The following is a 55,287-nucleotide window of genomic DNA, read 5'->3' as shown; positions in this document are numbered from 1 at the left end:
GGGTATCCAGAAACTTCTCCTGCACGAACTGGCCGAGATTGTCGCCAATTCGGTCCCTATTGCGCGGGATGATCGCCGTATGGCGCGAAATAAACGGAATGGGCACCCGGCGGAACAGCGCAACCACGGCAAACCAGTCTGCCAGCGCGCCGACCATCGCCGCCTCGGCAATGGCCTTCACGCCGCGCACCCAGAAGGTCTGCGGCAGGAACAGGGTGGTGATAAACGCCGCGGCGGCAACCAGCAGCAGCGACAGCGCCAGCAGCTTGGCGCGTTTGAGTTCAGCTATTTTTTCCATGGGTTAAGGATAGAGGGAGACGGGGGGAATGTGCAAAGCCCTTAGCTAAACAAAGATTAGTCATTATCATTTAACATATTTTCTTTAATTTTATATGATACAGGCAGCATAACGGCATACTTTATGATGTCGTCAATCTCCTCGATTTCTTGGTTGCTATTTTTGTGAATGTAATCTTCAAAATATTCATAAGCTTTTTTATCAGTAGGTGAAAGTTTCTTTTTTTTGTCTGGAAGTAATGAGCTTGAATAAGAAATAATATCAAACTTTGTTTTTCCTTTTGTTGATATTTGATAAATGGCGGTGCTAAGGAGTTTTTCCCGCAGCATATCTAGTTTTCCGAGGATGGTTTGCTTTTGTGCTACAACAAGATCTCTGTTTAATTTATCAAGAAAATTTTGCTTCTCTAACAGAACGGTGTTTGTTTTGTTAAGTTTTTCATTGAGTTCATTCAAACGATTGCTCGATGCTATGAATTTATTTTTCAATAAGAGATTGTCAGTACTTAATCTACTCTTCTCTGATTCAAGACTAAGCTTTTCTGCTCTTAAGCCTTGCAACTCTTTTTCTTTTTCAAATACGGGGTGTATCGTATTAAAGTAGGCATAAATGCCGAAGGCTAACGTTCCTGTAGTAGCAAATATTGTGCTAATTTTTGATACTCTATCGAAGAAAGCATCGTCATTTTTGAATAGTTTCACTATGTTACCTTGATGGTCTAAATAACTATTGTCAGTAATTAGTAGGTTTCGGATTAATCGATTGATAGTAATTAATGCCATTATCTATCTCAAGAAGAAAATGGCGAGGCGGGAACTTCGAGTCAGCATACATACCAAACTTTACTGTTATTTTCAGTCATGTTGACTACCCTTAATACCCTAAGCGGTAAAACAAGGAGATTCGACATGGCTTATCAGACAGTAAATCCTGCCACTAACCAGCTCATCAAAGAATACCCCTCACATACCGACTCGGATATCGAAGCGGCGCTGAAGGCGGCCGATGCGCTCTACCATTCAGAATGGGCGAAAGGCGACATCAGCCAGCGCCTGCCGGTGCTGCATAAGCTCGCCGACCTGATCGACGAGCGCACCGAGGAGCTGGCGAAAATCGCCAGCCAGGAGATGGGTAAGCTCATCGAACAGAGCCGCGGCGAGGTGAAGCTGTGCGCGCAGATCGCCCGCTACTATGCGGACAACGCGAAGCAGTTCCTCGCCCCGGTGAAGTACCCATCTGAACTTGGGGAAGCGTGGGTGGAGCATCACCCCATCGGCGTGCTGATGGCCGTTGAGCCGTGGAACTTCCCGTATTACCAGCTGATGCGCGTTCTGGCGCCGAACCTGGCGGCAGGTAACCCCGTGCTGGCTAAGCATGCCAGCATCGTGCCGCACTGCGCCGAGGCCTTTGCCCATCTGGTGCGCGAAGCGGGGGCGCCGGAAGGGGCGTGGACTAACCTGTTTATCTCGTCCGATCAGGTGGCGAACATCATCGCCGACGATCGCGTACAGGGTGCCGCGCTGACCGGTTCCGAAAAAGCCGGCAGCGTCGTGGCCGCGCAGGCGGCGAAGCACATCAAGAAATCGACCCTTGAGCTGGGCGGTAACGATGTGTTCGTGGTGCTGGACGATGCCGACCTTGAGAAGGCCGTGAAAATTGGCGTTAACGCGCGGCTCAACAACGCCGGGCAGGTCTGTACCGCGGCGAAGCGCTTTATCCTGCATGAAAAGATTGCAGATGCCTTCCTCAGCAAATTCACCGAGGCGTTTAAGCAGGTGAAGATTGGCGACCCGCTGGATGAAAGCACCACGCTGGGGCCGCTGTCCTCTAAAGATGCGCTGGAAACGCTGACCAAACAGGTTAACGAGGCGGTGAAAAACGGCGCGACGCTGCACTATGGCGGCAAGCCGGTGCAGCGCGACGGGAGCTTCTTCGAGCCGACGATCCTGACGAATATCTCGCGCGATAATCCGGCTTACTTCGAGGAGTTCTTCGGCCCGGTGGCGCAGATGTACGTGGTGAAAAACGACGACGAGGCGGTAGCCCTGGCGAACGATTCCCACTACGGCCTGGGCGGCGCGGTGTTTAGCCAGGATATCGAACGCGCGAAGAAAATGGCGTCGCGGATCGAGACCGGGATGGTGTACATCAACTGGCTCACCGATACCGCGCCAGAGCTGCCGTTCGGCGGCGTGAAGCGCTCCGGTTACGGACGCGAGCTGTCGGATCTGGGGATCAAAGAGTTTGTGAACCAGAAGCTGGTGGTGGTGCGTAAGTAAGAGGTAAAAAAAAAACCTGCCAGCCGGCAGGTTTTTTAAAGGTTTATTGCACTTCGATCTTGTCCCAGCCGCTTTTGAACATGCAGCTGTCGACTAACGTACCACGGCGATATTCATTCGCGTCTTCAACCGTGTAGCTCGTGGAAGTGTCCTTTTTCTTTTTCGATTTGTCCGTTTTTTCCGAGCTAGAACCGGTCACGACGTTATCCGGGGGCAGATCGATCAGCGCCTGCGCTTCGCATTCCGTGAGCTTTTTATTCATTTCCGCGTCGCTGACGCCCGGCTTCACCCATTTGTACTGGACGCAGCCGGTGAGCATCAGCGTGAGGCTCAGAACGCAAAGCGCGGTGATGCGGTGTTTCATCAGAAGGTGACCCCACCGCCTACATATGCGCCGTCAATCAGCGTGTGGCCAGGACGGCCGTCTTTACCATCAACGCTCACGTGGCGGTAACCCACTTTCAGGGTTACTGGCGTAATTGGCGTCCAGCTTACGCCGCCGTTGGCTTCAACGTAGTTTTTCACGCTGTTGTTCAGGCCTTCTGGCGCAGCATAGCCTTCACCATACACGTGGATGCTGTCGGTCAGCGCAACGTTTACGCCGCCACCAATCGGGAACGCCACGCCGTTATCGCCTTTTTTCGGGCCAAGGTAGATTGCCTTCGCGCCCGCATTCAGCATCACCGGACCCACTTCCAGGTTGTAGCCTGCGCCAATGCCGCCGGTCTGGGTACCGTCATCGGTGTTTTTGAGCCAGTTACTTTCGAGATAAACACCGGATGAGGATTTACCCATTTCCAGATTGAGGTTAGTAAAGTTTTTACCCTGCTCAACGGTGCCGCCCATTGCCAGTGCGGAACCTGATACGGCAGCCAGGGCAGAAAGAAGAAGGATATTCAGTTTTTTCATGTTTTATGCCTCGTCATTAAATTCATCTGGGCGCACCTTAACAAGTGATGTTTATGACTGCAAATGTGATAGGTATCGCGCTTTTATGCTGGGGTTGTTAATTGTTTTATTTTTAAATGTTGCGGTGGTGTTTTGTTACAAAGGCGTCAACCGGTAATTTTTTCGTCGTTTAGAAGCGGTTTAGTTTTTTGACTAAACATAAACTGAACGAGGCGGGAATAGTGATTTGACTTGAATTAATTGGCTTTCTAATAATTTCCAAAAATGTTTCTGGTGACATACAAAACAACAAAGACTTACAGTTTGGGCGATAAATATACGTTCAGTCGCCCATGCGGTTGCCTATTTCATGTCATTTTTCTGACACGTTTATTCTTTACGTTGTTGGCTTCACTAACTGGATGCTAACAATATGAATAGAAAAATTATTCCTGTGCTTATCGGTTGTGCGCTCTCTTTCTCTGGCCTGGCGGCACAGCCTACGGCTGAACGCTATGTCGTCAGCTTCCCCGAAGGCTCGCACGTGAGCTACAGCGGCGCATTTGCCGATGCGTTCCCGCATGGACTCCCTGTCGGCATTGGCTCTGGGCTGCTGTTTACGGGCAAGCAGGGCGATGCCCTGACCTTTGCAACCGTGACCGATCGCGGTCCGAACGCGGATGCGCCAAAAAGCGGGAAAAACGAAGCCAAAATTTTTGTCACGCCGGATTTCGCGCCCCTGCTGATGACCATTCGCGTCCAGAACGGCAAAGCAGAAGCAACGGACGCCCGACCGCTGCATGACGATAAAGGCGAGATTAACGGTCTGCCGCTGCAAAGCGGCGTGATTGGCTCCACCAATGAAGTGGCATTCAGCGACACGTTAAAGACGCTGAAGGGGGACAACCGCGGGCTGGACACGGAAGGCATCACGCCGGACGGCAAGGGCGGATACTGGCTGTGCGACGAGTATGGCCCGTTCCTGATTAACGTCGACAGCAAAGGGAAGATCCTGGCGATCCACGGGCCGCAGGCGGCAGAAGGGGAGAAATCCATCGCGGGTGGTCTGCCAAACATCATCAAATGGCGCCAGGCGAACCGGGGCTTTGAAGGCCTGACCCGTATGCCGGACGGGCGCATTATCGCCGCCGTACAAAGTACGCTGGATATCGACGGCAAGAGCAAAAAACAGGCGCTGTTTACGCGTCTGGTGAGCTTCGACCCGGCGACCGGGAAAACCGCGATGTACGGTTACCCCATCGACAGCGCGGCCTACGACAAAAACAGCGACGCCAAAATCGGCGACATTGTAGCGCTCGATGACCAGCACATTCTGCTGATTGAGCAGGGAAGCGATAAAAACGACGGGATGCGTAACCTGATTTATAAGGTGGATCTCAGCAAGGCGAGCGACCTGAGCGCCTTCGACAAGCCGGGCGAATACGCGGAGTTTGATGATGAGAAAACCCTGGCGCAGCGCGGCATTACCCTTGCATCTAAAACGCAGGTTGTCGATTTGCGCGCCCTTGGCTGGCAGCAGGAAAAGGCCGAAGGGCTGGCGCTGATCGACAGCAAAACGCTTGCGGTGGCGAACGATAACGACTTTGGCGTGAAGGTGGCGATGCAAAATCCGGTCGAGGGCAAAAAGCTCAAGGATTATCGGGTGAACGCGGAAGGCAAGCTGACGCTTGATGATAAACCGGTTGAAACCACGCTTAGCGTGAAGCCCCTGAAGAAGCCGGAGTCAGACAGCGAGCTGTGGATTTTGACGCTGCCGGAGGCGGTGAAATAAGTATCCCCACAAAATAATGCCTGCACAGACGGCCCCCTCTCCCTTGAGGGAGAGGGCTGGGGTGAGGGGGAACATACGACTCTGGTGGTCATTCCGTTCACTTCATGTTCCTTGCTACTCTGTAACGGCATGACCGGTGAACGTGCCAGGGGGGCTCAATCGCCACCACCCTGGCGACCCGGGCTCCCGGCGGTAAATCGCCGCTTCGCGGTGCCCTCAGCTTATTCCTTCGGGCTATCGGGTCGGGCATGAGCCTGCATCCCTGCAGGCCACGCCCTCTCGGCGCATCCCTGCGCCTCGCCCCGGCCCTACGGAAACGCTTCGGCGATTTACAGCCGGACCAGGACATCGCTGTAATTTATTCATTTTCCTGATACAAAACTCATCGCTTCAGGTTAATAAATTACTGGGGAGAGGGGATGCATAGCGGTTATTTCTTCAGCCCTGCAAACGCCGCCCGAATCTCCTCTTCCGGCAGCTGGATGCCAATAAACACCATCACGCTGTGCGGCGGTTCGTCGCCCCACGGCCTGTCCCAGTCGGCGCTGTACAGACGCTGTACGCCCTGGAACAGCAGGCGGTTCGGTTCGCCGTCAATCCACAGCATCCCTTTGTAGCGCAGCAGCCTGTCGGCAAACGACAGCAGCAGGTTCTCCATGACGCGGGACACCTCGCTGATGTCCACCGGGTAGTCCAGCTCCACCACAATCGACGCCACGTCGTTTTGCTTATCGCCCATAAAGTGGAAGCGCGGTTTTGCGGTGACGTTCTCTTCCAGCATAAAGCCGTTAGTGTTGAACAGCTGAGACAGGTCGATATCGCCGTGCGTCACCGTGTAAACCGGCGCGCGGGAGTTAATGCGCGCCAGGCGCTCGCGCAACTTAACGCTTTCGCCCGCCACGTCGGTTTTGGTCAGCAGGATGCGGTCAGCGTAGCCCACCTGAGACTGGGCGATGGTGAACTGGTTCATCTGGTCGTCGGCGTGGACCGCATCGACCAGGGCAATAACGCCGTCCAGCAGGTAACGCTGGCAAAGAATCTCGTGCGAGAAAAAGGTCTGAATAATCGGCCCCGGGTCGGCCATGCCGGTGCACTCGATTACCAGACGGTCGAAGTCAATATCACCGCGATCGCGGCTGTCGAGCAGGTCCAGCAGGGCGTCTTCCAGCTCGTTAGAGCGGGTACAGCAGATGCAGCCGTTGGTGAGGGTTTTGATCTGGGTGGCGCGATCGCCAATCAGCTGGTCGTCAACGGAGACTTCGCCGAACTCGTTTTCGATGACGGCGATTTTGAAGCCGTGCTGCTCGTTCAGGATGTGGCGCAGCAGGGTGGTTTTACCGGCGCCGAGGAAGCCGGTCAGCAGGGTAACGGCAATCGGGGTCATGGTCTCTCCTTTAGCAGCAGCGGACGCCGCCTTCTCCACTTCCGCCGTAGCGCGCTTCCTGCCGCTCGCGGAAGAATTCGGTGTAGGTCATGTACGGCTTATCCGGATGGTTGGTCTTCATATGCTCAACGTAGTTGTCATAGTCCGGAATGCCAATCAGCATTTTTGCCGCCTGACCGAGGTATTTTTTTGCTTCGCCTAAATTACCAAACATTGTGGGTTCCAGACAGAAAAAGCCCGGTGGCGCTACGCTTACCGGGCCTACAGTTTCTGTGTAGGGCGGGTCAGCGTAGCGCCACCCGCCATTTTTTTAATGGTGTGAAGAGGTCTTCACGCCGCCTTCCGGCACCGGCACGTACGGGGTTTCTTTATCCGTACGTCCTTCGGCGTTACGCACCTTCAGCCAGGTTTTGATGCCGTAGAAGATGATGCTGTACACCACCACCAGGAACAGAATGCTCAGACCCGCGTTGGTGTAGTTGTTCACCACGATATGGTTCATGTTGGCAATCTGCTGCGCGGTCAGATCCGCGCCGCCTGCGGCAATCTTCTCTTTGTACTGGTTAGCCATGAAGAAGAAGCCTTCCAGCTGCGGGTTGGCGCTGAACAGCTTCAGGCCAAGCGCCCAGGTGGTGCAGAGCAGCAGCCACAGCGCAGGTACCACGGTGACCCAGATGTATTTGGTGCGCTTCATCTTCACGAGGACCACGGTACCGAGCACCAGAGCAACGGCTGCGAGCATCTGGTTAGAGATACCGAACAGCGGCCACAGGCTCTTCACGCCGCCGAGCGGGTCGACAACGCCCTGATACAGCAGGTAGCCCCACAGGCCGACGCAGCCCGCGGTACCGAGAATACCGGCGACCAGAGAGTCGGTTTTCTTCAGGAACGGCACGAAGTTACCGAGCAGGTCCTGCAGCATAAAGCGGCCCGCACGGGTACCCGCGTCCAGCGCGGTGAGGATGAACAGCGCTTCGAACAGAATACCGAAGTGGTACCAGAAGCCCATGTCCGCCCACGGCAGCACTTTGTGGAACACGTGTGCGATACCGACGGCCAGCGTCGGTGCGCCACCGGCGCGGTTCAGCACGGACGGTTCGCCGATGTCTTTCGCGGTTTGCATAATCTGCTCAGGCGAAATCACGAAGCCCCAGGAGCTGACGGTCGCCGCTGCGTGTGCGCTTGCGTCTTTCAGCTGCGCCATAATCAGCGCCGCGTTGTCGCCGCCCATCTCGTGCAGGTTTGGCATGGTAATGCCCAGGCCTGCTGGAGGCGTGTTCATCGCGAAGTAGAGACCCGGTTCGATGATGGACGCGGCAACCAGCGCCATGATCGCCACGAAGGACTCCATCAGCATGGCACCGTAGCCGATCAGACGCGCGTCTTTCTCGTTCGCCAGCAGCTTAGGCGTGGTACCGGAGGCAATCAGGGCGTGGAAGCCGGAGACCGCACCGCAGGCGATGGTGATGAACAGGAACGGGAACAGGGCGCCTTTCCACAGCGGGCCGGTACCGTCGATGTACTGGGTCACTGCCGGCATTTTCAGGTCCGGGTTGATCACCAGGATGCCGATTGCCAGACCGACGATCACGCCGATTTTGAGGAAGGTCGCCAGGTAGTCACGCGGCGCCAGAATCAGCCAGACCGGCAGCAGCGCGGAGATAAACGCGTAACCGATCAGCGCGAAGGTGATGGTGGTGTCCTTGAAGGTCAGCGCCGGTCCCCAGTACGGGTCGTGCGCAATCACTCCGCCGAAGTAGATGGAGGCGACCAGCAGCACGATACCAATCACCGACACTTCACCCACGCGTCCCGGACGTAGGAATCGCATGTAGATCCCCATGAACAGCGCAATCGGCACGGTAGAGCAAACGGTGAAGACGCCCCACGGGCTTTCGGCCAGCGCTTTCACCACGATCAGCGCCAGCACCGCGAGGATGATGATCATGATCAGGAAGCAGCCGAACAGGGCGATGGTCCCCGGCACGCGGCCCATCTCTTCTTTGACCATCTCACCCAGAGACGCGCCGTTACGGCGAGAAGAGATAAACAGCACCATAAAATCCTGCACCGCACCCGCCAGCACCACGCCGGCGAGCAGCCACAGGGTACCCGGCAGGTAGCCCATCTGCGCGGCCAGCACCGGGCCGACCAGCGGGCCTGCACCGGCGATAGCGGCAAAGTGGTGACCAAACAGCACGTAGCGGTTGGTTGGCACGTAGTTCAGGCCGTCATTGTTAATGACCGCCGGCGTGGCGCGCGTCGGGTCGAGCTTCATGACCTTCTGCGCGATGTACAAGCTGTAGTAGCGATAAGCCACAAGATAGACGGAAACGGACGCGACCACGATCCACAGGGCGCTTACGTGTTCGCCCCGGCGCAATGCGACAACCGCCAGACAAAAAGCGCCGAGGATCCCGAGTAAGGCCCAGGGCACGTGCTTCAGTAGTTTTTTAGTATCCATAGTAAGACCTGGTTTTTTATGTAAAGAAAAAAGGGTCAGGGTTCGTTGTGAGGAGGTATTGATTAATGCTGGAGCGATCGTGCCAGATCCACGCGCGTGTAAAGGAAGGTAAATGAATGAGTGGTTGAAAGTACCGGGTGAGCGGTCAAAGGAGGCGACGAGCGGTTACGGCTCGCCGCCGGTGGGCGAAATTATGTGATTGAGATCACTTGATTATTCGGATTGCGTTCCACGGCCAGATAGCCCTCCAGCGTCCTGATGAGTTTCTCCTTCAGCCAGCTCGGCTCCAGAATCTGGATATTGGGCAGCCAGTAGAACAGCAGCGGCAGGATCTGGTTCTCGTGCGCCGCCTGGCAGCGCAGCGTGACGCCGTCCTGCTGCTCCTCCAGTAGCTCCTGTTCCGGTAGAAGATCGCGGCGCAGGAAGTAATGTGAAATATTATCTTTGATGAATATTTTCACCGCGAAAGTATCTTCAGACACCCAGGGATCGAGGCTTTTTTCTAACAGCTCGAGGACATTTTCTTCCGGGGTAAATGTCGTTTTCTGAATATCAAACCAGCTAATCTGGCTCAGCGAGAAGGATTTCAGGCGGCTATTTTCGGTGGCTTGTAAATACCATATATTTTTTTTGTTAATGAGTTTATAGGGATTAATCAGGCGGGTTTTACCCTTATAAACTATCTGGCAAACATTATGGTTTTTAATCGATTTCTCGATTTTCGTTAAATGACGGCGAATATCGCGCTGTACCGTGTGTTCGGCTTCATTAGCAAGAATAAGAATATGGTTTTCGTCAACGCGCGCTTCCAGTTTCTGCCAGAATTCCGTATTTCTGTCCGGGAAAAAGCTGTCGGCATTCAGGAAGTTAGCAAGGGTGTGATGTAAGCCTTGCCCACCGGGCGATTGAGCAGAATGGATCAGCCGATATAGCCCGTTACCGGTATGTTCAACAATGGGAGAGAGGGCATTTAAATCCCGATAAACGGTGCGCTCGGTAATTTTAAATTTTTCCATTAGCGCACTGCGGTTGACCACACCGTTTAAATGTAGCTCAAGGAGAATATCGACCAGACGTTCAGCCGAGCGGCTCCGCGTCGTTTTAGCCATAAGGTCATCCTGTATATTTAGGTATGCGCTGAATGATGCGGGTGCACTGACATGCGGCGTCAGTATTCAGGCACAGAAAATTTCTCTTATGGGTATATAACGGCGTGATTTAGCGGAAACCTTAGGAGTTTTTGCAGAAAGCGGCGCTGGCCGGGAAAAAGGCCAGCGCGAGGGGGGGAATTACACGGCGACTTCCGTCTCCAGCATGACCGGGTGGAAACGGCGTTTGAAGTAGATCAGGCCGTGTCCCGCGTCACTCAGGATGATATTTTTAACTTCAACGAGATAAACAAGATGCGTGCCGATGGTTTGCACCTGGCTAATCTCGCCCTCAAGGCTGGCCAGCGCCCCCTTGAGCACCGGCTGCGCCAGCGGGCCTTTCTGCCAGCAGGAGAGGGCAAAGCGCTCCTCCATCGCCATGCCGGTCATCCCGGCGAAGTGGCGAGCCATGATCTCCTGCTCGTGGTTCAGCACGTTAACGCACAGCCTGCCGTTGCCCTGGAATACCGGGTTCATGGCGCTGTTGGCGTTGATGCACACCATCACCGACGGCGGGGTGTCCGTGACCGAACAGACGGCGGTGGCGGTAATGCCGCAGCGGCCCGCCTCGCCCTCGGTGGTGACCACATTGACCGCGGCCGACAGGCTGGCCATGGCGTCGCGAAAACGCAGGCGTTGTTCTGATTGCATGAAAACCTCCCGCTGCATTATTTCAGCAGCTTATCCAGCATGTTGATATCGCTGTTGTTGTGCAGGTGCGGCACCGTCCAGCCGTGTTGGTCGTATTCGGACATGCAGCGGTCGACCATCGCCATCATCTTGTCCATGTTGCCGGAGCTCTGCGCCTGGCGCAGACACTGCAGGCGAATTTCATCCTGGCTGCCGGAGTAGTTGATCTCATACAGCTCGTGACGGCCGCCAAACTCGCTGCCGATGGCATCCCACATCAGTTTCAAAATCTTGATGCGTTCGACGTGATCCATGCCGTTGGAGCCGCGCACGTATTTCGCCAGATACTGGTCGATCTGCGGGTTGTTCAGATCCCGGGCGCTGGACGGGAGATAGATCAGGCCGGACGTCACGTTACGCTCGATGATGTTCTTGATCTTGGCGTAGGCCATTGGCGCCATCACGCGGTAGGTTTGCAGCGCGGCGTGATCCGGCAGATACGCGCCGTTGACCCACGGGGTGGCTTCGGAACACATGGAGTCGCTCAGCGCCCAGAACATGTTGCGCCACGCCACCACTTCGCCGAGATCCGCCTGCACGCCGCGGAACTCCAGGGTACCGGTGCACTCGAGCGATTTTTTCAGCAGGGCGGTGATGAAGTCGAGCTTCACCGCCAGGCGCACGCAGGCCTGCAGCGGGTACATGCGGGCGAAGCCGCCCTCCATCGTCCAGCGACGGCAGCGGTCGAAATCGCGGTAGATCAGCACGTTTTCCCACGGGATCAGCACGTTATCCATCACCAGAATGGCGTCGTTCTCGTCAAAGCGGCTGGAGAGCGGGTAGTCATACGGGGAGCCGGTTGCGCCTGCCACCATCTCGTAAGAGGCGCGGGAGATCAGCTTCACACCCTCGGCGTCCATCGGCGCGACGAACATCAGCGCGAAGTCCGGGTTTTCGCCCATCACCTGCGCGGAGCCGAAGCCGATCATGTTGTAGTGGGTCAGCGCCGAGTTGGTGGCCACCACTTTCGCGCCGCTGACGATGATCCCGGCGTCGGTCTCTTTCTCCAGCTTGATGTAGACGTCTTTTACTTCGTCCGCCGGCTTGTGACGGTCGATTGGCGGGTTAACGATAGCGTGGTTAAAGTACAGGCCGGTTTCCTGAATGCGGGTGTACCAGTTACGGGCGTTCTGCTCGAACTGGCCGTAGAAGGCCGGGTTGGCACCGAGCGCGCAGCCGAACGCGGCTTTGTAGTCCGGCGTGCGGCCCATCCAGCCGTAGCTCAGGCGTGACCACTCGGCGATGGCGTCGCGCTGCTGGCGCAGGTCGTCGGCGCTTTTCGCCACGCGGAAGAACTTGTGGGTGTAGCCGCCGCTGCCGGTGTCGGTGCCCCAGCACAGCGTGTCCTGCATGTCCGGCTTGTGCAGCGCGTCGTACATCTGCGCGATGGAGGCCGCCGCGTTGCGAAACGCCGGATGGGTGGTGACGTCTTTGACGCGCTCGCCGTAGATGTAAATCTCACGACCGTCCTGCAGGCTTTTTAAATACTCTTCACCGGTTAACGGGCGTTTGGCATCTGTGCGGAAATCTTCAGGCTTCATAGGGACCTCGTATCGGAATTGTGTTGTTAAATTTATGTTTTGTTTTTGTTGTTTAATTGAAGCCTGAGAGGGGCTGAACGTGAAGGGACGTTTGGGACAACGGCGGGTACTTTTCGGGTGGGATGTGGTTTTGTGATCTGTGCGGCTTTTCGGCGGGTGGCGCTGCGCTTACCCGCCCTACGGACCGTAGCCCCGGTAAGCGTAGCGCCACCGGGGAATTACGACACCGGTACTTTCTGCGCCCGGTACGCGCTGGGCGAGCACCCCACTAAGCGGTTAAAAAACCGCGCAAAATAGGCCGGATCCTTAAACCCCAGCTGCCAGGCAATCTCGCTGACCGTGTTGTCGGAGAAGAGCAGCAGCCGCCTGGCTTCGCGCAGCTGCCGGTCGAAGATCAGCCGCTTCGGCGGGCGGTTGGCGAAGCGGCGGCAGATATCGGTCAGGCGAGATTCGGTCAGGTGCAGCTCGCTGGCGTATTCCGGCACCGTCCAGTGCTGGTGGTAGTGGGCATCTATCAGCTGGGTAAAGCGCTGGAACAGCTTCAGCTCGCCGCGCATGCCGCCCGAAGCGTGGTCGTCGAGCTTCGCGTTGCGCAGCAGCAGGGTAAAGACCGCCTGGGCCAGCAGAACCAGGGTATGCTCGCGCCCCGGCAGCTGCTCCGTGGATTCCCGGGCAATCAGCTTCCAGTAGTGTTTCAGGGCCGCCAGCTCGTCCGGCCTGTCGGCCAGCGAGAGGCAGATCCCCGGCAGGCCAAACGCTTCCCGCGTGCCGGGGTAGAGCACCTCCAGCAGCGGCCAGATCAGATCCTCGCGCACCGTCAGCACGTGCCCGTCGCTGTCGGATTCGGTGATAAACGCGTGCGGCACCGACGGCGGCGTGAGGACGAACAGCGGGGCCTGCACCGAGTAGCGGTGATCGTCGAGCTGAAGCTCAATCTGCCCGGTATCGAGAAAGTGCATCTGAAAGTACTGGTCGTGACGATGCGCCTGCATGTCGCGGCCAAAAAAGGCCGCCATGCGGGCGAACGACTGGTAGTGCACATCGTCGGTGCCCAGACTTTCGTCGTACTCCTTGCTGATATCAATGTTGGCGATAGGGCTCTGGCACACGATCGTTCCTCTGTTGATCCCGCTGCGTCATCGGAATGCGCGTCAGCACCAGCGCGCCGACCACCAGCAGCCCGGCCACGAACCACAGCCCGGAGCTGAAGCTGCCGGTCGCGTCGCGCAGGATCCCAATCAGCAATGGGCTGACGGCAGAACCCACGTTGCCAATGGCGTTGATCACCGCCAGCGCCACCGCGCGGGACTGCAGACTAATCACCCGATCCGGCGTGGTCCAGAATATGGCCATGGCGGTGAAGGAGCCGGTTGAGGCCATAATGATGCCAAGCAGCTGGATCAGGCTGTGATCGGTGGCCGAGGCCAGCATCCATCCCGCCGCGGCGAACAGGTACGGCAGGATGGTGTGCTTTTTTCGCTCTTTCAGCCTGTCGGAGCGGCGGCTCCACCAGATCATCCCGAGGATGGTACAAAACTGCGGGATCGCCGCCAGCAGGCCGATGACGATGTTGCTGCTCCCCGTATTGAAGCTTTGCAGGATCTGCGGCGTCCAGATGTTGATCGCGCTCAGCGTGTTGGTCAGGCAGAAGTAGGCCAGCGTGTAGAGCAGCACCGCCGGGGTCAGCACCTCGCGCAGCGTGGATTTCGGCGTGACGGGCCGGGCAATCGCGACCTCCTGCTCGCGGGCGATCATCGTTTTCAGCGCCTGCTTTTCGTCGTCGTCCAGCCAGGTGGCCTGGTCCGGCGTGTCGTTAAGGTAAAACCAGGTCACCACGCCAAGCACCACCGACGGTAGCCCCTCCAGCAGGAACAGCCACTGCCAGCCCTTCAGGTTCCACAGCCCGTCCATTGCCAGGATGTAGCCGGAGAGGATCGAGCCGAGCATCATGGTCACCGGCATGGCAATCATAAACAGCGCGTTGGCGCGGGCGCGGTGATACGCCGGGAACCACCAGGTGAGGTAGACCAGGATCCCCGGCAGGAAGCCGGCTTCGGCAATCCCCACCAGCATGCGTAATACATAGAGCGTGTGCGGGCTGGTGGCGAACATGGTGCAGGTGGAGGCAACGCCCCACACCACCATGATCCCGGCGATCCAGCGGCGCGCGCCGATCTTCGCCAGCATGATGTTGCTCGGGATCCCGCACAGCACGTAGGTGACGTAAAACAGCGTCGCGGCCAGGCCAAACATGGTGGAGGTGAGGCCCAGATCTTTGCCCATCGTCAGCCCGGCAAAGCCGATGTTGATGCGATCGAGAAACGAAAAGACAAACAGGATAAAGAGAAAGACGATTAGGCGTCGGAACAGCTTGTTAATGACGCGATGTTCAACAGCTTTATTATCATGGGTTTGCAGGGTAGAGGTCGTCATGGTGCGCTCCAGATCTTACGTTTAGTAGACGGATTTATTGTTATTAACTGACGTAACCGGTTTTTCGATAAAGCGTGCTGCCAGCGCTTCCGCGCCGCGGGCGAGCAGGGTGGTGTCGACGCCGACGGCAACAAATAGCGCGCCGAGTTCAAGGTAGCGTTTTGCCAGCTGCTCGTTCGCCATCAGGATGCCGGGCGCTTTACCGGCGGCGCGTATCTGCGCGATCGCCTGCTCGATGGCTGCCTGGACTTCCGGGTGCTGCGGATTACCGGCAAAGCCCATGTCGGCGCTCAGATCCGCCGGGCCGATAAACACGCCGTCGACGCCGTCCACGTCCAGGATCTGCGGCAGGTTTTTCAGCGCCTCGCGGGTTTCGATCTGCACCAGCACGCACATGGCGTCGTTAGCCTGCTGCAGATAATCCGGAATGCGGTTCCAGCGCGAGGCGCGGGCCAGGGCGCTGCCGACGCCGCGGATGCCCGCGGGCGGGTAGCGGGTAGAACGTACCGCCAGACGGGCTTCTTCGGCGTTTTGCACCATCGGCACCAGCAGGGTTTGCGCGCCCACGTCCAGCAGCTGTTTGATCTGCACCGGATCGTTCCATGACGGGCGGACCACCGGCTGGCTTGGATAAGGGGCGATGGCCTGCAGCTGAGTTAAGACGGTCTGCACGCTGTTCGGCGCGTGTTCGCCGTCGATCAGCAGCCAGTCGAAGCCTGCTCCGGCCAGTAGCTCCGCGCTGTAGCTGCTGGTCAGCCCCAGCCATAAGCCAATTTGCGGGCGGCCTGCCTGCAGCGCCGCTTTGAATGCGTTTTGCATCGTTCTCTCCTAAACAAAGCGGCAGCTAATGGAGCCCATATTGCCGTAGTCTACGTGGAAGGTGTCGCCTCTGCTGGCGGGCACCGGGCGCGTAAACGAGCCGCCGAGGATGATCTGGCCGGGCTCAAGCTGCACGTCGTAAGGGGCGAGCTTGTTCGCCAGCCAAGCCACGCCGTTGGCCGGGTGGTTAAGCACGCCCGCGGCGACGCCGGTCTCTTCAATGACGCCGTTGCGGTAGAGCAGGGCGGAGATCCAGCGCAGATCCAGCTCGTCGGGCTTAATCGGGCGGCCGCCGAGGATCACGCCCGCGTTGGCGGCGTTATCGGAGATGGTGTCGAAGACCTTGCGCGGGCGCTGGGTCTCCGGGTCGACGTTGTGGCAGCGGGCATCGATCAGCTCCAGCGCGGGTATCACGTAATCCGTGGCGTTGTAGACGTCGAAGATCGTGCAGTTCGGGCCGCGCAGCGGTTTTGCCAGCACGAACGCCAGCTCCACCTCGATGCGCGGGACGATAAAGCGATCCACGGGGATGTCGCTGCCGTCGTGGAAGAACATGTCGTCCAGCAGCGCGCCGTAGTCCGGCTCGCTGATCTGCGAGCTGGCCTGCATCGCCTTAGACGTGAGGCCGATCTTGTGGCCCTTCAGCACGCGGCCTTCGGCGATCTTCAGGCTGACCCATTCGCGCTGGACGGCGTAGGCGTCTTCAATCGTGATCTCCGGGTATTCCAGCGAGATCGCGCGGATCTGCTCCCGAGTTTGTTCCGCCTGATGCAGGCGATGGGCGATCAGGGTATGGGTATGTTTGTCGAGCATGGCGATATCCTGTTTGATGTTTTTTTCTCCCTCTCCCTGTGGGAGAGGGCCGGGGTGAGGGCATCAGGCCGCAGAGGTATCTCCTCACCCTAACCCTCTCCCGAAAGGGGAGAGGGGATCGATCGAGCGTGTTACTTAAACAACGCGTGCACGTTGTTTTGCTTGTAATTGAGCGTCGGGTGCAGCTCGTCGAGCTCAAACGACAGCGCCAGATAGCGGGCGGCCATCAGCTCCGCGAAGTGCGTTTTGATCAGCGCAAACAGCATTTCACCGACCTCTTCCCGGCTCTCCAGGCTGCGCCCGGCACCAATCTTCAGCGTCATATGCACAAAGGCGTAATCGTGCCTGCCGTCGGCCATCTGCCAGGTATCCAGCCAGTGGGCGCGGCTGCGGATACCGCCGAGGGGGAAGATGCCCGTGGCGGCCAGCGCCTCGTTAACTTTGGCGAACAGCCCAGGCAGGTCGGCCTCTTCGCGGATGTTGTCGGTGCATTCAGCAATGAAGTGCGGCATGGTGACTCCTTACGCGGGCAGCGGGAAAACGGCGTTAACCTGGCCGGTACCGGAGCTGGCGAACAGCTCGGTGAGAAACTCCACCTTGCCGTCGTATTTGTCCCAGCCGAGCATGCCCAGCAGCATCACCGTGTCGTGCATGTTGCCCTCGCCGTAGCAGTAGTCGGCGTACTCCGGCAGCATGCTGCAGAATTCTTTGAAATGGCCCTCGCGCCACAGCTTCACCACGCGCTCGTCCATCTGGCGGTCGAACTCGCGGGTGTAGCTGTTCATCCCTTCCTCGGCACGCTGGTCGTCGATAAAGCGGTGCGACAGCGAGCCGCTGGCGAGCACCGCCACGGTGCCGTCGTATTTTTCGATGGCGCTGACGATGGCCTCGCCCAGCCGGCGGCTGTCGGCGAAGTCGTGAACCGTGCAGAACGCCGAGATGGAGAGCACCTTGAAGTGCTTATCCGCGTTCATGTAGCGCATCGGCACCAGCGTGCCGTACTCCAGCTTCAGGCTCGGGATGTTGTGCGCTTTGGCGCGCACGCCGAGCTTCACCGCCTCGTCGGCAATCAGCTGGCCCAGCGCCGGGTTGCCGTTGTAGTCGTAGGTCATGTCGCGGATAAAGTGCGGCAGCTCGTTGCTGGTGTAGACGCCCGCAAAGTGGTCCGCACAGTTGATGTGGTACGCGCTGTTCACCAGCCAGTGGGTGTCGAACACGATGATGGTGTCCACGCCCAGCTCGCGGCAGCGCTTGCTGATTTCTTTATGCCCGTCGATGGCACCCTGTCGGCAGCCGTGGTTTTTGCCCGGCAGCTCGGAGAGATACATTGACGGCACGTGGGTGATTTTTGCCGCTAACGCCAGTTTACCCATGATCAGATCCCCCATTTTGGAATCGGATGGTCGCCCATGGAGATGCAGACGTTCTTCATCTCCGCGAACACCTCGAAGCTGTACTCGCCGCCCTCGCGCCCGGTGCCGGAGGCCTTCACGCCGCCAAACGGCTGGCGCAGGTCGCGCACGTTCTGGGTGTTGACGAACACCATGCCGGCTTCGATACTGCGCGCCAGGCGCAGCACCTTGCTGACGTCCTGGGTCCAGATGTACGACGCCAGGCCGTACTCCACGTCGTTGGCCAGGCGCAGGCCTTCCGCTTCGTCCTTAAACGGCAGCAGGCAGGCCACCGGCCCGAAGATCTCCTCCTGCGCCACGCGCATGCGGTTGTCGACGTCCGCCAGCACGGTTGGTCGCAGGAAGTTGCCGCCCTTCAGGTGCGCGGGCAGGTCGGTCGGTTTGTCCGGGCCGCCCGCCAGCAGGGTTGCCCCCTCTTCAATGCCGAGGCGGATATAGCCGGAGACTTTTTCCCAGTGCTGCTTGCTGATCAGCGCGCCAATCTGGGTGTTCGGATCGGTCGGGTCGCCCACGCGCAGGCGGTTGGCGCGCTCGGCAAAGCGCTTCACGAATTCCGGATAGATGCTCTGCTGGATAAAGATGCGCGAGCCGGCGGTGCAGCGCTCGCCGTTGATGGAGAAGATGGTGAACAGGGCGGCGTCCAGCGCGCGCTCGATGTCGGCATCTTCAAAAATGAGCACCGGAGATTTGCCGCCCAGCTCCATGGAGTACTTCTTCAGCCCGGCGTTTTTCATGATGTTGCGCCCGGTGGCGGTGCCGCCGGTGAAGGAGACGGCGCGCACGTCGTGATGGCGCACCAGCGCGTCGCCCGCCGTCGCGCCGTAGCCCTGCACCACGTTCAGCACGCCCGCCGGAATGCCCGCCTCCAGCGCCAGCTCGCCCAGGCGGTCGGCGGTGAGCGGGGAGAGTTCAGACATCTTCAGCACCGCGGTATTGCCTAAGGCCAGGCAGGGCGCGACCTTCCAGGTGGCGGTCATAAACGGCACGTTCCACGGCGACACCAGCGCGCAGACGCCCACCGGCTGCACCAGGGTGTAGTTCAGCATTTTGTCGTCGACTGGGTAGGTTTTGCCGTTCATCTGCTGGCACACCTCAGCGAAAAACTCGAAGTTGTGCGAGGCGCGCGGGATGAGGACGTTTTTGGTCTGGTGGATCGGCAGGCCGGTATCGGCGGTTTCCATGGCGGCGATCTCCGGGACGTTCTGGTCGATCAGATCCCCCAGACGGCGCATCAGGCGCGCGCGCTCCTTCATCGGCAGGTTAGCCCATTTCGGGAAGGCCTCTTTGGCGGCGGCGACGGCCTGATGGATTTCAGCTTCACCGCCGGAGGCGACTTCCGCTAATACCTCGCCGGAGGCCGGGTTGGTGGTGTGGAAGTAGTCGCTTCCCGCGACGTTCTTACCGTTGATCCAGTGGTTAATTTTTTTCATTTTGCAGTCTCCTCGCTGACAATTCGGTTCACCAGACGGCCCACGCCCTCCACTTCCACCACCACTTCATCGCCCGGCACCACGTCGGATAGCCCCTTCGGCGTGCCGGTGGCAATCATGTCGCCCGGCTGCAGGGTCATAAAATCGCTCAGGTACGCAATCAGGAACGGGATGCTGAAAATGAGGTCCGCCGTGGTCCCTTCCTGGCGCAGCTCGCCGTTCACGAAGGTGCGCAGGGCTAAGCTGTGCGGGTCGGGAATGGTCGCTTTCGGCACGATGTTCGGGGAAATGGGCGTCAGCCCGTCGCGGCTTTTTACCCGCAGGTTCGGGCGGTAGTAGTTTTCCAGGTAGTCGCGAATGGCATAGTCGTTGCAGACCGTATAGCCCGCAACATAGTCCATCGCGTCGGCTTCGCTGACCTTGCGCGCGGTTTTACCGATGACCACCACCAGCTCCGCCTCGTAGTGCATGTACTCAACGTCGTTCGGGCGCACCGAGGTCTGGCCGTCGCCGTTGAAGGTGTTCGGCGCTTTGATAAACACCAGCGGCTCGGTCGGCGGCTTGAAGTCCAGCTCGCTGGCGTGGTCGGCGTAGTTCAGGCCGAGGGCAAACAGCGTGGGGTGCGGATGCGCGCCGCGAGCGGTGGCCACGTCGCGCTCGTCCACCACCGGGTTTTCCAGCGGCGGAAAACCTTCCGCCAGAACGCGCACGCGATCGCCCGGCTGCAGCGGCACGCGGGCGTGCGGGGTGCCAAGCAGGATCGCATCGCCAGGATTCAGGGTGGCGAATTCGCTCAGGGCGCTCAGCAATTCGGCGGCGCTGCGCTGCAGTTCGGCGGTGTTCCAGTGGTCCGCTTCGCGGCCGTTAATCTCGGTGATGATGGTCAGGTTATCCACGCTATCAACGGCGACAAGTTCGCCGAGCGGGCAAAACCCGTCCCGGCACTTGGCCTTGATAGCCGGGCGGTAGAAGCTCTCTTCCGGCAGGCTCACCTCGTTGGCCAGCGCGTATCCCGCGATGTACTGGGCGGCATCCTCCGCGCGCACCCTGCTGGCGGTTTTCCCCACGACCAGCGCGACCGTCGCGCCGCTTAGCACCGTTTCCCCGTGCGGAAACGGAATCGGCTCGCCGGCACGAATCACGGTGTTGTGCGGCTTGATGAACCATACCGCCGTTTTCGGCGGGGTGTTGTAGGGGGCTTTTTCGAACGCCTCACGCCAGGCTTCACGCTGGCTTTGATGATTCAGCGCCACGGCAAAAACAGTACCTTTCATTCACATACTCCTCACCCCGGCGGTCCGGGTTGTGATTTCATTAATATGTTAATGATCTGTTTTTATGCTTTTGCTGTTTATTTCGCAATCAGAAGTGAAGAATTTGTGATATGAATAACAATAAATTTACATAATGGTTTTTATTGATAGATAAATCATGGTGTTAATAAAATTGACGGGTTTCTGTTAGACTTTTTGGCAGAAAAGCTGTTGTTTATAAAAACATCTTTTAGTGATTGTTTACCTGTTAATGACTGGCTGGGAGTGGCTATGCATGACTCATTAACCATCGCGCTGTTGCAGGCGCGGGAAGCGGCGATGTCGTACTTCCGACCGATTGTGAAGCGACATAACCTGACCGAGCAGCAGTGGCGGATTGTGCGCGTGCTGGCTGAGCATCCGTCGATGGATTTTCACGACCTGGCGTTTCGCACCTGTATTTTGCGCCCGAGCCTGACGGGCATTCTGACGCGGATGGAGCGCGATGGCCTGGTGTTGCGCCTGAAGCCCATGAACGACCAGCGCAAGCTGTACGTCTCGCTGACCAAAGAGGGCAACGCGCTGTACGAGCACGCCCAGGCGCAGGTGGAGGAGGCGTATCAGCAGATTGAGGCGGAATTTACGCCGGAGAAGATGAAGCAGCTAACCGCGCTGCTGGAAGAGTTTATTGCGCTCGGCAACCGGCATGTTGCCGGGCGCGGGGAAGAGGAGTGATTCACTCCTCCGGTTTTGCCAGTTGGACCAGCGTGTCGAGACGCGCGGGGGAGAGCGGCTCGCGCGGCTGCGGCAGCGGCCAGCCGTACAGCCAGCGCGCGCTGGTGGCGCAGATTTTGCCCTGACAGGCGCCCATTCCGCAGCGTGAGGCCAGCTTCGCCGCTTGCCAGCCTTCGGCGTGTTGCACATCGCCGCAGCGCACGTCCTCGCAGCGGCACAGCAGCGTGTCTGGCGTAACCGCCTCTTTGAGCGCCTCAGGCAGCGCGAACGTGTCGTGCAGCGCCCGGGCAAAACGCTGCCAGCGCGTGCGGTCTGAGAGGGCTTTTTCTGCCTTTCCGGGGTTATCCGCCGCGATATAACCGGCGATTTCCCCTTCCGCCAGCGCCAGTTCGCTGCCGCCAAAGCCGGTGCATTCTCCGGCGGCGTAGATATCCTTCACGCTGGTGCGTTGCTCTGCGTCGACCCAAATGGCCTGATTTTCCGTTTTGCAGCCAAAGAGCGCGCCAGGCTCCAGGTTCGGCACCAGCCCGTAGCCGATCGCCAGCCTGTCGCAGCCAATCTCCCGGGTGTTTCCCCTGCGGCGCACGGTGACGGACTGGAGCTGTGATTCCCCCCCGGCGCGAATAACCTGGCTTGCCGGGTGGTAGTGGGCCGGGAAGAGCTCGCCGAGCTGGAGCAGTTTTTCTGGCCAGCGCCAGAGCCCGGCGGCGAACTGAACCAGCGCGCCCATCGGCGCCTGTTCAACGATGGCCACGATATTTCCGCCTGCGCGTTTCACCGTGCCGGCGACCGCCAGCAGCAGCGGCCCGCTGCCCGCAATGACCACGCGTTCCCCCCTGAGCTGCAGGCCGTGCTTAATCTGGGCCTGCAGGCCTCCGGCTCCCGTCACGCCGGGAAGCGTCCAGCCGGGAAACGGCAGAGAGAGCTCCCGCGCGCCGCAGCATAAAATGAGCCGCTGCCAGCGTATCTGGCCGCAGCCGTCGGCGGTTTCAAAAATAATCGCATAGGGTTCATGGCGGGCAATCAGTCGGGCACCGCTAAGCAACGTAATGCGCGGCTGTTTCGCGACCGCCTGACGCAGGCGTAAGGCGCGCTGAGGCAGCGAGACCTGCGGGCCGTCGCGCCAGATTTGCCCGCCGGGGCGCGGATTGTCGTCGAGAACTATTACTGATTTTCCGCAGCGTGCGGCGGCCAGCGCCGCCGATAGCCCTGCGGGCCCTGCGCCGAGGATCGCGATCTCACAGTCAAACGTTCGCATGCTGGCTCCTTTCAATCACCATATCGGGCTGACATTCCGTCTGGCAGGCCAGCATCCGGCGTCCGTTTACCGTGACGCGGCACTCCTGACAGACGCCCATTCCGCAGAAGGGGGCGCGCCGCTCGCCGCTGACCGAGCTGCGGGTCACGCCATTGCCCGCTAACGCCAGCGCCGCCGCAACGCTGATGCCTGCAGGCACGTCGCAGGGTTCACCGTCGATAACGATGTTAAGCGTCGTCATGCAATGGCCTCCTGCTTGTACAGCCGGGCGGGAAGCCAGGCATCCGGCGCAACGGGCGGGTTTTCGCCCAGGATTTGGGCGCAGAGCAGTTCGGCGGTCGCGGGGGCGGTGGTGACGCCCAGCCCTTCATGCCCGATCGCCAGCCAGACTCCCTGGCGCGTGGGGTGCGGGCCGATAAGCGGGTTGCCGTCTGCCGACGCGGCGCGAAAACCGCTCCAGCAGCGGATGATATTCAGGCTCTCCAGCGAGGGTAAAAAATGACGCGCCCGCGCCAGCATGCTGGCCAGAAGGGGGAAATCGACCTCGCGGTCGGTGTTGTCGAACTGGCGGGAAGAGCCAATCAGCAGCTGTCCGGTGGGGCGCGGCTGGATATTAAACGCGACCGAGGTACCGCCCGCATGCGCGCTGGCGCCGTATCCCAGCTCCACGAGCTGATGGCTGAGCAGCGGGCCGTAGCGATCGGCGATCGCCAGCTGGCCTTTTTTCGCCCGGAGCCATTTCTCGCCAAGAAGCGCGTTGGTGCCCAGGCCGCAGGCAATGACGATTGCGCTTGCGCGCAGGCGTTTTCCGCTTCGCAGCGTGACAAAAGGCGCCTCGACGGAGATGGCGCTATCCCGCAGAGGCGTTATGTCGGCATCGTCAATAAGCCAGCGGGCGACGTTCGGGGCGTAGACAATGCCGTCTCCGGGCACCCACAGCCCGCCGGCGAGCCGGGAGGTCAGCAGGGGCTCCCGGGCGGCAATCTGGCTGCGGGTCTGCATTTCGCTGGTGACCTGGTATTGCGCCATCCGCTGCTTTTTTTCCTCTGCCAGCGCCAGCTCCTGCGGCGTTTCTGCCAGCCACAGCGTGCCGCAACCGCGCCAGGCGCAGCTTTCCGGCATCCGGGGCGTCAGCGTCCGCCAGCGCGACAGCGACCAGGCGGAAAGGGCGAGCTCCGCGGGATCGTCATCCATACACACCAGATGGCCCATCCCCGCCGCGGTGGCCCCTGCACTGCCGTCGTCAATCAGCGTGACCCGCTGCCCGCGCTTTGCGAGCTGCCAGGCGCAGGCCGCACCGACGATCCCGGCACCGATGACAATGACGTCGCTTTCGGTCACAGCGCAATCCCCCAGCGGAATGGATCGTCGGGATTAAGGATCAGCCGGTTATCGCCGCAGACCCAGGCTTCTCCGCGGATCGTCGGGACTATCCGGTCGCCGTGCGCCACGAAACTGGCCGTAAATTCGCTGCCGATAATGCTCGCCTGGCGCCAGGTTTCCCCCGCCACGAGCTTGCCGTCCCCGGCCAGGCAGGCCAGCTTGGCGCTGGTGCCGGTGCCGCAGGGCGAGCGATCCCAGGCTTTTCCCGGGCACAGGACAAAGCTGCGGCTGTCCGCACGGTCATCGTCAGCAAACAGTTCGATATGATCGATAATGCCGTCATGTTCACCGCGAATGCCGGCACGTTCTAACCCTTCCCGGATAGCCCAGGCATACGCCGTCAGGTCGGGGATAGCTGCAGGCGTGACGGCAAAGGGATGATCGTTGACGAGGAAAAACCAGTTGCCGCCCCAGGCGATGTCGCCGATAACCGGGCCGTGGGCGGTTTCAACCCGCACCTGCTTGCGCCAGCGGTAAGCCGGAACGTTTTCTACCGAAACGCTGCCGTCGTCGTGCAGCGTAGCGGTCACGTCGCCCACCGGCGTTTCAATCATGTGTTTGCCGGGCTGAATGCGTCCCAGCCAGGCCAGCGAAGCGATAAGCCCGATGGTGCCGTGTCCGCACATGTTCAGAAAACCGCTGTTATTGAAGAAGATAACCCCCGCGGTGGCCTGCGGTGAAACCGGCTCGCAGAGCAGGGCCCCGACCAGCACGTCGTTACCGCGCGGCTCAAGAATAATGGCTTTGCGCCAGTCGTCGTAGTCGCGGGCGAAGCGCGTCCGGCGCTCGGCCATGCTGCCTGTTCCCAGATCCGGAAAACCGTCGATAACCAGGCGGGTGGGTTCGCCGCCGGTGTGGGAGTCAATTACTCTCAGTTCACTGTGCTGCGCTGTCATGGGATCTCCGGAAAGTTAACATCTTGTTGCCAGATGCTGGCGCATACCCGGCGTTCCCGCTTGATCGCTTTCATCACCAGAAATGACGAAATCGGCACAGTAGCGGGCTTTGTCCTTAAGCGAAATTCATATTTATTTCTTATTAATCATTCTGTTGTTGCTGTGGTAAACCAAATCAGGCAACTGCGCCAGTGGATGAAACGGGGGAAATCATAAACCTGTGGCAGGATCGCAAAACGCAGTAAGGGCACTTGATGAGTTAATAAAAAGTTAATAAAGATCCAGCTCACCTATCGGGAGGAAGCATGATGTCCTGTGTGATTGATGACGGGCTGGCTCCATCGCCGGCGCTGGAAGTGGCTGAACTCAGCCAGATCTGTGAAGGGCTGGCGCGCCAGCGTCCGGACAATATTCAGACGTTGCTGCACGCGATGGGCCTGATTGCGCCGCTGCTCAACGCCATTCCTGACGTGGTCTTTTTTGTCAAAGACGTGCAGGCCCGGTATCTGATGGTCAACATGACGCTGGCGCGTCGCTGCGGGTTTAAAACCGTTGTTTCTCTGCTGGGGAAAACCTCTGCCGATGTGTTCCCGTCCGCGCTGGGGAAAGGCTATACCGAGCAGGATATGCGGGTGTTGCGTGAGGGCGTGACGCTGCGCGACCAGCTGGAGATGCATCTTTACAACGGTCGCGAGCGCGGCTGGTGTTTAACCCAGAAGCTGGCGCTGCGGGATGCGCAGGGTCAGGTGATCGGCATGGCGGGAATTTCACACGACCTGCAGGAAGCGCAGGCGCGTCACCCGGCCTGGCAGCGGCTGGCGATCGTCGACGAGCATATCCGCAAACATTATCACCGGCCGATCGCGATGGAGGAACTTACCGCGCTGAGCGGGATGTCGGTGGCGCAAATCGAACGCTACTGTAAGCGTATTTTTCATCTCACCCCGCGTCAGATGATACACAAAGTCCGGCTGGAAAAAGCCACCGAGCTGCTGGCGGGTGATACGCCGATTACCGATATTGCCCTGCAGTGCGGCTATACCGATCACAGCGCCTTTAGCCGCCAGTTCAAGGCCCTGACCGGCTCTACGCCGCGTGATTTTCGCCTCACGCTGGCCGGGTAAGCCCAGCGCATTGTGCTAATTTCGTCATCAAAGGGGAGGAAAACCACCAAGCCGTCGGCCGCCTGAAACGTCAATCTGTCAGTGAATATTCACCATTCATTCACTTTGATTTAACAAATTGACGACAAGGAACCGAACATGAGCAAGAAAGCCATTCACTGGAGCGGTGTATTCCCGGCAGTCAGCACCCAGTTTCGCAGCGATTACTCCGTCGATCTGGATGCCACCCATGCGGTGATGAAAAACCTGGTTAAGGATGGTGTTTCCGGCCTGGTGGTGTGCGGCAGCGTGGGGGAAAACACCTCTCTGACCACTCAGGAAAAGCTGCAGATTATCAAAGTGGCGAAAGACGCGGCGGGCGGTCAGATCCCGGTTATCGCCGGCGTTGCAGAATTTACCACCGCGTTTGCGCAGAAGATGGCGAAAGAGGCCGAGCGCGTGGGAGTCGACGGCATCATGGTGATGCCGGCGCTGGTTTACTCTTCAAAGCCGCACGAGACGGCGGCGCACTTCCGCAGCGTGGCCACCGCCACCGACCTGCCGATCATGGTGTACAACAACCCACCCATCTACAAAAACGACGTGACGCCGGACATCCTGGCGACGCTTACGGACTGCGACAACATCGTCTGCTTCAAAGACTCTTCCGGCGACACCCGCCGTTTTATCGACCTGCGTAACGCCGTTGGCGACCGCTTTGTGCTGTTTGCCGGGCTGGATGACGTGGTGGTCGAGAGCATCGCCGTTGGGGCGGAAGGCTGGATTTCCGGAATGTCGAACGCCTTCCCGCGCGAAGGGGAGACGCTGTTCCGCCTGGCGAAACAGCAGCGCTATGAAGAGGCGATGGCGCTTTACCGCTGGTTTATGCCGCTGCTGCATCTGGATGCGCGCCCGGATCTGGTGCAGTGCATCAAGCTGTGCGAAGAGCTGCTGGGACGCGGCAGCGCCATAACCCGACCGCCGCGTCTGGCGCTGGAAGGGGAAACCCGTGCGGAAGTGGTGGCGATTGTTGAGAAGGCGCTGGCAACCCGTCCGCAGCTGCCCGACGTTGGCCTTTAAGCGCAGGAGTGACGATGACTTTATCTCCCACTGTTTCAGGCCAGCAGTTCATCGCCGGACGCCGCGTCGCAAGCGGTGAGGCGACGCTACCGAGCCTGCGTGCGGCTGACAATCAGCCGACCGGATACCGCTTTTACCCGGCCTCCCGCGAAGAGGCCGCGGCCGCAGCGGTGGCGGCCGGGCAGGCATTTCCGATCTATTCACAGACGTCGCCCGAGGTTCGCGCCCGCTTTCTCGATACCCTCGCCGACGAGCTGGATTTACTCGGCGAGGACTTTTTCGCGATAGCCCACCAGGAGACGGCCCTGCCGCTGCCGCGGCTGCAGGGAGAGCGCGCCCGAACGAGCCATCAGCTGCGCATGTTTGCCGGCCTGCTGCGCCGGGGCGATGCTTTCGGCGTGCGTATTGATACCGCGCTTCCCGCGCGTCAGCCGCTGCCGCGCCCGGATCTGCGTCAGTATTTGACCGCCCTGGGGCCGGTGGCGATATTCGGCGCCAGCAATTTCCCTCTGGCCTTTTCTACGGCAGGCGGGGACACGGCCTCCGCGCTGGCGGCGGGTTGCCCGGTGGTGGTGAAAGCGCATCCGGGCCACATGGCGACGGCAGAGTTAACCGCCCGGGCGATAGCGCGTGCGGTGGAGAAATCTGCGCTGCCTGCGGGCGTATTTAACATGATTTTCGGTACCGATATTGGCGCCGAGCTGGTCCGTCACCCGGCGATTCAGGCGGTCGGGTTTACCGGCTCGCTGCGCGGCGGTAAGGCGCTCTGGCAAATTGCGCAGCAGCGTCCACGGCCGATCCCGGTCTTTGCGGAAATGTCGGCCATTAATCCGCTGATTATTCTGCCCCAGGCGTTAGCCTCCCGGGCGGAGACGCTGGCGAAGGAGCTGGTGGCCTCCTTCACCCTCGGCTGCGGGCAGTTTTGCACCAAGCCGGGGCTGATCCTGGCGCTGCGGGGGGAAGGCTTTTCCCGCTTCACTCAGGCGCTGAAGGATGCGGTGAACCCGGCGCCGGCGCAGACAATGCTCAATGCCCCGACCCTTGCTCACTACGAAGAGGGCGTGCGCGCGCTTGAGGCGCATCCAGATATTCAGCGGCTGGCAGGGGCTGATGAGTTTATCAGCGGACGCGCGCAGGCTCGCCTCTATCAGGCCCCGGCTTCGCTGCTGCTGGCGCAGGATCCTCTGTTGCAGCACGAGGTGTTTGGCCCCCTGGCGGTGCTGGTGGAGGTGGCTGACGAGGCCGAGCTGCAGTCCATCCTGCGCGCCCTTCAGGGCCAGCTAACGGCTACTGTTCACGCTGAGTCGGATGACGGGCCGCTGGCGCAGCGCCTGCTGCCTGCGCTCAGTGAAAAGGCGGGACGCGTGTTGTTCAACGGTTATCCGACCGGCGTAGAAGTGTGCGACGCCATGGTGCACGGCGGTCCGTGGCCTGCCACCACCGATGCACGCGGCACCTCGGTCGGAACCCAATCCATCGAACGTTTCTTACGCCCGGTGTGCCTGCAAAACGTGCCTGCCGCACTGCTGCCGCCTGCTGTCCAGGACGCTAACCCTTTGAACCTGCTGCGCCTGATTAACGGCCAGTGGACCCGGGAAGCCGTTTCCCCCTCTGTTGACTGAAGGGCATGACCATGACGATTCACTCTACGCATCACACATCGTCCCGCGTTGTTGAGTCGGGGAAATTTAAAAAGCAGCTGACGCTAACCGACCTGACGTTTATCGGTCTCGGAGCCATCTTTGGTTCCGGCTGGCTGTTTGCCGCCAGCCATGTGGCGTCCATTGCCGGGCCGGCGGGCATTGCCTCCTGGGTCATCGGCGGCATTGCCGTTCTGCTGCTGGGGATTGTCTATTGCGAACTGGGGGCGGCGCTGCCCCGCGCCGGGGGGATTATCCGCTATCCGGTCTTCTCCCACGGCGAGCTGATGGGGTATTTGCTGGGGTTTATTACGCTGATTGCGTTTTCCAGCCTGATCTCCATCGAAATAGTTGCCGCGCGCCAGTATGCGGCAGCATGGTTCCCGATGCTGACTCAGCCCGGCTCAAGCGCCCCGACGCTGCTGGGGTGGGTGGTGCAGTTTTTGCTGCTCTGTTTCTTCTTTGGTCTGAATTACTACAGCGTGAAGACCTTCGCCCGCTCCAACAACATCATCAGTATTCTGAAGTTTTTGGTGCCGCTGGCGGTCGTCGTGACCCTGTTTACCTTTTTTAAACCGGAAAACCTGCACGTTCAGGGATTCGCACCGTTTGGCATGTCGGGCGTTGAGGCCGCGATCAGCGCGGGCGGGATCATCTTTGCCTACCTGGGGCTGACGCCGATTATCTCGGTGGCGAGTGAAGTACAGAATCCGCAGCGGACGATTCCGGTGGCGCTGATTTTATCGGTGGTGCTGTCGACCATTATCTATGTGCTGCTGCAGCTGGCGTTTCTCGGCAGTATTCCGACCGGGATGTTGGGGGGCGGCTGGGCGGAAATCAGCAAGCAATTCTCGCTGCCGTATCGCGATATCGCCATTACGCTCGGCATGGGCTGGCTGGCGTTTATGGTGGTGTGCGACGCGATCGTCTCTCCCAGCGGCACCGGCAATATTTACATGAACGCGACACCGCGCGTGATTTACGGCTGGGCGAAAGCGGGGACCTTCTTTAAGGCCTTTACCCACATTGATAAAGAATCCGGCATTCCGCGCCCTGCGCTGTGGCTGACCTTCGCCTTGTCTATCTTCTGGACGCTGCCGTTCCCGTCCTGGGAGCAGCTGATTAGCGTGGTGTCCGCGGCGCTGGTTCTGAGCTATGCCATCGCCCCGGTCACGGCGGCAGGGCTGCGCCGTAATGCGTCGGATCTGCCGCGCCCGTTCCGCGTGCGCGCCTTCGGAATCATTGGCCCGGTGTCGTTTGTGATTTCCGCGCTGATTGTGTTCTGGTCCGGCTGGGGGACGCTGTCATGGCTGCTGGGGCTGCAAATTGTGATGTTTGTCGTCTACGTGCTGTGCAAATCAAAAGTGCCGGTGCACGCCGTGAGCCTGGCGCAGCAGGTGAAATCGTCCCTGTGGCTCATTGCCTTCTACGCGCTGATTATGCTTTTCTCCTGGCTTGGCAGCTTTGGGGGAACGGGGGCGATCGGCCACCCGTGGGATACGGTTGTGGTAGCGGTAATGTCGCTGGGTATTTATTACTGGGGCGAGCGAACCTGCCTGCCGCAGGCTAACTTTACCGGAGACGAAGAAGAGTAGAGGAGTCGCGAATGGAGATGGTAAACCTCTCGTTAACAGAGGCTTATGCGCTGGCGCATCAGGTGCTGCGCGAGAACGGATTCAGCGAGGCGCATGCCGCCGCGGTGGCGGAAAACGTGACGCACGGCGAGCGCGACGGCTGTGCCTCGCACGGCTTGTGGCGGCTGCTCGGGATCGTTGAGACGCTGCGCAAAGGCAAGGTCTCCCCCGACGCGGAGCCGGTTATCACCCATACCGCCCCTGCGATTGTGAAGGCGGATGCCGGCGGGGCGTTTTCCCTGCTGGCATTCGAACGCGCGCTGCCGCTGTTGATGGAAAAGGCGCGGCACTGCGGTATCGCCGCGCTGGCCATCAACCGCTGCGTGCATTTTTCAGCGCTGTTTGCCGACGTTGAGCCATTGACGCAGGCCGGTCTGGTGGCGCTGGCGACCACGCCAAGCCATGCGTGGGTTGCCCCGGCGGGAGGCACCCGGCCGCTGTTTGGTACGAATCCGATTGCCTTTGGCTGGCCGCGGGGCGACAAGCCGCCGTTTATTTTCGATATGGCCACCAGCGCGGCCGCGCGCGGTGAGATCCAGCTGCATCAGCGGGCGGGAAAAGCGGTGCCGGAAGGCTGGGGCATCGATTCTCAGGGCGAACCGACGACAGATGCCCAGGCGATCCTTGACGGCGCGATGTTGACGTTTGGCGGACATAAGGGCTCGGCGCTGGCGGCCATGGTGGAACTGCTCGCCGGGCCGCTGATTGGCGATATGACGAGCGCGGAGTCGCTGTCGTGGGATGAGGGCGCCGGCGGTTTACCCTACGGCGGCGAGCTGATTCTGGCGCTGGATCCGGCCCGGTTCCTCGGCCATGACGCCTCTGAGCACCTGGCGCGTGCCGAAACGCTTTTTACCGGGATGCAGCAGCAGGGCGCGCGTTTGCCGGGCGAGCGTCGCTATGTTTCTCGCGAGCGCGCTGTGCGGGAAGGTGTGGAGATAACCCGTTCACTTTTCAGGGATATATCCTCTTTGACGAAATAGTAGCCGGCTGCATCAACATATCAGGAGGGATTATGTCCCTCCTTCCAGTACGTTTTTCGTAAAGTTTTCCATTTCCAGGCCGAAAATTCTGTTATCTGTCTGATGGAAAGAGAAAACATGTTAAACCGTATCAAGATTGTCACCAGCTTAATGCTGGTTTTAGCGATATTTGGCCTTTTACAACTCACCTCCGGTGGTCTTTTCTTCAATGCCCTTAAGCATGACAAAGAGAATTTCACCGTTCTGCAAACCATTCGCCAGCAACAGTCCACGCTGAACGGCAGCTGGGTAGCGTTGCTGCAAACCCGTAATACCCTGAACCGTGCGGGTATCCGCTATATGATGGATCAGAGCAATATCGGCAGCGGCGCGACCGTTAACGATTTGATGCAAATCGCGTCTGCGTCTCTGAAACAGGCGGAAAAAAACTGGGCAGCCTACGAGGCCCTGCCGCGCGATCCGCGTCAAAGCGATGCGGATGCCATGGAGATCAAGCGTAACTACGATATTTACCACGGCGCGCTGGCGGAGCTGATTCAGCTACTGGGCGCAGGCAAAATCAACGCCTTCTTCGACCAGCCGACCCAGAGCTATCAGGACGGTTTTGAGAAGCAGTATGTGAGCTACCTGCAGCAGAACGACAGGCTGTACCAGATTGCGGTTGAGGACAGCAACAGCTCCTTCAGCCAGGCCATCTGGGTGCTGATTAGCGTGCTGATTGCGGTGCTGGTGGTGATCGTGGCCGTCTGGCTGGGCATCAAGCAGGCGCTGATCTCCCCGCTGACGCGTCTGATCGACAACATTCGCCATATCGCCAGCGGCGACCTGGTGAAGCGCATTGAAGTTGAAGGCGCGAACGAAATGGGTGAACTGGCCGACTCGCTGCGTCATATGCAGGGCGAGCTGGTGCGTACCGTTGGCGACGTGCGTAACGGCGCGAATGCTATCTACAGCGGTGCGAGCGAAATCGCGATGGGCAATAACGACCTCTCTTCCCGTACCGAGCAGCAGGCCGCTTCCCTGGAAGAGACCGCAGCCAGCATGGAGCAGCTGACGGCAACCGTTAAGCAGAACGCCGAGAACGCCCGCCAGGCGAGCCATCTTGCGCTGAGCGCCTCTGAAACCGCGCAGAAAGGCGGTAAAGTGGTGGATAACGTGGTGCAGACCATGCGCGATATCGCGGGCAGTTCGCAGAAAATTGCCGACATTATCAGCGTGATCGACGGTATTGCCTTCCAGACCAACATCCTGGCATTGAACGCAGCGGTAGAAGCGGCGCGTGCGGGCGAACAGGGCCGCGGTTTTGCGGTGGTGGCAGGTGAAGTCCGCAACCTGGCGCAGCGCAGCGCCCAGGCAGCACGCGAGATCAAGAGCCTGATTGAAGACTCTGTGGGCCGCGTGGAAGTCGGTTCAACGCTGGTAGAAAGTGCCGGTGAAACCATGGGTGAAATCGTGAATGCGGTCACCCGCGTAACGGACATCATGGGTGAAATCGCCTCTGCGTCTGACGAGCAGAGCCGCGGTATCGACCAGGTGGGGCTGGCGGTGGCCGAGATGGATCGCGTGACCCAGCAGAACGCCTCGCTGGTTGAAGAGTCTGCGGCGGCAGCGGCCGCGCTGGAAGAGCAGGCGAGCCGCCTGACTCAGGCCGTGGCGGTGTTCCGCATTCAGCAGGAGCAGATGAAGGCGCGCGAGTTCGCCGCGTCTAAAGCGGTTTCCACGCCGGTGATGGCGCGTAAAACGGCGACCGTCGATTCAGGCGATAACTGGGAAACGTTCTAACTCTGTGCGTTGTGCCGGGTGGCGGCTGCGCCTTACCCGGCCTACGGTTCAGGGTGTTGTAGGCCCGGTAAGCGCAGCGCCACCGGGCGATATTACAGAGGCAGGCGCATGGCGCAGCGCGTTTCATACGCCAGGCCGTGCGCTGCCTCTTCTTCTCTTTTCTGACGCAGTTCAGGCGTGAGATCGGTGACGTATTCAAACCCCAGCCGTGCATAGAACGGCGCGTTCCACGCGACGTCCCGGAACGTCGTCAGCGTCAGCGACGCCAGCCCTGCCTTACGGGCATGGTCAGCCGCACGGGCGATGAGCTGCCGGCCAATTCCTTTTCCCTGCCAGTCCAGATCGACCGAGAGCTCCACAATAAACAGCGACGACGCGTGCGCTTCTGTGAGGATAAACCCCACGGGGCGATTGTTCGCCGCTGCCAGCCAGCTTAGCCCGCGTTCGACATACCCGAGGTGCTGTTCTACGGAAATGACCTCACCCCCGGCAAGCCAGGCGAGTGCCGGGACGTCACGAAAACGTCCGGCCGCCGCGCGCTCAATGGCGGGCAGGGCGGTAACGTCGCTAGGGGCAGTGGGGCGAATATGAATGTGCATGGCGGCAAGTATAGCCTGACCCGTCGACGTTATTCCGAGCAGATCAGCACCGGTGAGTAAAAATTGCTGATCACCAGCGCGTCTTCCGGCGTGCGCTCTATCGTCAGAAGCCTTTTATTGCCCAGCGTCAGGCCCGCGACGTACTTTTCAAAGACCCCTGGCGGCATGGCATCGTGGCTAAAACGCTCCACTTTTTGAATGACAATCTCATACAGTTCGCCCTCAACGTGACGCCATTTAAACATCTCCTGGCGGGAAACCTCCCAGCTGCGCGGCGCGTTCACCACGCTGCCGTTTAGCGTGATGTACCCCGTTTTGTCGGGATGAAAACGCATAATGATCTCGCCGTCAAAGGTGAAGTCGTGGCTGTCGCGCCTGTCGGAAAAGGTCAGGTTTCCGTCGCAGGCCACCGACAGCGGGGGCGTGTAAAAGTACCACGCCAGCGCGGCGCCCAGCAGCAGCAGGTTGAGGATCAGAATCAGCCAAACTTTTTTGTGTCTCATATCACCACTCGTAATAGTAAAGCGTACGACAGGCGCTGGCTTTACCCCTCGTGAGGGAACATTGGGAGAGCACCAGCCGCCCTTCGTGGCCGTAGAAAAGCGTTCTCTGAATGTGCATGTAGAAAATAGAATTTTTCAGGCACGGAAGATGGCCATCCTGCTGAAGACTCTGCGCCAGCCCAATCGCCTTCTCATGGAACACGTCCGCCAGCGGCGTAAAGGTGTAGACCGGACACGTGCCAATATGGGTCAGCAGGTGGATCTCCCGCTGCTGGGTTGCCGGCTTGATTACCGTTATCCAGATGCACAGCGCAACGATCGCCAGCGTGAGCGCACCGCAGAACAGCACGTCCGGTCGAACGCGCCTTACGGATGTCGCCGTTTTGGCTGCCGGACACGGCTCCTCCAGCGCGGTGACCGTGACGTCTGCGCTGAGCATAAAGCCCGTTTTAGGTACGGTGACGATAAACAGCACGTCGGGAAGCAGGCTTGCCAGCAATTTACGTAAGATGCTGATGTACTGGTTTAGCGAATTGTTCGACCCCTGCAGCCCGCGCCTGTCCCAGACCTCCTGAAGAAGCGTCTCTCGTTCGACCACGTTCCCATGATGCTGCACCAGCAGCTTCATGATGGTATTGGCCGTGCAGGTGAGGATCTGCGCATCCTCATCCGGCGCATTGATAAGAGAAACAGAACCGTCCTCGTCGTTGTAGACGAGGGCGTCAGCAAGCAGGTATTTCATAAGTTGTTGTAATACAGACAGAGATAACGAATAAAAGAACAGGCCTTTCGCCTGATTAAGCAGAGCTGTTGGCTATTTTAGCGCCATTGTTACCGATAACATTGATCCAGGCAGGATTTTGCGCTGTTTAATAAGTCAGCGTGATTATCACGTCATCGCTGAATTCCCCCGTGCCACTCAGGGGCTGCGCCGGGACGTCTCCGTAGACGGTGAAATTCTGCGTCCCGCCCGCGGGGTTGGTGACCTGCATCGCATCGCCGCTGCTTTGGTCGCCCCAGCGTTGAGTGGTCCCCGCATCCTGCCAGAGGCCGTAGCGCAGGCACTGGCCTTCATCGTTGCACAGCTGCCGCTGGTTGCCGCTGGCATGATTGCCTTTTCCCATCGCGAGCGTGAACGCGGTGCCGGCCGGGCAGCGCGTGGTGAGGGTGGCCGTGGAGCGCGTCGGGCGCAGCGTGGCGGTGCTGGTCAGGGTGCCAAAGTTAAGCGGGGTGACGTGCTCTATGTAACATCCCTCGCGAATTTCGGCCTGCGCGTTGCTTCCGCCCTGCACCTGTTCGCCCTCGGCGGAGCCGTCTGAACAGTTCTGCAGGGCATCCTGACGGGAGGCGCTGTGCCACGCTATGCGCAGATTCATGTTGTAGTTGTAATAGTGGTACGCCGGGAGCTGGCTTTGCCCTGCCGGGAGGGTGGCGATAAGCGGAAAGCTGCCGCTGATATTGGCATTGCTGTCGGCGGTCAGGGTCTGCTGGATAAGATCCCCGCGGCTGGCGGGACCCAGCTCCTGGGAGCGCGCGACGCCGTTGAGAATACGAAAAATCAGGGTGTATTGTTTACCCTCCTGGTCCCCCGGCGAGACCATCTGAAAGGGCGGAGCGTCGATGCTGCTCAGGCAGACATTGATATACTCTGTCGTACCGAGGTTGTCCGCCTGGCAGCTGAATTTGACCTCGGCGTGGGTCGAGGACGCATTGCCCGCCGCGATAGCGCCAAAGTTGATGACGGCAGGCGAGGTTATCCAGCAGGCGGCCGCCATCGCCTTCAGGGACAGTAATAGCAGCAACATTATCGAGGCTCTTAATGGCACTGTTGTTCTCCAATATTTAGTACGGATGATGCCTTCCGGGGCGCCGGAAGCGTCACCCGACATTCTCCCTGACCGGTTTTCACCACCAGTTCACCCGGCAGGGGCGGGTCTTCAAGCCAGATAAACCCGTCGCGCCCCACGATGGTGGCGCCGTGAGGCGTTGACACGATGCTGCCCAGCGGAAGCGGCGTGCCGCGGCCGTCGATCAGCCTGGCCTGAACCGTCACAGCGTGATGGACGTTAAAATCGACTTTTACCGCGCTGCCGTTACCCGGTCTGGCATACATGTCGGTGACCGGGGCAATCACATCGGAAGGCAGATCCAGCGGATTGATGGTGACTTTGCTGTTGTGGTAGCGCGGCAGGTCGGTCAGCAGAAGATACCCCTCCTCGTCGGTTTCGCCTGCCGGGCGGTTTTCAAGCATCACCGGCACGTGCCCGATACCGCGCGTTGAGACCAGTGCCAGGCCCTGCTCGCTGTAGCGCAGTGCGTGCAGGCTATTATCCAGCAGCGTCAGGCTGCCTTCGGCTGAGGCATACCGATTGCCCACGTTAGCGCCTTGCTCCAGCCCCACATGCCACTCTCCGGCGTGGCCCAGATAGCCCACGTCAGCATACTTTTCCCGGCGTTCACCAACGCTTTGCCCCAGCTGCCATGACCAGCCGCCGGTCTGGTCGTCCGGCTGATGGCGATAGTCCATGCGCGGCGAGTCCTGGCTGGCCTGAAGCGAGAGGGTGTCCTGGCGGCCCAGCGGGAGAGAGAGCATAAGCTGAACGTTGCTCGACGCGTCCGTAAACGAGCGGGTATAGCTCAGCGTGGCGGCGAGATGCGCCGGTAACAAAACGGACCAGGAGGCATTGAGGTAGCGTTGTTTGTTGCCCTGAATGTCTTGCTGAACCCAGCCCACGCCTGGCGTACCGACATGGGAGAAAGAATGGCTCAGCCACACGCTATCGCTGCGCCTGACGGGCACGGCACCGCTCATGCGGGCATTATCGGCGAAGGCGGCATCGGTACGCACGGTGCTGGCGGAAATGCCCGTCCCGCCGCCGTTCCACTGCCAGCCAAGGCCCCACTGCATCCCCTGGCCGTAGGGGCTGTCGCTCGCCGCGACGTGCTGGCTGACAATGCCTGCACCGGGGGATATCAACCAGTCGACGCCCGTCGCGAGATTGCGCAGCTTGCGCTGCTGCTCCGTATGCAGCGCCATCGTCAGGTGGTTATTGACCCCATAGCGCCAGCCGGCGTCGAGCATCGGCGACGCGGCATAGTCGTCGGAACGCTGGGCGTAGTTTTGCCGCATCCAGCCGATATCCAGCGAGCCGCTGCTGAGCCCTTCGGCCAGCATTCCCGGGGCGCCGTACACGTCGAGCTGTACGGTGCGACGCTGGCCGTTGATGTCGGTAATGACCACCTGCGCCTGCCCGCTTCCGGTGAAGGCCGGCAGAGTATCCAGCGTAAACGCCCCCGGCGTGACGCGCTGGCTGCTCTGCCTGAGCCCGTCTATGTAAAGATCGACCGTTGAAGGCAGGACCGCCGTGTCGCTGTAGCGGCTACGGGGTTCGGTATTGAGCTGCGGATCGAGTTCAAAATTACGCGCCCAGTGCAGGCCGCCAAAGCGAACCTGGCGACTCCAGCGCGTGCCCGTGGTGATGCTGTCTCCCAGCGCCAGGGTGGTCAGCGAATCGGTATTATCCCACTGCCAGCGGGTTTCAAGACGCGTATGGGTGGGCCGGGCGGCGCTGTTTTCCTCTCCGGCATGGCTTGAAAAGCTGCTGCTGAGCGTCCCGGGCAGCACTCCGGACGCGGTCAGCTCGGTCTGGGCATTCAGCTGGCGTTTACCCTGCGCATCGCTGGCGTAGAGGGCGTAGCCGAGCGTAAACGCGCTGATGGGCTGGGCCTCAGGATAGGCGTACTGCGGGGGCGATTTTTCGAGCGTCAGATGCTGCTGTCCCTCGAGCGCGTTTGCCTCGGCCGTAATCGACACCTGCTGGGCAAGCAGGTCGATATCAACCTTCAGGCCCGGCAGGGACGTCAGTTCTACCCAGCCGCCGTGGCCATCTGGGGCGCGGAGCCCCAGTTTTTTGATGTCGCTGCTGCTAATCCACAGCGCATCTTCCACCACCCGGCAGGCCCACAGATCCCCACGCGGGGCGTGATTCACGGTGATGGCCAGCCATTGTACGGTGTCGGCGGGTCCTTCAGTGCGGGCTGACAGCATCAGCGGTAGCCAAAGCAGGAGCGCGAGTAGCGAGCGGGCGCAGGGGTATCTGGCTGGCATGGTGGTCATCGTTGAGGTAGACGCGTAACGCGCTGAGCGTATGGCGTGACGCTTGCTTAAGTTTCACAAGAGCGGTCTGTCCCGGCAGTACATAGCCCGCCAGTCCTTTCACCGATCCCGCAACCTGCCCACTGGCCGTCAGGGCCTCAAGATGGCTCAGGCGAATATGGCTGTTTCCGGCGTTATAGCAGCGGATCGTCGCCGGGCTGTCCGCCTGTTCACAGCTCAGGGCATCGTGGCCGACGGGGATATTCTGGGTACCGGCAATGAATACCGGAATCGAATAGCGCAGCAGGAAGTGCACGCCGTTGGGATTGGCCGCGCGGGAAAGGGTATCCGGCAGCTCATCGATGACCAGCCGGTAGCTTTGCTCCCGGTCATCGATGCCCGGCTGCATGACGATGATACGTACCAGCTGCTGCTGACCCGGCGCCAGCGCGGTCATCGCCGGGCTGCTGACGACCTCATCGGTGGCGGCTAAGACATCCTGACCGTTTTTCTGGGTCCATTCGTATACCCGTATCTGCGCGTGAATGGCCGCTTTTCCACTGTTGGTGAGGGTGACCGCTGTCGCTCTTTGGCCGCTTTGCAGATCGAGCGTGACGGGCGCCACCTGCAGCGTGGCGGCCAGCGCGTAGCGCGACAGCAGCGACAGCAGCGCCAGCATCGTGAGCCACAGAATGAGGCAGGGAAGATAACGACGCACGATCAGTACACCAGGTTTAAGGTGATGTCGTCGCTGTAGGCCCCTGCCTGTGCGGTCGTCAGGGCGCCTGCGTCAATCACGCCATAGAGCGTCTCTTTCTGCTCCTGACCGTTGCCGGTGTCGGTTAGCCCATCGGTGCTGGTGATTTGCGTCTGTTTGCCCTCGTCAGCAAAGAGTTTCCAGGCAATCTTCTGTGCGCCCGTTTCGCCGTTTTCCGGCTTCAGCCAGAAGGTGCCGTTCTCGCTGCTGTCGTTGCTGGTGGCGGAAAGAGTGAACGGGGTACCGTTGGTACAGACGATATCAACCTGCGTGCTGGCCTGAATTTCGCTTGATTCATCCGAGCCGTGGCGCGCGAAATTGAGGTCGTTGGCTTTGAGGGTGCATGACTTCACGACCTCAAGTGAGACGTGCATCGTCGCGCTTGCGGTACTGTCCGCGGCGATAGCGGCGGCAGGAAGCAGGAGAGCGGAACAACATACAGCAGTGGTGATAATTTTCATGATCTTATTTCCTGACGTGAGTAACAGTGCAATTACAAAGAGAATGACTGAGCGTCCAGCAGGCAGAGTTTTCGATGGAATTCCGCCAGGCTGTGACAGCAAAATTTGTTCATCGCGTTACGCTTGTGGGTGTAGATCGTTTTAGGTGACTTATTGAGAATTTTTGCGATACGAACCGGGCTGAATCCTTTATGTAAGAGCATGCAAACCCGCATCTCCTGATACGAGAGCGTGGCGGCGTTTTCGAAGGAAAATGTCGTGTCGCTAAAGCAGCGGCTCAGCTGCGCAAGAGACAGGTTGTCCGCGACCACTCTGACCCGCTCACTGCGCAGCCAGGCGTTTATGTCGCTGACCCAGGCAGCATCCGTAAAAATCAGCCAGTTCTGTGCGGCGGGCGTGTCGAGCAGCCGTTCCTGCAGGCGGGTAAGCCCGTGCGGATCAACGCTGTTGATCCAATACATTTCAGGACGGGGCGTCACGGCCGCCGAAATCATCGAATGGAGGCCAAGCCATAAAAAAGCATTGTCGCTCAGAACGATGACCTGATAGCCAGCATTAGGAATGAAGGGCGTCATTTTTTGCCCCACAGATAGCCCTGGCCGTAGTCGGCCACGCTGGCGCGGGCCAGCGCGAAATCCCCCGCGGTTTCAATGCCTTCTATCAGCACCTTGCTGGCGACGCGCTTGCACTGGCGGGTGAGGTGCAGGAACTTCGCCTGCTCGGTGCGCCCGCTCCAGAAGGTATGTTTGTCAATTTTGACGCCGCAGAAGCGGATTTGGCTGGTCAGAAGGTCGGGAAGAATATCTTCGCAGACATCGTCAGCCCACACTTCGATCCCCCACTTATGGAGCGTCGCGATACATATCCGCAGAGCCCGGCTTTGCGCGTCGTCGAGCTGTACCAGCGTATCGAGGTCGGTGACCTCGATAGCAAGCCTCTCCGGGCAGGGGGTCTCTTCTTTTAGCCTGTCGAGGAAGTCCGTTTCCAGCAGCAAATCCGATGTTGCGTTGAGATAATACTTTTCTCTCTCCTCGCAAAACATGGCATGACGAAGCTGCGCAAAGAAGTGCGTCTTACGCTGCGTCGGGGACATCGAGCCAAAGTAGTCTTCGAGATCGACGTGGGGCTTTGCCGTGGACAGTACCTCCCAGGCAATCACATTTTCGCTGCGCAGTGCCCGGATGGATTCGAACTTATAGCCGGTTAGCATGATAAAAGTGCGTAATGCTCCGTGGTGATTCATGGAGCTGCACATGTTATGGATTTGTCTTTTTGCGGGATATTTATAAATTAAACTGGCTTATATAAAGCGTTTTTATCTAATTTATAATGGTTATATAGAATTATTTATTTTCAAAAGTGCCCGGCGGAATGCCGGGCACGCGCGCGTTAGCCCTGTGTACCGACGATTTTGATTTCTACCATGCCAATCCCGATCTCGCGCGGTGAATGCCCCAGGATATTCCCCTCATTGGTCGACTGCGGGTCTGGCGGCACAATCACCAGCGTATTGCTGCGCGATGGGTTGTCAAAATGCAGCGTGTGCGTGGTCACGTCGTTTCCAAGCGTCAGGGTTTGCTCCCGATCGCCTACGCGGACCGGCACGGGCTTGTTGGCGTTGGGCCCGTACGCTCTGGCCGTGATCACCAGATCAAATTGTTCAGGCAGGGGATGGGCGTACTCAATTTTCACCTCGTTGCCCAGCTGCGCGTTGGACCAGCGTCCCCAGGACTCCGGACGCGAGATGCCGCTAAACTGCTTCACCTCTTCCGGCGCGCCGGCCACGTTAAAGATAAAGCTGTCCGCCTTGTAGCGAATATCGTTATCGACGATTTTCAGCATGTCGACGTTGTGCTGATAGCGCGCGGTATCGATAACCGTATCTTTAAACGCGGTTTTGCCTTTCCACTGGGCTTTGTCCACGTGCTGCACGGTTTGCTCCCCGCCAAGCTGGCCTTGAGAGACGCACCAGTCGGTAGAGAGCGCAAGCGGCTGCGACCAGAGCTGGCCCATTTTGTAGCACCTGTCCACCCAGACGAAGTTATCGCGGGGGGCAAAATCGGCCAGCTGATAGCGCAGCGGCGCGGAATACTCGCTTTCCGGCAGCGGCTCGACGCGGCCCTCCGACACGCGCAACAGCAGCGGCAGACGGAAGTTGCTGCCCGAGAAGGCAATGGTGTTTTTATCCCGATCGATGGTGAAGTCTTTCATCTCTTTCGGGAAATTCCACAGGCGAATGATGTCGGGTTTCCAGGCGAGGATTTTATCCTTCATGTTGAGGAACACTTCCGACAGGGATTGCCCCGACAGCGTGCTGCGGCCAAGGCCAATAAAGTTGTCGCCGCCCAGAATGTCCAGCACGGTTGCGCCGTTATCCATGGAGTTGCGTTTGGTGGCGATGACCTCCTGCTGCGGCTGGTCGCCGCGCAGCACGAAGAACAGGTTGCTGCGATCCTGCTTGTTAAGCTGGTCCCAGGCGCTGTTTTTCATCGCCAGATGGTCAGACGAGACGACGATGACGGTGTTTTTAAACCAGGGCGAGGCTTTGATTTTCTTGACCAGCGCGGCGATGTGCTCCTGGCTGCAGGTCACGGCGCTGAAGGATTTGTTGTTTTTGCCGTCCACATCATAGCTTTTGCGTATGCAGCTGCGCGAGACGAACCCGTCCGGATGGTGGGTGTCCACCGTCAGCGCAAAGAGCGAGAAGCGTTTGCCGGTGCGGGAGAGCTCCTCGAATTTCTTCCAGGTTTCGTCCAGCACCGTATCGTCATAGAAGCCCCAGTCGTTGCGGTAGCTCGGATCGGCAACCGTCGTTTTTAACTCTTCTGAGCCATACAGGTGATCGAAGCCGTGGGATTTCAGGAACACGTCTTTTCCGGCGAAGCGCAGGTTTGCCCCCTGCATAAAATAGTTTTCGTAGCCGGAGTTTTTCAGGATATCGCCGAGGCAAATATTCTGTGGGAAGAACGTCGACATCGAGGCTGAGGCGTTACCTTCAAAAGGCGCGAACAGCGGGATGCCGCACTGGGAGGCAACCATCCCGGCGATGGTGTAATCCGTGCCCGGCAGCTGCATGGTGTGGCTGAAATCGAGGCCTTCGTTTTTCAGTGTGCCCAGGTCTGGCGTCAGGTTTGGAAACGCGTCGTTATCAAAGTACGTGCGCTCCAGGCTTTCACCGTAGATATAGACCAGATTGAGCTTCGGGTTGGCGATCGTTTTCGACGGCTCTTTGTAGTAGGCCGCGAAATCCGGATCGCCGTCGCGGGACTGGGATTTCACCAGTTCGGTGATCTGATGGAACGCCGGGCTGGCGTCGACGGAGGCCAGCGCCAGGAATAGCGCCAGCAGGCTGTAGCCATGATGGTGCGGATGATGGCGACGTCGACGCAGCACCCAGGCCAGCGCGCCAAAAATCGTCACCAGCGCGATGACGAGCCCCAGCCCCGGAAGTATGTACTTACCCACACCCGCGCCCGTCAGGCTGTTCGTCAGGGTGTAGAGCACGGCATCGTTAATGCCTTCGCCGGTAAAGTAATCGCTGGCGTACAGGGTAATGTTTAAAATAATAAAAATGCCGAGCACCACCAGCGTGGCGATAAACCACCAGGTGTTGCGGCCGGCTTTGCAGGCATAGACGCCGACGGAAGCCAGAAAAAGGATAAGGGACATTAGTTCTGACAACAGCATATCCTCATGACGCCAGGTGCTTCGCTGGCTAACTGTTTATTTTTTGGGTCATACACTGTAATTGCGATGCCGTTAAGCTGCAATTTTAGTGTCACGAAAGTGTGCTGTTGTTAGGATTTGGTTTAGAAAATCGTTTTTATGAAGAAGGTCGCATCCTGACAAACGGACGCTGAGACGGTGGCAGGTGGGAAAAACGCTCATTTAACGCCGCGGTGCAAGACTATCGCATTAAACGCGGCGTGTTGTGGCAGAAAATGGGGCACATCAGGAGAGGAAATTAACGCCTTGTTTCAGCACCAGATCGCAGGCTTTGGTTTTCACCTGTTTCGCCAGAGAAGAGTTGCCGAGGGTGCTCAGGTTAAGCTGCTGGCCGTTCTGCGCGTTAAGCAGACCCTGAATACCGTCCATATAGTTGGTATCCGCTTTCTGCTCCTGGGTATCCAGACCCAGTTTACCCAGCACCTGGTTTTTCACGTTTTGCGCGTCGGTTACGGAAGCCAGTTTTTGCTTCGCGCAATATTCCAGAATTCCCGCCGCGTTGTTCATCGTGCCCGCGCTCAGGCTCTGGCTGCTGTTGCCCAGCAGGCTGGTGAGGGAAGAGGCGGAAAGCCCGCCCTGAGAGCTGCTGCTCTCTTTGCTCAGCTCGTTTGCCGCGCTTGAGAGGGACTCCTGCCAGGATGCCGCTTGCGCTGCGCCGGTAACCAGCAGGGCGCCTAAAAAGGTGCTGATAACAATCTGTTTTTTCATAATGGCTTTCTCAAAAAGGTCCGTTTTGGGCCGGAAAGGGTTCCAGTATATACCTCTACCCGGCCGGCGATTCCTGGAACTGTCTTAATACTCTTTGCCGGTGACGCGGCTGCGGTAACTTTCCCAGTCGAAAATGACGTACAGGCTGTTACCCAGCTTCATGCGGTCCATGACGCGTTCCCCCAGCAGGCGAGTCATCTCGTCGATATTGTGGTTCGTCAGCATGCCGGTAGGGCGTTTGGACGAGGAGCGGCGATCGACAATCTGGTTTATGATCACCTTTTCATAGCGGGATTCCGTCTGAACGCCAATCTCATCGATGACCAGCAGATCTACATTACTCAGATCGTTAAGCAGCTGCTCTTCGCTGGTTTCGCGGTTGCTGAAGGTGTCTTTCATCGCGGACATGATATCGGCCACGGTGATGATGAGGACCGATTTCCCGCGCAGAAGCAGTTCGTTGCAGATAGCGGCGGCGAGGTGGTTTTTACCGGTGCCCGGCTTGCCGCTAAAGATGAAGCTGGCGATGTTGCCGTCGAATTCATCAACGTACTGGCGTGCGGCGGCGAGCGCGTGCATCTGCCCGTTGGTCTCAATTTTGTAGTTATCAAACGAGCAGTTCTGGTGCAGGGGGCGAATACCGGAACGGTTAAAGGTGCGCTGCATTTTCATAGCCCGATTTTCGCGGGCGAGCGCGGCGGCGCGGATCTCTCCTTGCTCTTTTTGCCACGCCAGCAGCTCTTCCCCCGTCGTGAAAGCGGGCTTCACGTTGGCAGGCATCATTTTTTGCAGTCGTTTCATCAGGTCGCCGACGTTCTTCATTTCGCACCTCGGAATCCACTGGGGATCTGTTTATCCGGTTCGGAAAACGCGTTGATATCGCGTTTTGGCTGCCCATTGTTGCCTGCGCGGGTGATTTGAAGATGACGCGCGAGCTTTTGCTGCCACTGAATGTGGGTGAAGACTTTCCCTTCCGCCTGCCACCAGGCGGTGAACGCGGCGAGCTCTTCCGCGGTGGCCGGCTGGGTGAGCGCAATGCCCCACAGCGCGGCTTGACGCTGGAAATCGGCGTCCGGCTGCCAGCCCGCGTACAGGGCAAATTTTCCCATCGGCACGGTCACCGGGACGTTAACCTGTTCATCAAAGAACTGGTTGTCCAGCGTGATATCGCTCGCCGGGCGCGACAGCTGCGCTTCTATCTCCAGAAGCTGTGCCAGACGTTCCGGTGTGATTGCGTAAAACGCCGGAGCGTTGTCGGCAAAAACCGCAACCGTGCCACCGTCGGCGTGGGTCAACACACCGCGCGGGTCGCGCATAAAGGCATCAATACCAGCAATGCTGGTGGTCAGAATTCTGGAGGACATAACGCTTACTCTACTGATAACGACGGGCGTGATATGGGCTTATGGTAGCACAGAGAGGGTGAGGGAATAGAGGGGATTTCCCCGGTGGCGCTGCGCTGACCGGGGCTACAGTCGTAGGTCTGATAAGCGCAGCGCCATCAGGCAGTTATCACGCGATGATATTCAGGGTCACGTCGATGTTGCCGCGGGTCGCGTTAGAATACGGGCAAACGATGTGTGCGGCATCCACCAGCTTTTTGGCTTCCGCAGGATCCATACCTTCAACGTGAATATTCAGCTTTGCTTCAATACCAAAGCCGGTTGGCAGCGGGCCAATACCCACTTCGCCTTCAATAAAGGCGTCTTTTGGCAGGGTAAACTTGTCGCGTGCGGCCACGAACTTCATCGCGCCCAGGAAGCAGGCAGAGTAGCCCGCCGCAAACAGCTGCTCAGGGTTAGTCACTTCTCCGCCCATGCCGCCCATCTCTTTTGGCACGCCCAGTTTTACATCCAGTACGCCATCGGAAGAGGTCGCGCGGCCGTCACGGCCACCGGTTGCTTTTGCTTTGGCGGTATAAACAACTTTTTCTAAAGACATGGCAGGTTCCTCATTTTCATTAACGTGTGCTATTAAATAGCGTGCGATATATATGGCTAAATAAAGATGCGTAAAGTATAGCCTTACGCGTGCTGAATATGTTGTCGCAAAAGCTCCAGCTGCTGCTTAAGCGCGAGCAGCGTGTCGGTATCACACTGCGCTGCGCATCCTACCGCATGGGGGATACCCGCTGCCTGCTGCTGAAGTTCACGTCCCGCTTCACTCAGGGTGACGGCGACCTGACGTTCATCCTTGCGCGAGCGCTGACGATTTATCAGTCCGGCGCTTTCCAGACGTTTCAGCAGCGGCGTCAGGGTTGCAGAGTCCAGAAACAGCCGCTCACCGATGTCCGACACCGTGACGTCATCCTGCTCCCACAGCACCAGCATCACCAGGTATTGCGGGTAGGTCAGGTTCAGCGGTGCCAGCAGCTGCCGGTACAGCTTATTAAGCGCCAGATTTGCCGAATAGAGGGCAAAGCAGAGCTGGTTATCCAGCTTAAGCGCAGCGTTTAGGTCGTGTGTTTTCGCGTTCATGAGATGAATATAGGTAGTGTGCGATTTAATTGCAAGCAATTTTATGGGCAGGTATAACGCAGAGCCACTTTAACGGCCATTTTACGATAGTGCTGGCGCTGGGCCTGCTCGTCTGCACCGTCTTCAAACAGCAGCGTAAAGGTATAGCTGTTGGCTACGTAGTGAAAGCTGAAGCTGCTTATCAGGCGATGAAGATCGCGGGCGTCAACCGTCTGGCTGAACAGCTGTTTTTCTTTACCCCGACGCAGGATCTCTTCCAGCAGGTCGAGCGCGCTACGGTTGACCTGACGGAGATAGCTCGACTGCTGCATAAAGCGGCCGCGCTGCATGTTTTCCATGCAGATAATGCGGATGTAATCCGGGTGGTCGGCATGATAGTCAAAGGTGGCTTCAACCAGACTGACCAGCGCTTCGACGGGCGGCATTCCCGACAGGCTGAGCGCTTTTTCACTGGCGCGAATTTGGGTGTAAACATGTTCCAGAACGAGGAGATAGAGATTCTCTTTATTCTTAAAATGGTAAACCACCATGCGTTTGGTGGTGCCTGCTTTCTCCGCGATCTGCTCCATGCGGGCACCGTTTAATCCATATTCGGCAAAAAGCGCGATAGCGCTCTGAAAAATTTTCTCTTTCAGGCTGGATTCTTCACTGTGCTCGGGGTGTTCGCTGCCGGGGTTAGCCACATCCTTTCCTTATTTTCACCAAACGGTCCAGAAAGATTATCTCCATGGCAGCGAAATAACACAAATATCAAACGCGTGGGCGCTTACGGTACAGCCACAGCCCGGGGATCGACAGTCCGATGGAGAGCGCGCCGACAATGGACGAGGCCTTAAGAAAGTTGCTCAGAAGGAGGATCATCTGAGGCTCGGTGTAGCCAAAATGGCTGATTTTCACCGCGGATATCATCGCCGTATAGGCCGATATGCCGGGGAACATCGGGATCACCGCGGCGACGGTAAACACTTTGGGGTGCGCCAGATACCAGCGCGACCACTGGATGCCGATACTGCCGACCAGCATAGAAGCCATAAATGTCGACCATTCGATGTTAAAACCCGCTGTCATCATGACCATTCGCGAGCCATGGCCTATCGCGCCCAGTAGCGCACACCACGGCAGCGCGCGTTGCGGAACGTTAAACACCATCGCAAAGCCGACGGCAGGAATGGCGGCCAGAAGCATGTCCTGCGCCAGCGCCAGCAGAAAATCTATCATGCCCATCCGCGTAACCCCCATAGCGTCATGGCCATGACCACGCCGATGCAGGTTGCCAGCGTGAGCAGGCTGGCGATGGCCCAGCGTGCCAGACCGGTATTGATGTGTCCTTTAAACATGTCGGCGACGGCGTTGATCAAGGGGAAGCCCGGGACCAGCAGCAGCACGCTGGCGGCCATGGCAATCGTCGGGGTGTTGGCAAACTGCGGCAGGCGCAGCAGCAGGCCGGAAACCGTGGTGGCGACAAACGCGGTGATGCAGAAGTTAATTTGCGGGTGCAGCTGCCGGTGTGTCAGCAGCTGGCGAACATACATGGCGATGCTGCTGGCGAAAAAGGTGACGATCGCACCGTCCCAGCCGCCTTTATTGAGCTTACAAAAGCAGGCACACGACAGCCCCACCATCAGCACGACAAGCCAGCGCGGATAACGTAATGGCTTAATTTGGTTGAACCGTTTTTCAATCTCATTGAGATTGAGAAGCTTATGTTCAGCAAGGATGACGATATGCTGCACTTCGGTCACGACGTGCATGTTAATGCCGCGGTCATGGTTTTTGCGGGTGGAGGTCAGGCACTGACCGTCTTTGATCGTAGTCAGCACAATGGCGTTGGATGAGATGGCGCTCTCAACGCTGTCCATACCCAGCGCCAGCCCCAGCCGGGTTGAAAGCTCCTCGACCAGCGCGCTCTCTGCGCCGTGCTGGAGCAGAAAAAGCCCGCACTTTATACATAGCCGCGTGATAGCACGCTGCGTTGACCGATCTGCCTGCATGTCTTGTCCTGAAGAAGAAGATGGAGAGTTGCCGCCTGGCCCATAACGATTACTTTTAGCACAAAGTGCAGTGTCTCTTGCTGTGGGTCAGATCAAGGTTTATGCAAACAGTTTCAGCCCCGTGTCGCGTTAGGGTATTGGGTTCATTTATTAATGTGGTGAATTGTTAATGCGGAAATATAGAATATTTGTATTTAGTTATTCTAATTTTATATTGTTATTATTTTAACGGCATCGGAATTAAGTTTATTTGCGCTTTATGAGATATTAACGCTGTTTTAGGTATTTCTTAAATTAAAAACATTTCTCATCTTCTGCTTGTATTAATCAGTTTTACACTCAGGGACGAAAACACTTATACATTGATGCGTTTTAACGTTACTCATCATATGAAAAATGGACACGGAGGGTCTATGTTGTCATTGCATGGTAAGCATGGCGTTGTCATTAGCCGGATACCCGTAATGCAAAACGGGTTGGGGGGCGTTATAGCACGCCATTTCCCCGATGTTGAATTGACCTATTGCCGCTCATTGCAGGAGTTAACCCTGCTTCAGTTACGCCGCGCAGACGTCATTATTGCCGATATTTCAGGTGAATACCGAAATCCTCGGGGCACGCTTGAAGAGTATTACGCTTTACTGAATCAATACCGGGAAACTCACTGGATCTTCTTAGTCTCGCGTCCGCTTTACCCTATTGCGGTTGAGTTGCTTATGCGGCCGGAAAGCACGTTGCTTTCAGATATGGAGCCGATTGAAGGCGTGGTCAAGGCTATCCGGGCCGGGCGCGAGCGGGCAGAGCGGATAAGCCAGACGCTGTTAACCCCGGAACCTCAGAGCGTGGAAGATGAAGATGAACCTTTTATCGCGCTCACACACTCCGAACGCAAGGTATTACGCCTGTTAGGCAAGGGATGGGGGATTAACCAAATCGCCACATTGCTCAAGAAGAGCAATAAAACGATAAGTGCGCAGAAAAACAGTGCGATGCGACGGCTGTCGTTACGGAGTAACGCCGATATGTACGCCTGGATCAACAGTACACAGGGAATGAGAGAGCTGAGTCTTATATCAGCCTATGGAGAGTTCGAGGAATGGAAAAAACCGATTCAACAAGGCATATCGCCATCATCGAAAATTGCACGATGAGTGCTGTTGGGTTACAGCATCTTTTTGCGATGTCCGCCCTGAGCCAGTATCAACTGCATCTGTTTAGTGAATTTGACAGCTTTAAGCGTACACTGCATCACGTTAATTTTTTCTCGCTGATCTATTCACTTGCCGATGCCCGAGAGGAGCGCCGTAACTGCCTGGCGCACCTGCGTGACCTTGCGTTTACGCATGGCCATATCCAGCGCATCATACTCGTCTCTGACGAGATGGAAGCGCGCCTCATCAGCCATCTTTCGCCGTCACGCCTGCACGGTGTGGTCAGCAAGTCAGTGACGCTTGAGCATCTTCAGAAGGAACTCATTGAGCTGCTGAGTGAAACGCTGCGCATTAATGACAATATGCTGAACCACTGGTACTGCAGTCAAAACAGAATGTTAAGCCCAACGGAACGCGCGATTCTGCGTTATATGTCCTGCGGATATTCCATTCCTGAAATCGCGGCACAGCTTGAACGCAATATTAAGACCATCCGGGCACATAAGTTTAATGCGATGGTGAAGCTGGGGGTAAATTCTGACGTAGGGTTGCTTGATGCGGCGGATATTCTTACGCATCTTCCGGCAAGAGATCCGCACAGTCTGGCACTCGGTAAGCCCACATTTTTATAACCTGCCTTTTACGCGCCAGATGCACTCTGGCGCTTCAATCAGATGCAAACATCCACCCATTTTGCGGAAGTCAGCTCTGCCATTCTGTCAGGTGAAATACGCACGGCACTGTGAATTGCGCCTGCGGCAGGCAGCACTTCAGCGTACTGCTTTAAAGAGATATCGCAGTAAACCGCGAGCGGGTTTTCTAGTCCGAACGGGCACACACCGCCAACGGGATGGCCGGTGATGGTCACCACTTCATCACTGCTGAGCATGCGCGCTTTCGCACCAAAGGTGTCTTTCAGCTTTTTGTTATCCAGACGCGCATCGCCTTTCGCCACCACCAGAATCACCTCATTTTTAACCTTCAGCGACAAGGTTTTGGCGATTTGTCCCGGCTCAACGCGATGGGCGGCAGCAGCCAACGCAACAGTAGCGGTACTCTGGCTAAGCTCGATAACGTCTATATCCGGCGCGTTGTCGGCAAAAAACTGCTGTACGGACTGCAAACTCATTGTTTCCTCCTGACAAATATCCTGCGTAATCTGTCATAAGAATTTATGCTCTGTAAATATCTCTTCGGTAACAAATATCCCGAACGGCTAATTTCTGGATCCCCTTCACAATCACAGAAACCGGTTACAGTAACCGGTTGCAGAGCGTGGTGCGTAGATTAATACTGAGTATGTAACGTCCCCTGTATCCAATAATAAGAGCCAATTATGAAACCATTTCGTCTGAGCAGTACCGCGGGTACACAAGCCAGCAAGGTTGTGAAGCTGATTTATGGAACAACGTGCGGCGCAAATGTGCCTGTAACAAACGTCTGACAGGAGATCTGCCATGTCTGCCAACCATGCTGCGTTTAACCTGATATTCCGTTTTGTTGAAAACTATGTCAGCCCGATTGCCGGGCGGATCTCTTCCCAGCGTCACGTCATGGCCATCCGCGATGGATTCATCTCCGCGATGCCGTTTATGATCGTGGGCTCATTTTTGTTGGTGTTCGCTTACCCTCCGTTTTCGCCTGATACCACCTGGGGTTTCGCACGCGCCTGGCTGGATATGGCGAAACAGTTTGAGGGCCAGATCCTGACGCCGTTTGATATGACGATGGGCATCATGTCCATTTATATTTGTGCGGCCATTGCCTATAACCTGGGTAAACACTACGTCAAATCGCATCAGCTGGATCCGTTTATGTGCGCCATGCTGTCGCTGATGGCGTTTCTGCTTGTCGCGGCACCGAAAACCAAAGGCACGCTTCCCGTCGACAGCCTGGGGGGGACGGGCATTTTTACTGCGATTCTGGTGGCAATTTACTGCGTTGAGATGATGCGTTTCCTCAAATCGCATAACATCGGTATTCGCCTGCCGGACCAGGTCCCGCCGATGATCAAAAACTCCTTTGATCTGCTGATCCCGGTGCTGGTGGTGGTATTGACGCTCTATCCGCTGAGCCTGGTGATTCAGTCGCAGTTTGGCATGCTGATCCCGCAGGCGATTATGTCGGTCTTTAAGCCCCTGGTTTCCGCGGCGGATTCACTGCCTGCGATTCTGCTGGCGGTGTTGATTGGTCATCTGCTGTGGTTCGCCGGGATCCACGGGGCGGCTATCGTCTCCGGGATGCTGCAGATGTTCTGGCTGACAAATCTGGGCGCTAACCAGACCGCGCTGGCCGCCAGCCAGCCTCTGCCGCATATCTTTATGGAAGCGTTCTGGACGTTCTTTATCGTGATTGGCGGGTCGGGCGCCACGATGGGGCTGGTGATTTGCTATCTGCGTAGCCGTTCAGCGCATTTACGTTCTATTGGGCGTTTGAGCGTGGTGCCCAGCTTCTTTAACATCAACGAACCTGTCATTTTCGGTACGCCGATTGTCATGAACCCGGTGTTCTTTATTCCCTTCCTGCTGGCTCCGATGGTTAACGCCGTGCTGGCCTGGGCGGCGATGACATTTGATCTGATTGGCCGCGTCATCTCCGTGGTACCCTGGACGGCACCGGCGCCGATAGGTGCCGCGTGGGCCCTGGGCTGGGATTTCCGCGCGGCCATCCTGGTTGTGGTGCTGGCCTGCGTATCGGCGATCATCTACTACCCGTTCTTCAAAGTGTACGAGAAGCAACTGCTGGAGCAGGAAGCGGAGGAAGCGCAGCGTAACGCGGAAGAGGAAAATCAACAGGTGGCCTAGGTAAAAGCAAAACGGCAACATAAGTTGCCGTTTATAGTGTTTTTTCCCTCTCCCTGTGGGAGAGGGGCAGGGTGAGGGCATCAGGCCGGTCCTGACTACTTCAGCGTGCAATCCCCGCACTGCTTAACGTCCGGCAGACGATAGCGCTGACAGCAGGTGCGACGTACCAGAAGCCCATCACGTAGTACGACGGTACGGAATAGCGGGTTGTCACGGCCATCGGAAAGCTGTTTTGCAAAGAAACAGGACTGACGCAGGGCGTCAACGTTCTCATCACCGAGAAGTGGCTTCATTTCCGTTAAATACCAGTGGATTAAATAGCCGGTATTGCTCCAGATAAGCTTCCCGTTAATTTCTCCCGTCGCTTCAAGCGCGTCCACAACCGGGATCAGGGCCTGAGTGATAAGCTGCTCCATTCGTTCCTGAGCGGTAAGATGCTCTGCGTTCTGGTCTTCGTGGAGATCGATCCAGAAACAGGCTGCACGCCCGGTTTCGTGAAACTCGACGTGGAAATTATCCGGCGAAAGTTCCAGCATGCTTTTTTGCGTTAACAGCGCCAGCATCAGGGGAGGCACCATCAGCCCGATATACCACTGTGCCCAGAGGGAGAGCAGGGGTTTATTTTCCCGCGTAAGGTCGGGCTGATTACGATAGATATGGTCGGAATAGGTGGCCAGCAGCGATTGCAGTTTTGACGGTTGACGCCACTCTGAGAGCGTCATGGCGTGGTGCGGGTGCGCTTCATCAAGCCGGATAAAGTCCAGCAGGTGGGCACGCGTTTCCGCAATCTTGTCCCGTATGGCATCCGCAAGCGAAACATTCCCGCTGGTGAGGGGCGCTCGCCAGAGGAGGGGTTCGACAATGTGTGCGGTATGCGTGGCCATAGTATAGATAGAAATCTAAATGATAATGATTGCCAATCCTAACTATTGCTCAAACCAATGGCAAGACTTTTTCCTGGCGACAGTGCCGTGATGTTTATGCCGTCTGCAGCTCTTCGCTCAACAGAATGTTATTGCGCCCCATATGCTTTGCTTCGTAGAGGGCTTTGTCCGCTTTTTCCAGCGCGCCCTCTGCGTCTTCATCCTCGAAAATGGCAATGCCTATGCTGATGGTGACATTTGTCGCGACGCTTTCGTTAAACAGATGCGGGATTTTTAAATCGTAGACTTTCTGACGGATCCGCTCTGCCGTCTGGCGGGCATGCTCAAGTGAAATATTTGTCAGCAGCACCATAAACTCTTCCCCGCCAAAGCGCGCCACGATATCGCGAGAACGCACGGCGTCGCGGATTGCCGCAGAGACGCGTTTCAATGCCTGGTCGCCCATCATATGGCCGTAATGGTCGTTATAGGCTTTGAAGTGGTCGATATCCATCAGCAGGACAAAGTGCTCGCCATTTTCTATCGCCGGCAGGTTCTCCAGACGGCTTTGCAGACCGCGGCGATTATAGAGCCCGGTTAGAGGGTCCATCATGCTGAGATCGGTAAGGGTTTCTCGTTCTTCCAGCAAGCGTGAAAGCAGCTCCTGAGCGAAACGATCGTTACGCCTTTGCAAAATGTTATGAATAGCGATTGCCACCACAGGAAGTGCGAAAGAATAGGACATTCTCAGCCATATATCGTGTTCGCTTAGCAACAGGCAGACAATAAAGGCGGGCAATGAGTGCAGGATAAATGCTTTGATATTACTGGCGAATGCCAGCGTTCCAATAAAAAGCACCGTTAATAGGGCAATTAACAAATACGTACCATGGTCGTGGGTAATTAAGGCGAACTTCGAGTCAATTTGCCAGGCCCACAAAATACCGAAGATCCCTGAAACAACAGGAATATTTATCTTCCGCGCTCTTTTTCTCCAGTGCCAGACGAACAGGCCGGTGCTGATGGCGAAAATAGCAATCAGCGGAGCTGATAACAGGCGTACAGAATTGAGCGGATTTGTTACCGAGAACACTGCCGAGGTTGCGTTCAGAAATAAAAATAAACGTAACGATAATTGATATTTGCTGTGGACCAAAGACCGCCAGGATTGTGATGTCATAGTCGTGCGTTTTTATTAAAATTTAATTAAAACAAATAAGTAGGTGTTGTTTCGCAATAAAATATGCAAAAAACTCAAAGAGTAATTATCAGAAAATCTTTAGACGCAGTTAACAGGTGGGCAATTTATCACCTTAGGCAATTCCTGTCATTACGGGAAAGGTAAAGGTCGACGGTTTTTGATTCATTCAGCTGACAAATGATAATGCCTGTCATATGATATTGGTTATCATTATCGTTGTGAGAGGCCGGATCATGTTGAACAGGACGCTGGGAAGTGGTTGGGGGGTATTGCTACCGGGAGCCATTCTCGGCGGTTTGATGTTTGCCGATCTCTCTCTTGAAATCTGGAAAGCCATCATTGTCTCAGGGCTGTTAGTTACCGCAGGCATGATCTGGCATAAGCAACTGCGCCACTTTGTTTTATTGCCGTCGTGTGTCGCACTGGTCAGTGGAATTCTGGTGATACTGATGAGTTTGAAATAACAGGGAAAGAAGATACATCAGAGGGGATGTAAGATAATTGGTGCGAGGGGGGGGACTCGAACCCCCACATCCTAAGGACACTAACACCTGAAGCTAGCGCGTCTACCAATTCCGCCACCTTCGCACAGTCATCTTACTGGTTTGATATTGCCTCGTTGGTGCGAGGGGGGGGACTCGAACCCCCACATCCGTAAGGACACTAACACCTGAAGCTAGCGCGTCTACCAATTCCGCCACCTTCGCCCAGTGCGAGCAATATCATCGTGATTTATGGTGCGAGGGGGGGGACTCGAACCCCCACATCCGTAAGGACACTAACACCTGAAGCTAGCGCGTCTACCAATTCCG

General features: G+C 57.8%; 56 protein-coding genes and 2 tRNA genes (1 of these 58 cut by a window edge). 13 read left to right on the top strand and 45 right to left on the bottom strand.

What is annotated here, in order from left to right:
* Both AC3WOK_RS14830 and AC3WOK_RS14825 read right to left on the bottom strand, forming a co-directional pair.
* On the bottom strand, window positions 1-298 hold the 5' portion of the coding sequence (locus AC3WOK_RS14830; RefSeq protein ID WP_492354734.1) for a DUF445 domain-containing protein. The gene continues 974 nt to the left of window position 1, outside the view; the window shows 298 of its 1,272 coding nt (coding positions 1-298); its start codon is at window positions 296-298; its stop codon lies beyond the left edge, outside the window.
* 56 nt (window positions 299-354) lie between these two features.
* Window positions 355-999 carry a hypothetical protein gene (locus AC3WOK_RS14825; RefSeq protein ID WP_420985784.1) on the bottom strand — a complete coding sequence of 215 codons (645 nt, stop codon included), beginning with the start codon at window positions 997-999 and terminating at the stop codon, window positions 355-357.
* 207 nt (window positions 1,000-1,206) lie between these two features.
* Here AC3WOK_RS14825 and AC3WOK_RS14820 point away from each other — a divergent pair, with 207 nt between their 5' ends.
* Complete coding sequence (locus AC3WOK_RS14820; RefSeq protein ID WP_492354733.1) at window positions 1,207-2,577, top strand: NAD-dependent succinate-semialdehyde dehydrogenase; 1,371 nt, start codon at window positions 1,207-1,209, stop codon at window positions 2,575-2,577.
* Window positions 2,578-2,620: 43 nt separating this feature from the next.
* On the opposite strand, the gene AC3WOK_RS14815 is transcribed toward AC3WOK_RS14820, so the two are convergent.
* Entirely contained in the window at window positions 2,621-2,941 is a 321-nt protein-coding gene (locus AC3WOK_RS14815; RefSeq protein ID WP_047346237.1) for a hypothetical protein, read from the bottom strand.
* Window positions 2,941-3,486, bottom strand: coding sequence for a YfaZ family outer membrane protein (locus AC3WOK_RS14810; RefSeq protein WP_492354732.1), 546 nt, complete (start codon window positions 3,484-3,486; stop codon window positions 2,941-2,943). The genes AC3WOK_RS14815 and AC3WOK_RS14810 overlap by 1 nt, the downstream gene beginning before the upstream one ends.
* 412 nt (window positions 3,487-3,898) lie before the next feature.
* On the opposite strand from AC3WOK_RS14810, the gene AC3WOK_RS14805 reads away from it, so the two are divergent.
* Window positions 3,899-5,257, top strand: a complete 1,359-nt coding sequence (locus AC3WOK_RS14805; RefSeq protein WP_492354731.1) for an esterase-like activity of phytase family protein — start codon at window positions 3,899-3,901, stop codon at window positions 5,255-5,257.
* Window positions 5,258-5,687: 430 nt separating this feature from the next.
* Here the strand turns inward: AC3WOK_RS14805 and yjiA are convergent, their stop codons facing one another.
* The 14 genes from yjiA to hpaG all read right to left on the bottom strand — a co-directional run bounded on the left by yjiA (window position 5,688) and on the right by hpaG (window position 20,665).
* Window positions 5,688-6,641, bottom strand: a complete 954-nt coding sequence (gene yjiA, locus AC3WOK_RS14800) for a GTPase (RefSeq protein ID WP_492354730.1) — start codon at window positions 6,639-6,641, stop codon at window positions 5,688-5,690.
* A 10-nt stretch (window positions 6,642-6,651) separates the two neighbouring features.
* Window positions 6,652-6,855 carry a YbdD/YjiX family protein gene (locus tag AC3WOK_RS14795; RefSeq protein ID WP_003856610.1) on the bottom strand — a complete coding sequence of 68 codons (204 nt, stop codon included), beginning with the start codon at window positions 6,853-6,855 and terminating at the stop codon, window positions 6,652-6,654.
* Window positions 6,856-6,951: 96 nt separating this feature from the next.
* The gene (locus tag AC3WOK_RS14790) at window positions 6,952-9,105 is read right to left on the bottom strand and encodes a carbon starvation CstA family protein (RefSeq protein ID WP_059312666.1); all 2,154 of its coding nucleotides are present in this window, start codon (window positions 9,103-9,105) and stop codon (window positions 6,952-6,954) included.
* Between the two features lie 191 nt (window positions 9,106-9,296).
* Window positions 9,297-10,214: a helix-turn-helix transcriptional regulator gene (locus AC3WOK_RS14785; protein WP_047346242.1), complete on the bottom strand. Its 918-nt coding sequence runs from the start codon at window positions 10,212-10,214 to the stop codon at window positions 9,297-9,299.
* 180 nt (window positions 10,215-10,394) lie between these two features.
* The gene (locus tag AC3WOK_RS14780; RefSeq protein WP_059312716.1) at window positions 10,395-10,904 is read right to left on the bottom strand and encodes a 4-hydroxyphenylacetate 3-monooxygenase reductase subunit; all 510 of its coding nucleotides are present in this window, start codon (window positions 10,902-10,904) and stop codon (window positions 10,395-10,397) included.
* A gap of 17 nt (window positions 10,905-10,921) precedes the next feature.
* The gene (gene hpaB, locus AC3WOK_RS14775) at window positions 10,922-12,484 is read right to left on the bottom strand and encodes a 4-hydroxyphenylacetate 3-monooxygenase, oxygenase component (RefSeq protein ID WP_049007416.1); all 1,563 of its coding nucleotides are present in this window, start codon (window positions 12,482-12,484) and stop codon (window positions 10,922-10,924) included.
* Between the two features lie 218 nt (window positions 12,485-12,702).
* A complete protein-coding gene (gene hpaA / locus AC3WOK_RS14770; protein ID WP_492354729.1) occupies window positions 12,703-13,593 on the bottom strand; it encodes a 4-hydroxyphenylacetate catabolism regulatory protein HpaA in 891 nt (296 codons plus the stop codon).
* The gene (gene hpaX, locus AC3WOK_RS14765) at window positions 13,565-14,917 is read right to left on the bottom strand and encodes a 4-hydroxyphenylacetate permease (RefSeq protein WP_059312665.1); all 1,353 of its coding nucleotides are present in this window, start codon (window positions 14,915-14,917) and stop codon (window positions 13,565-13,567) included. Before hpaX ends, hpaA begins: the two co-directional genes overlap by 29 nt.
* 21 nt (window positions 14,918-14,938) lie before the next feature.
* Window positions 14,939-15,736, bottom strand: coding sequence for a 4-hydroxy-2-oxoheptanedioate aldolase (gene hpaI / locus AC3WOK_RS14760; RefSeq protein ID WP_492354728.1), 798 nt, complete (start codon window positions 15,734-15,736; stop codon window positions 14,939-14,941).
* A 9-nt stretch (window positions 15,737-15,745) separates the two neighbouring features.
* Window positions 15,746-16,549, bottom strand: a complete 804-nt coding sequence (hpaH, locus tag AC3WOK_RS14755; RefSeq protein ID WP_198886579.1) for a 2-oxo-hept-4-ene-1,7-dioate hydratase — start codon at window positions 16,547-16,549, stop codon at window positions 15,746-15,748.
* 131 nt (window positions 16,550-16,680) lie between these two features.
* Window positions 16,681-17,061, bottom strand: a complete 381-nt coding sequence (locus AC3WOK_RS14750; protein WP_253179291.1) for a 5-carboxymethyl-2-hydroxymuconate Delta-isomerase — start codon at window positions 17,059-17,061, stop codon at window positions 16,681-16,683.
* 9 nt (window positions 17,062-17,070) lie between these two features.
* Entirely contained in the window at window positions 17,071-17,922 is an 852-nt protein-coding gene (gene hpaD, locus AC3WOK_RS14745) for a 3,4-dihydroxyphenylacetate 2,3-dioxygenase (protein WP_492354727.1), read from the bottom strand.
* 2 nt (window positions 17,923-17,924) lie between these two features.
* Window positions 17,925-19,391, bottom strand: a complete 1,467-nt coding sequence (gene hpaE / locus AC3WOK_RS14740; protein WP_059312660.1) for a 5-carboxymethyl-2-hydroxymuconate semialdehyde dehydrogenase — start codon at window positions 19,389-19,391, stop codon at window positions 17,925-17,927.
* Window positions 19,388-20,665, bottom strand: a complete 1,278-nt coding sequence (gene hpaG, locus AC3WOK_RS14735) for a 4-hydroxyphenylacetate degradation bifunctional isomerase/decarboxylase (RefSeq protein WP_492354726.1) — start codon at window positions 20,663-20,665, stop codon at window positions 19,388-19,390. The genes hpaE and hpaG overlap by 4 nt, the downstream gene beginning before the upstream one ends.
* 270 nt (window positions 20,666-20,935) lie before the next feature.
* Between hpaG and hpaR the strand changes: the two genes are divergently transcribed.
* Entirely contained in the window at window positions 20,936-21,379 is a 444-nt protein-coding gene (gene hpaR / locus AC3WOK_RS14730; protein ID WP_047346251.1) for a homoprotocatechuate degradation operon regulator HpaR, read from the top strand.
* A gap of 1 nt (window position 21,380) precedes the next feature.
* On the opposite strand, the gene AC3WOK_RS14725 is transcribed toward hpaR, so the two are convergent.
* From AC3WOK_RS14725 to AC3WOK_RS14710, 4 genes are read right to left on the bottom strand one after another with little or no spacing between them, the layout of a single operon-like run.
* A complete protein-coding gene (locus tag AC3WOK_RS14725; protein ID WP_492354725.1) occupies window positions 21,381-22,637 on the bottom strand; it encodes an FAD-dependent oxidoreductase in 1,257 nt (418 codons plus the stop codon).
* Window positions 22,624-22,878, bottom strand: coding sequence for a 2Fe-2S iron-sulfur cluster-binding protein (locus AC3WOK_RS14720; protein WP_429054948.1), 255 nt, complete (start codon window positions 22,876-22,878; stop codon window positions 22,624-22,626). The genes AC3WOK_RS14725 and AC3WOK_RS14720 overlap by 14 nt, the downstream gene beginning before the upstream one ends.
* Window positions 22,875-23,978, bottom strand: a complete 1,104-nt coding sequence (locus tag AC3WOK_RS14715) for an NAD(P)/FAD-dependent oxidoreductase (protein WP_492354724.1) — start codon at window positions 23,976-23,978, stop codon at window positions 22,875-22,877. The genes AC3WOK_RS14720 and AC3WOK_RS14715 overlap by 4 nt, the downstream gene beginning before the upstream one ends.
* The gene (locus tag AC3WOK_RS14710) at window positions 23,975-24,916 is read right to left on the bottom strand and encodes a 4-hydroxyproline epimerase (protein WP_492354723.1); all 942 of its coding nucleotides are present in this window, start codon (window positions 24,914-24,916) and stop codon (window positions 23,975-23,977) included. Before AC3WOK_RS14710 ends, AC3WOK_RS14715 begins: the two co-directional genes overlap by 4 nt.
* A gap of 308 nt (window positions 24,917-25,224) precedes the next feature.
* Between AC3WOK_RS14710 and AC3WOK_RS14705 the strand changes: the two genes are divergently transcribed.
* The 6 genes from AC3WOK_RS14705 (at window position 25,225) to tsr (ending at window position 33,138) form a co-directional block, all read left to right on the top strand.
* Window positions 25,225-26,040, top strand: coding sequence for an AraC family transcriptional regulator (locus tag AC3WOK_RS14705; protein WP_047346256.1), 816 nt, complete (start codon window positions 25,225-25,227; stop codon window positions 26,038-26,040).
* Window positions 26,041-26,178: 138 nt separating this feature from the next.
* Complete coding sequence (locus tag AC3WOK_RS14700; RefSeq protein ID WP_492354722.1) at window positions 26,179-27,099, top strand: dihydrodipicolinate synthase family protein; 921 nt, start codon at window positions 26,179-26,181, stop codon at window positions 27,097-27,099.
* A 14-nt stretch (window positions 27,100-27,113) separates the two neighbouring features.
* Entirely contained in the window at window positions 27,114-28,721 is a 1,608-nt protein-coding gene (locus AC3WOK_RS14695) for an aldehyde dehydrogenase (NADP(+)) (RefSeq protein WP_492354721.1), read from the top strand.
* An 11-nt stretch (window positions 28,722-28,732) separates the two neighbouring features.
* Entirely contained in the window at window positions 28,733-30,334 is a 1,602-nt protein-coding gene (locus AC3WOK_RS14690; RefSeq protein ID WP_492354720.1) for an APC family permease, read from the top strand.
* A gap of 11 nt (window positions 30,335-30,345) precedes the next feature.
* Complete coding sequence (locus tag AC3WOK_RS14685; RefSeq protein ID WP_059312652.1) at window positions 30,346-31,356, top strand: Ldh family oxidoreductase; 1,011 nt, start codon at window positions 30,346-30,348, stop codon at window positions 31,354-31,356.
* Window positions 31,357-31,473: 117 nt separating this feature from the next.
* Window positions 31,474-33,138: a methyl-accepting chemotaxis protein gene (gene tsr, locus AC3WOK_RS14680; RefSeq protein WP_063429554.1), complete on the top strand. Its 1,665-nt coding sequence runs from the start codon at window positions 31,474-31,476 to the stop codon at window positions 33,136-33,138.
* 92 nt (window positions 33,139-33,230) lie between these two features.
* Here the strand turns inward: tsr and AC3WOK_RS14675 are convergent, their stop codons facing one another.
* The 18 genes from AC3WOK_RS14675 to AC3WOK_RS14590 all read right to left on the bottom strand — a co-directional run bounded on the left by AC3WOK_RS14675 (window position 33,231) and on the right by AC3WOK_RS14590 (window position 48,456).
* Entirely contained in the window at window positions 33,231-33,737 is a 507-nt protein-coding gene (locus tag AC3WOK_RS14675) for a GNAT family N-acetyltransferase (RefSeq protein WP_492354719.1), read from the bottom strand.
* 29 nt (window positions 33,738-33,766) lie between these two features.
* A complete protein-coding gene (locus tag AC3WOK_RS14670; RefSeq protein WP_059312649.1) occupies window positions 33,767-34,240 on the bottom strand; it encodes a FidL-like protein in 474 nt (157 codons plus the stop codon).
* Window position 34,241: 1 nt separating this feature from the next.
* The gene (locus AC3WOK_RS14665; protein WP_059312648.1) at window positions 34,242-34,982 is read right to left on the bottom strand and encodes a winged helix-turn-helix domain-containing protein; all 741 of its coding nucleotides are present in this window, start codon (window positions 34,980-34,982) and stop codon (window positions 34,242-34,244) included.
* 127 nt (window positions 34,983-35,109) lie between these two features.
* Window positions 35,110-36,045: a Csu type fimbrial protein gene (locus AC3WOK_RS14660; protein ID WP_235836444.1), complete on the bottom strand. Its 936-nt coding sequence runs from the start codon at window positions 36,043-36,045 to the stop codon at window positions 35,110-35,112.
* A gap of 11 nt (window positions 36,046-36,056) precedes the next feature.
* Entirely contained in the window at window positions 36,057-38,348 is a 2,292-nt protein-coding gene (locus AC3WOK_RS14655; RefSeq protein WP_492354718.1) for a fimbria/pilus outer membrane usher protein, read from the bottom strand.
* Window positions 38,269-39,054 carry a fimbrial biogenesis chaperone gene (locus tag AC3WOK_RS14650; RefSeq protein ID WP_063429562.1) on the bottom strand — a complete coding sequence of 262 codons (786 nt, stop codon included), beginning with the start codon at window positions 39,052-39,054 and terminating at the stop codon, window positions 38,269-38,271. The genes AC3WOK_RS14655 and AC3WOK_RS14650 overlap by 80 nt, the downstream gene beginning before the upstream one ends.
* A 2-nt stretch (window positions 39,055-39,056) precedes the next feature.
* Window positions 39,057-39,554, bottom strand: a complete 498-nt coding sequence (locus tag AC3WOK_RS14645) for a Csu type fimbrial protein (RefSeq protein WP_023334404.1) — start codon at window positions 39,552-39,554, stop codon at window positions 39,057-39,059.
* Window positions 39,555-39,586: 32 nt separating this feature from the next.
* Window positions 39,587-40,141: a helix-turn-helix transcriptional regulator gene (locus AC3WOK_RS14640; protein ID WP_492354717.1), complete on the bottom strand. Its 555-nt coding sequence runs from the start codon at window positions 40,139-40,141 to the stop codon at window positions 39,587-39,589.
* Complete coding sequence (locus tag AC3WOK_RS14635) at window positions 40,126-40,764, bottom strand: EAL domain-containing protein (protein WP_447856624.1); 639 nt, start codon at window positions 40,762-40,764, stop codon at window positions 40,126-40,128. The genes AC3WOK_RS14640 and AC3WOK_RS14635 overlap by 16 nt, the downstream gene beginning before the upstream one ends.
* A 179-nt stretch (window positions 40,765-40,943) precedes the next feature.
* Window positions 40,944-43,235, bottom strand: a complete 2,292-nt coding sequence (gene opgB, locus AC3WOK_RS14630) for a phosphatidylglycerol--membrane-oligosaccharide glycerophosphotransferase (RefSeq protein ID WP_492354716.1) — start codon at window positions 43,233-43,235, stop codon at window positions 40,944-40,946.
* 270 nt (window positions 43,236-43,505) lie between these two features.
* Window positions 43,506-43,988, bottom strand: coding sequence for a YjjA family protein (locus AC3WOK_RS14625; RefSeq protein ID WP_059312642.1), 483 nt, complete (start codon window positions 43,986-43,988; stop codon window positions 43,506-43,508).
* Between the two features lie 84 nt (window positions 43,989-44,072).
* A complete protein-coding gene (dnaC, locus tag AC3WOK_RS14620) occupies window positions 44,073-44,810 on the bottom strand; it encodes a replicative helicase loader DnaC (RefSeq protein WP_059312641.1) in 738 nt (245 codons plus the stop codon).
* Window positions 44,807-45,352: a primosomal protein DnaT gene (dnaT, locus tag AC3WOK_RS14615; RefSeq protein ID WP_492354715.1), complete on the bottom strand. Its 546-nt coding sequence runs from the start codon at window positions 45,350-45,352 to the stop codon at window positions 44,807-44,809. The genes dnaC and dnaT overlap by 4 nt, the downstream gene beginning before the upstream one ends.
* 148 nt (window positions 45,353-45,500) lie before the next feature.
* Window positions 45,501-45,929, bottom strand: coding sequence for an organic hydroperoxide resistance protein (locus tag AC3WOK_RS14610; protein WP_023310299.1), 429 nt, complete (start codon window positions 45,927-45,929; stop codon window positions 45,501-45,503).
* Between the two features lie 83 nt (window positions 45,930-46,012).
* A complete protein-coding gene (locus AC3WOK_RS14605) occupies window positions 46,013-46,465 on the bottom strand; it encodes a MarR family winged helix-turn-helix transcriptional regulator (RefSeq protein WP_059312714.1) in 453 nt (150 codons plus the stop codon).
* Window positions 46,466-46,506: 41 nt separating this feature from the next.
* Complete coding sequence (locus AC3WOK_RS14600; protein WP_492354714.1) at window positions 46,507-47,148, bottom strand: TetR/AcrR family transcriptional regulator; 642 nt, start codon at window positions 47,146-47,148, stop codon at window positions 46,507-46,509.
* Between the two features lie 67 nt (window positions 47,149-47,215).
* Window positions 47,216-47,689: a threonine/serine exporter gene (locus AC3WOK_RS14595; RefSeq protein WP_014168507.1), complete on the bottom strand. Its 474-nt coding sequence runs from the start codon at window positions 47,687-47,689 to the stop codon at window positions 47,216-47,218.
* Entirely contained in the window at window positions 47,680-48,456 is a 777-nt protein-coding gene (locus tag AC3WOK_RS14590; protein ID WP_492354713.1) for a threonine/serine exporter family protein, read from the bottom strand. Before AC3WOK_RS14590 ends, AC3WOK_RS14595 begins: the two co-directional genes overlap by 10 nt.
* A 413-nt stretch (window positions 48,457-48,869) precedes the next feature.
* Here AC3WOK_RS14590 and AC3WOK_RS14585 point away from each other — a divergent pair, with 413 nt between their 5' ends.
* Together AC3WOK_RS14585 and bglJ are read left to right on the top strand one after the other, a co-directional pair.
* On the top strand, window positions 48,870-49,607 hold the full coding sequence (locus AC3WOK_RS14585; RefSeq protein WP_063429570.1) for a helix-turn-helix transcriptional regulator: 738 nt from the start codon (window positions 48,870-48,872) through the stop codon (window positions 49,605-49,607).
* A complete protein-coding gene (bglJ, locus tag AC3WOK_RS14580; RefSeq protein WP_492354790.1) occupies window positions 49,604-50,239 on the top strand; it encodes a DNA-binding transcriptional activator BglJ in 636 nt (211 codons plus the stop codon). The genes AC3WOK_RS14585 and bglJ overlap by 4 nt, the downstream gene beginning before the upstream one ends.
* 38 nt (window positions 50,240-50,277) lie before the next feature.
* Here the strand turns inward: bglJ and AC3WOK_RS14575 are convergent, their stop codons facing one another.
* Window positions 50,278-50,736: a YbaK/EbsC family protein gene (locus AC3WOK_RS14575; protein WP_008502085.1), complete on the bottom strand. Its 459-nt coding sequence runs from the start codon at window positions 50,734-50,736 to the stop codon at window positions 50,278-50,280.
* A 328-nt stretch (window positions 50,737-51,064) separates the two neighbouring features.
* Between AC3WOK_RS14575 and AC3WOK_RS14570 the strand changes: the two genes are divergently transcribed.
* The gene (locus tag AC3WOK_RS14570) at window positions 51,065-52,411 is read left to right on the top strand and encodes a PTS sugar transporter subunit IIC (RefSeq protein ID WP_059312635.1); all 1,347 of its coding nucleotides are present in this window, start codon (window positions 51,065-51,067) and stop codon (window positions 52,409-52,411) included.
* Between the two features lie 95 nt (window positions 52,412-52,506).
* Here AC3WOK_RS14570 and fhuF read toward each other — a convergent pair whose 3' ends face one another.
* Both fhuF and AC3WOK_RS14560 read right to left on the bottom strand, forming a co-directional pair.
* Window positions 52,507-53,295, bottom strand: a complete 789-nt coding sequence (gene fhuF, locus AC3WOK_RS14565) for a siderophore-iron reductase FhuF (RefSeq protein WP_063429574.1) — start codon at window positions 53,293-53,295, stop codon at window positions 52,507-52,509.
* A gap of 94 nt (window positions 53,296-53,389) precedes the next feature.
* Window positions 53,390-54,454 (bottom strand): GGDEF domain-containing protein, encoded by a 1,065-nt coding sequence (locus tag AC3WOK_RS14560; RefSeq protein WP_492354712.1) that lies wholly within the window; start codon window positions 54,452-54,454, stop codon window positions 53,390-53,392.
* Window positions 54,455-54,669: 215 nt separating this feature from the next.
* Between AC3WOK_RS14560 and AC3WOK_RS14555 the strand changes: the two genes are divergently transcribed.
* A complete protein-coding gene (locus AC3WOK_RS14555; protein ID WP_047346281.1) occupies window positions 54,670-54,939 on the top strand; it encodes a DUF1435 domain-containing protein in 270 nt (89 codons plus the stop codon).
* 38 nt (window positions 54,940-54,977) lie between these two features.
* On the opposite strand, the gene AC3WOK_RS14550 is transcribed toward AC3WOK_RS14555, so the two are convergent.
* Window positions 54,978-55,063: transfer RNA gene (locus tag AC3WOK_RS14550), tRNA-Leu, on the bottom strand.
* A 32-nt stretch (window positions 55,064-55,095) separates the two neighbouring features.
* Window positions 55,096-55,182 (bottom strand) — tRNA-Leu (locus AC3WOK_RS14545).
* Window positions 55,183-55,287: the final 105 nt, after the last annotated feature.

The organism is Enterobacter sp. FW301-JW81 (assembly GCF_058788735.1).
Note: the sequence above shows the minus strand (reverse complement) of the source record. Positions and strands in the feature narration are given on the sequence as shown.

What these genes read in the sequence shown, in the direction of transcription:
- AC3WOK_RS14820 (WP_492354733.1), top strand. Translation starts at nt 1,207, where the DNA reads ATGGCTTATCAGACAGTAAATCCTGCCACTAACCAGCTCATCAAAGAA.
- AC3WOK_RS14815 (WP_047346237.1), bottom strand. Translation starts at nt 2,941, where the DNA reads ATGAAACACCGCATCACCGCGCTTTGCGTTCTGAGCCTCACGCTGATG.
- AC3WOK_RS14810 (WP_492354732.1), bottom strand. Translation starts at nt 3,486, where the DNA reads ATGAAAAAACTGAATATCCTTCTTCTTTCTGCCCTGGCTGCCGTATCA.
- AC3WOK_RS14805 (WP_492354731.1), top strand. Translation starts at nt 3,899, where the DNA reads ATGAATAGAAAAATTATTCCTGTGCTTATCGGTTGTGCGCTCTCTTTC.
- yjiA (WP_492354730.1), bottom strand. Translation starts at nt 6,641, where the DNA reads ATGACCCCGATTGCCGTTACCCTGCTGACCGGCTTCCTCGGCGCCGGT.
- AC3WOK_RS14795 (WP_003856610.1), bottom strand. Translation starts at nt 6,855, where the DNA reads ATGTTTGGTAATTTAGGCGAAGCAAAAAAATACCTCGGTCAGGCGGCA.
- AC3WOK_RS14790 (WP_059312666.1), bottom strand. Translation starts at nt 9,105, where the DNA reads ATGGATACTAAAAAACTACTGAAGCACGTGCCCTGGGCCTTACTCGGG.
- AC3WOK_RS14785 (WP_047346242.1), bottom strand. Translation starts at nt 10,214, where the DNA reads ATGGCTAAAACGACGCGGAGCCGCTCGGCTGAACGTCTGGTCGATATT.
- AC3WOK_RS14780 (WP_059312716.1), bottom strand. Translation starts at nt 10,904, where the DNA reads ATGCAATCAGAACAACGCCTGCGTTTTCGCGACGCCATGGCCAGCCTG.
- hpaB (WP_049007416.1), bottom strand. Translation starts at nt 12,484, where the DNA reads ATGAAGCCTGAAGATTTCCGCACAGATGCCAAACGCCCGTTAACCGGT.
- hpaX (WP_059312665.1), bottom strand. Translation starts at nt 14,917, where the DNA reads ATGACGACCTCTACCCTGCAAACCCATGATAATAAAGCTGTTGAACAT.
- hpaI (WP_492354728.1), bottom strand. Translation starts at nt 15,736, where the DNA reads ATGCAAAACGCATTCAAAGCGGCGCTGCAGGCAGGCCGCCCGCAAATT.
- hpaH (WP_198886579.1), bottom strand. Translation starts at nt 16,549, where the DNA reads ATGCTCGACAAACATACCCATACCCTGATCGCCCATCGCCTGCATCAG.
- AC3WOK_RS14750 (WP_253179291.1), bottom strand. Translation starts at nt 17,061, where the DNA reads ATGCCGCACTTCATTGCTGAATGCACCGACAACATCCGCGAAGAGGCC.
- hpaD (WP_492354727.1), bottom strand. Translation starts at nt 17,922, where the DNA reads ATGGGTAAACTGGCGTTAGCGGCAAAAATCACCCACGTGCCGTCAATG.
- hpaE (WP_059312660.1), bottom strand. Translation starts at nt 19,391, where the DNA reads ATGAAAAAAATTAACCACTGGATCAACGGTAAGAACGTCGCGGGAAGC.
- hpaG (WP_492354726.1), bottom strand. Translation starts at nt 20,665, where the DNA reads ATGAAAGGTACTGTTTTTGCCGTGGCGCTGAATCATCAAAGCCAGCGT.
- hpaR (WP_047346251.1), top strand. Translation starts at nt 20,936, where the DNA reads ATGCATGACTCATTAACCATCGCGCTGTTGCAGGCGCGGGAAGCGGCG.
- AC3WOK_RS14725 (WP_492354725.1), bottom strand. Translation starts at nt 22,637, where the DNA reads ATGCGAACGTTTGACTGTGAGATCGCGATCCTCGGCGCAGGGCCCGCA.
- AC3WOK_RS14720 (WP_429054948.1), bottom strand. Translation starts at nt 22,878, where the DNA reads ATGACGACGCTTAACATCGTTATCGACGGTGAACCCTGCGACGTGCCT.
- AC3WOK_RS14710 (WP_492354723.1), bottom strand. Translation starts at nt 24,916, where the DNA reads ATGACAGCGCAGCACAGTGAACTGAGAGTAATTGACTCCCACACCGGC.
- AC3WOK_RS14705 (WP_047346256.1), top strand. Translation starts at nt 25,225, where the DNA reads ATGTCCTGTGTGATTGATGACGGGCTGGCTCCATCGCCGGCGCTGGAA.
- AC3WOK_RS14700 (WP_492354722.1), top strand. Translation starts at nt 26,179, where the DNA reads ATGAGCAAGAAAGCCATTCACTGGAGCGGTGTATTCCCGGCAGTCAGC.
- AC3WOK_RS14695 (WP_492354721.1), top strand. Translation starts at nt 27,114, where the DNA reads ATGACTTTATCTCCCACTGTTTCAGGCCAGCAGTTCATCGCCGGACGC.
- AC3WOK_RS14690 (WP_492354720.1), top strand. Translation starts at nt 28,733, where the DNA reads ATGACGATTCACTCTACGCATCACACATCGTCCCGCGTTGTTGAGTCG.
- AC3WOK_RS14685 (WP_059312652.1), top strand. Translation starts at nt 30,346, where the DNA reads ATGGAGATGGTAAACCTCTCGTTAACAGAGGCTTATGCGCTGGCGCAT.
- tsr (WP_063429554.1), top strand. Translation starts at nt 31,474, where the DNA reads ATGTTAAACCGTATCAAGATTGTCACCAGCTTAATGCTGGTTTTAGCG.
- AC3WOK_RS14675 (WP_492354719.1), bottom strand. Translation starts at nt 33,737, where the DNA reads ATGCACATTCATATTCGCCCCACTGCCCCTAGCGACGTTACCGCCCTG.
- AC3WOK_RS14670 (WP_059312649.1), bottom strand. Translation starts at nt 34,240, where the DNA reads ATGAGACACAAAAAAGTTTGGCTGATTCTGATCCTCAACCTGCTGCTG.
- AC3WOK_RS14665 (WP_059312648.1), bottom strand. Translation starts at nt 34,982, where the DNA reads ATGAAATACCTGCTTGCTGACGCCCTCGTCTACAACGACGAGGACGGT.
- AC3WOK_RS14660 (WP_235836444.1), bottom strand. Translation starts at nt 36,045, where the DNA reads ATGTTGCTGCTATTACTGTCCCTGAAGGCGATGGCGGCCGCCTGCTGG.
- AC3WOK_RS14655 (WP_492354718.1), bottom strand. Translation starts at nt 38,348, where the DNA reads ATGCCAGCCAGATACCCCTGCGCCCGCTCGCTACTCGCGCTCCTGCTT.
- AC3WOK_RS14645 (WP_023334404.1), bottom strand. Translation starts at nt 39,554, where the DNA reads ATGAAAATTATCACCACTGCTGTATGTTGTTCCGCTCTCCTGCTTCCT.
- AC3WOK_RS14635 (WP_447856624.1), bottom strand. Translation starts at nt 40,764, where the DNA reads ATGCTAACCGGCTATAAGTTCGAATCCATCCGGGCACTGCGCAGCGAA.
- AC3WOK_RS14625 (WP_059312642.1), bottom strand. Translation starts at nt 43,988, where the DNA reads ATGAAAAAACAGATTGTTATCAGCACCTTTTTAGGCGCCCTGCTGGTT.
- dnaC (WP_059312641.1), bottom strand. Translation starts at nt 44,810, where the DNA reads ATGAAGAACGTCGGCGACCTGATGAAACGACTGCAAAAAATGATGCCT.
- dnaT (WP_492354715.1), bottom strand. Translation starts at nt 45,352, where the DNA reads ATGTCCTCCAGAATTCTGACCACCAGCATTGCTGGTATTGATGCCTTT.
- AC3WOK_RS14610 (WP_023310299.1), bottom strand. Translation starts at nt 45,929, where the DNA reads ATGTCTTTAGAAAAAGTTGTTTATACCGCCAAAGCAAAAGCAACCGGT.
- AC3WOK_RS14605 (WP_059312714.1), bottom strand. Translation starts at nt 46,465, where the DNA reads ATGAACGCGAAAACACACGACCTAAACGCTGCGCTTAAGCTGGATAAC.
- AC3WOK_RS14595 (WP_014168507.1), bottom strand. Translation starts at nt 47,689, where the DNA reads ATGGGCATGATAGATTTTCTGCTGGCGCTGGCGCAGGACATGCTTCTG.
- AC3WOK_RS14590 (WP_492354713.1), bottom strand. Translation starts at nt 48,456, where the DNA reads ATGCAGGCAGATCGGTCAACGCAGCGTGCTATCACGCGGCTATGTATA.
- AC3WOK_RS14585 (WP_063429570.1), top strand. Translation starts at nt 48,870, where the DNA reads ATGTTGTCATTGCATGGTAAGCATGGCGTTGTCATTAGCCGGATACCC.
- bglJ (WP_492354790.1), top strand. Translation starts at nt 49,604, where the DNA reads ATGAGTGCTGTTGGGTTACAGCATCTTTTTGCGATGTCCGCCCTGAGC.
- AC3WOK_RS14575 (WP_008502085.1), bottom strand. Translation starts at nt 50,736, where the DNA reads ATGAGTTTGCAGTCCGTACAGCAGTTTTTTGCCGACAACGCGCCGGAT.
- AC3WOK_RS14570 (WP_059312635.1), top strand. Translation starts at nt 51,065, where the DNA reads ATGTCTGCCAACCATGCTGCGTTTAACCTGATATTCCGTTTTGTTGAA.
- fhuF (WP_063429574.1), bottom strand. Translation starts at nt 53,295, where the DNA reads ATGGCCACGCATACCGCACACATTGTCGAACCCCTCCTCTGGCGAGCG.
- AC3WOK_RS14560 (WP_492354712.1), bottom strand. Translation starts at nt 54,454, where the DNA reads ATGACATCACAATCCTGGCGGTCTTTGGTCCACAGCAAATATCAATTA.
- AC3WOK_RS14555 (WP_047346281.1), top strand. Translation starts at nt 54,670, where the DNA reads ATGATATTGGTTATCATTATCGTTGTGAGAGGCCGGATCATGTTGAAC.